53 protein-coding genes, 2 pseudogenes and 1 riboswitch are annotated in these 57,386 nt (G+C 55.8%); of the genes and pseudogenes, 20 read left to right on the top strand and 35 right to left on the bottom strand.

From position 1 onward, the window contains the following. The first annotated feature begins 31 nt into the window (after positions 1-31). Positions 32-1,042, top strand: a complete 1,011-nt coding sequence (gene adhP, locus V6944_RS20420; protein ID WP_185666303.1) for an alcohol dehydrogenase AdhP — start codon at positions 32-34, stop codon at positions 1,040-1,042. Positions 1,043-1,078: 36 nt separating this feature from the next. Here adhP and araJ read toward each other — a convergent pair whose 3' ends face one another. Next, entirely contained in the window at positions 1,079-2,245 is a 1,167-nt protein-coding gene (gene araJ, locus V6944_RS20415) for an MFS transporter AraJ (protein WP_333500280.1), read from the bottom strand. A 138-nt stretch (positions 2,246-2,383) separates the two neighbouring features. On the opposite strand from araJ, the gene V6944_RS20410 reads away from it, so the two are divergent. Both V6944_RS20410 and V6944_RS20405 read left to right on the top strand, forming a co-directional pair. Continuing rightward, the gene (locus V6944_RS20410; RefSeq protein ID WP_333500279.1) at positions 2,384-2,692 is read left to right on the top strand and encodes a hypothetical protein; all 309 of its coding nucleotides are present in this window, start codon (positions 2,384-2,386) and stop codon (positions 2,690-2,692) included. Next, the gene (locus V6944_RS20405; RefSeq protein ID WP_333500278.1) at positions 2,692-3,015 is read left to right on the top strand and encodes a CcdB family protein; all 324 of its coding nucleotides are present in this window, start codon (positions 2,692-2,694) and stop codon (positions 3,013-3,015) included. The genes V6944_RS20410 and V6944_RS20405 overlap by 1 nt, the downstream gene beginning before the upstream one ends. Positions 3,016-3,100: 85 nt before the next feature. On the opposite strand, the gene fdnI is transcribed toward V6944_RS20405, so the two are convergent. The 3 genes from fdnI to fdnG are packed head-to-tail and all read right to left on the bottom strand — an operon-like array spanning position 3,101 to position 7,696. Continuing rightward, entirely contained in the window at positions 3,101-3,757 is a 657-nt protein-coding gene (gene fdnI / locus V6944_RS20400; RefSeq protein ID WP_333500277.1) for a formate dehydrogenase-N subunit gamma, read from the bottom strand. Next, positions 3,750-4,637: a formate dehydrogenase subunit beta gene (gene fdxH / locus V6944_RS20395; protein ID WP_220440075.1), complete on the bottom strand. Its 888-nt coding sequence runs from the start codon at positions 4,635-4,637 to the stop codon at positions 3,750-3,752. The genes fdnI and fdxH overlap by 8 nt, the downstream gene beginning before the upstream one ends. A gap of 11 nt (positions 4,638-4,648) precedes the next feature. Then, positions 4,649-7,696 carry a formate dehydrogenase-N subunit alpha gene (fdnG, locus tag V6944_RS20390; protein WP_333500276.1) on the bottom strand — a complete coding sequence of 1,016 codons (3,048 nt, stop codon included), beginning with the start codon at positions 7,694-7,696 and terminating at the stop codon, positions 4,649-4,651. Between the two features lie 220 nt (positions 7,697-7,916). Here fdnG and yddG point away from each other — a divergent pair, with 220 nt between their 5' ends. Further along, positions 7,917-8,795, top strand: coding sequence for an aromatic amino acid DMT transporter YddG (yddG, locus tag V6944_RS20385; protein WP_333500275.1), 879 nt, complete (start codon positions 7,917-7,919; stop codon positions 8,793-8,795). 5 nt (positions 8,796-8,800) lie between these two features. Here yddG and V6944_RS20380 read toward each other — a convergent pair whose 3' ends face one another. The 3 genes from V6944_RS20380 to V6944_RS20370 form a co-directional block, all read right to left on the bottom strand. Beyond that, positions 8,801-9,496 carry an RES family NAD+ phosphorylase gene (locus V6944_RS20380; protein WP_333500274.1) on the bottom strand — a complete coding sequence of 232 codons (696 nt, stop codon included), beginning with the start codon at positions 9,494-9,496 and terminating at the stop codon, positions 8,801-8,803. Beyond that, positions 9,493-9,894 (bottom strand): MbcA/ParS/Xre antitoxin family protein, encoded by a 402-nt coding sequence (locus V6944_RS20375; RefSeq protein ID WP_333500273.1) that lies wholly within the window; start codon positions 9,892-9,894, stop codon positions 9,493-9,495. The genes V6944_RS20380 and V6944_RS20375 overlap by 4 nt, the downstream gene beginning before the upstream one ends. Positions 9,895-10,032: 138 nt before the next feature. Next, entirely contained in the window at positions 10,033-11,523 is a 1,491-nt protein-coding gene (locus tag V6944_RS20370; protein WP_333500272.1) for an MFS transporter, read from the bottom strand. 124 nt (positions 11,524-11,647) lie between these two features. Here V6944_RS20370 and V6944_RS20365 point away from each other — a divergent pair, with 124 nt between their 5' ends. From V6944_RS20365 to V6944_RS20335, 7 genes are all read left to right on the top strand, one after another. Beyond that, positions 11,648-12,229 carry a TetR family transcriptional regulator gene (locus V6944_RS20365; protein WP_333500271.1) on the top strand — a complete coding sequence of 194 codons (582 nt, stop codon included), beginning with the start codon at positions 11,648-11,650 and terminating at the stop codon, positions 12,227-12,229. A gap of 176 nt (positions 12,230-12,405) precedes the next feature. After that, the gene (locus V6944_RS20360) at positions 12,406-13,791 is read left to right on the top strand and encodes a NarK family nitrate/nitrite MFS transporter (RefSeq protein ID WP_333500270.1); all 1,386 of its coding nucleotides are present in this window, start codon (positions 12,406-12,408) and stop codon (positions 13,789-13,791) included. Between the two features lie 60 nt (positions 13,792-13,851). Next, on the top strand, positions 13,852-17,592 hold the full coding sequence (locus V6944_RS20355) for a nitrate reductase subunit alpha (protein WP_333500269.1): 3,741 nt from the start codon (positions 13,852-13,854) through the stop codon (positions 17,590-17,592). Beyond that, entirely contained in the window at positions 17,589-19,115 is a 1,527-nt protein-coding gene (narH, locus tag V6944_RS20350) for a nitrate reductase subunit beta (protein WP_185666286.1), read from the top strand. The genes V6944_RS20355 and narH overlap by 4 nt, the downstream gene beginning before the upstream one ends. Then, positions 19,115-19,810, top strand: coding sequence for a nitrate reductase molybdenum cofactor assembly chaperone (gene narW / locus V6944_RS20345; RefSeq protein WP_333500268.1), 696 nt, complete (start codon positions 19,115-19,117; stop codon positions 19,808-19,810). The genes narH and narW overlap by 1 nt, the downstream gene beginning before the upstream one ends. Beyond that, positions 19,807-20,487 carry a respiratory nitrate reductase subunit gamma gene (narI, locus tag V6944_RS20340; protein ID WP_064545526.1) on the top strand — a complete coding sequence of 227 codons (681 nt, stop codon included), beginning with the start codon at positions 19,807-19,809 and terminating at the stop codon, positions 20,485-20,487. Before narW ends, narI begins: the two co-directional genes overlap by 4 nt. A gap of 194 nt (positions 20,488-20,681) precedes the next feature. Further along, positions 20,682-20,865: riboswitch (M-box (ykoK) riboswitch) on the top strand. Positions 20,866-20,919: 54 nt separating this feature from the next. After that, positions 20,920-21,933: a magnesium transporter gene (locus V6944_RS20335; RefSeq protein ID WP_333500267.1), complete on the top strand. Its 1,014-nt coding sequence runs from the start codon at positions 20,920-20,922 to the stop codon at positions 21,931-21,933. An 80-nt stretch (positions 21,934-22,013) separates the two neighbouring features. Here V6944_RS20335 and V6944_RS20330 read toward each other — a convergent pair whose 3' ends face one another. From V6944_RS20330 to V6944_RS20310, 5 genes are all read right to left on the bottom strand, one after another. Then, positions 22,014-22,802, bottom strand: coding sequence for an MBL fold metallo-hydrolase (locus V6944_RS20330; protein WP_333500266.1), 789 nt, complete (start codon positions 22,800-22,802; stop codon positions 22,014-22,016). An 83-nt stretch (positions 22,803-22,885) separates the two neighbouring features. Further along, positions 22,886-23,731, bottom strand: a complete 846-nt coding sequence (gene nhoA / locus V6944_RS20325; protein WP_333500265.1) for an N-hydroxyarylamine O-acetyltransferase — start codon at positions 23,729-23,731, stop codon at positions 22,886-22,888. A gap of 78 nt (positions 23,732-23,809) precedes the next feature. After that, complete coding sequence (locus V6944_RS20320; RefSeq protein WP_333500264.1) at positions 23,810-25,462, bottom strand: ABC transporter permease; 1,653 nt, start codon at positions 25,460-25,462, stop codon at positions 23,810-23,812. A gap of 97 nt (positions 25,463-25,559) precedes the next feature. After that, the gene (locus V6944_RS20315) at positions 25,560-26,519 is read right to left on the bottom strand and encodes an ABC transporter substrate-binding protein (protein WP_333500263.1); all 960 of its coding nucleotides are present in this window, start codon (positions 26,517-26,519) and stop codon (positions 25,560-25,562) included. Next, the gene (locus tag V6944_RS20310) at positions 26,516-27,220 is read right to left on the bottom strand and encodes an ABC transporter ATP-binding protein (RefSeq protein ID WP_333496987.1); all 705 of its coding nucleotides are present in this window, start codon (positions 27,218-27,220) and stop codon (positions 26,516-26,518) included. The genes V6944_RS20315 and V6944_RS20310 overlap by 4 nt, the downstream gene beginning before the upstream one ends. A 209-nt stretch (positions 27,221-27,429) precedes the next feature. Between V6944_RS20310 and V6944_RS20305 the strand changes: the two genes are divergently transcribed. Next, positions 27,430-28,011: a flavin reductase family protein gene (locus tag V6944_RS20305; RefSeq protein WP_333500262.1), complete on the top strand. Its 582-nt coding sequence runs from the start codon at positions 27,430-27,432 to the stop codon at positions 28,009-28,011. Positions 28,012-28,101: 90 nt separating this feature from the next. On the opposite strand, the gene pptA is transcribed toward V6944_RS20305, so the two are convergent. The 4 genes from pptA to V6944_RS20285 form a co-directional block, all read right to left on the bottom strand. Beyond that, positions 28,102-28,329, bottom strand: a complete 228-nt coding sequence (gene pptA, locus V6944_RS20300; RefSeq protein WP_035897392.1) for a tautomerase PptA — start codon at positions 28,327-28,329, stop codon at positions 28,102-28,104. Positions 28,330-28,400: 71 nt separating this feature from the next. Further along, positions 28,401-28,955 carry an AAA family ATPase gene (locus V6944_RS20295; protein ID WP_333500261.1) on the bottom strand — a complete coding sequence of 185 codons (555 nt, stop codon included), beginning with the start codon at positions 28,953-28,955 and terminating at the stop codon, positions 28,401-28,403. Between the two features lie 11 nt (positions 28,956-28,966). Further along, positions 28,967-29,446 (bottom strand): GNAT family N-acetyltransferase, encoded by a 480-nt coding sequence (locus tag V6944_RS20290; RefSeq protein WP_333500260.1) that lies wholly within the window; start codon positions 29,444-29,446, stop codon positions 28,967-28,969. Then, entirely contained in the window at positions 29,440-29,709 is a 270-nt protein-coding gene (locus V6944_RS20285) for a type II toxin-antitoxin system TacA family antitoxin (RefSeq protein ID WP_333500259.1), read from the bottom strand. The genes V6944_RS20290 and V6944_RS20285 overlap by 7 nt, the downstream gene beginning before the upstream one ends. Before the next feature lie 133 nt (positions 29,710-29,842). Here V6944_RS20285 and V6944_RS20280 point away from each other — a divergent pair, with 133 nt between their 5' ends. After that, the gene (locus V6944_RS20280) at positions 29,843-30,733 is read left to right on the top strand and encodes a LysR family transcriptional regulator (protein ID WP_333500258.1); all 891 of its coding nucleotides are present in this window, start codon (positions 29,843-29,845) and stop codon (positions 30,731-30,733) included. Between the two features lie 88 nt (positions 30,734-30,821). Here V6944_RS20280 and paaY read toward each other — a convergent pair whose 3' ends face one another. The 13 genes from paaY to paaA all read right to left on the bottom strand — a co-directional run bounded on the left by paaY (position 30,822) and on the right by paaA (position 42,018). Beyond that, positions 30,822-31,418: a phenylacetic acid degradation protein PaaY gene (gene paaY, locus V6944_RS20275; RefSeq protein WP_333500257.1), complete on the bottom strand. Its 597-nt coding sequence runs from the start codon at positions 31,416-31,418 to the stop codon at positions 30,822-30,824. Between the two features lie 11 nt (positions 31,419-31,429). Beyond that, on the bottom strand, positions 31,430-32,356 hold the full coding sequence (gene paaX, locus V6944_RS20270) for a phenylacetic acid degradation operon negative regulatory protein PaaX (protein ID WP_333500256.1): 927 nt from the start codon (positions 32,354-32,356) through the stop codon (positions 31,430-31,432). Between the two features lie 134 nt (positions 32,357-32,490). Continuing rightward, a complete protein-coding gene (gene paaK, locus V6944_RS20265) occupies positions 32,491-33,807 on the bottom strand; it encodes a phenylacetate--CoA ligase PaaK (protein WP_185666270.1) in 1,317 nt (438 codons plus the stop codon). 28 nt (positions 33,808-33,835) lie between these two features. After that, positions 33,836-35,041, bottom strand: coding sequence for a 3-oxoadipyl-CoA thiolase (pcaF, locus tag V6944_RS20260; protein ID WP_333500255.1), 1,206 nt, complete (start codon positions 35,039-35,041; stop codon positions 33,836-33,838). Then, entirely contained in the window at positions 35,041-35,463 is a 423-nt protein-coding gene (gene paaI, locus V6944_RS20255; RefSeq protein ID WP_185666268.1) for a hydroxyphenylacetyl-CoA thioesterase PaaI, read from the bottom strand. The genes pcaF and paaI overlap by 1 nt, the downstream gene beginning before the upstream one ends. Next, positions 35,456-36,874, bottom strand: a complete 1,419-nt coding sequence (locus V6944_RS20250) for a 3-hydroxyacyl-CoA dehydrogenase (protein ID WP_333500254.1) — start codon at positions 36,872-36,874, stop codon at positions 35,456-35,458. The genes paaI and V6944_RS20250 overlap by 8 nt, the downstream gene beginning before the upstream one ends. Positions 36,875-36,877: 3 nt before the next feature. Continuing rightward, a complete protein-coding gene (gene paaG, locus V6944_RS20245; RefSeq protein ID WP_333500253.1) occupies positions 36,878-37,666 on the bottom strand; it encodes a 2-(1,2-epoxy-1,2-dihydrophenyl)acetyl-CoA isomerase PaaG in 789 nt (262 codons plus the stop codon). 2 nt (positions 37,667-37,668) lie between these two features. Then, entirely contained in the window at positions 37,669-38,436 is a 768-nt protein-coding gene (paaF, locus tag V6944_RS20240) for a 2,3-dehydroadipyl-CoA hydratase PaaF (protein WP_333500252.1), read from the bottom strand. Further along, entirely contained in the window at positions 38,433-39,503 is a 1,071-nt protein-coding gene (gene paaE / locus V6944_RS20235) for a 1,2-phenylacetyl-CoA epoxidase subunit PaaE (RefSeq protein ID WP_333500251.1), read from the bottom strand. The genes paaF and paaE overlap by 4 nt, the downstream gene beginning before the upstream one ends. Positions 39,504-39,510: 7 nt before the next feature. Beyond that, entirely contained in the window at positions 39,511-40,011 is a 501-nt protein-coding gene (gene paaD, locus V6944_RS20230; protein ID WP_333500250.1) for a 1,2-phenylacetyl-CoA epoxidase subunit PaaD, read from the bottom strand. Between the two features lie 12 nt (positions 40,012-40,023). Then, on the bottom strand, positions 40,024-40,779 hold the full coding sequence (gene paaC / locus V6944_RS20225; RefSeq protein WP_333500249.1) for a 1,2-phenylacetyl-CoA epoxidase subunit PaaC: 756 nt from the start codon (positions 40,777-40,779) through the stop codon (positions 40,024-40,026). Positions 40,780-40,786: 7 nt separating this feature from the next. Beyond that, positions 40,787-41,074 carry a 1,2-phenylacetyl-CoA epoxidase subunit PaaB gene (gene paaB, locus V6944_RS20220; RefSeq protein ID WP_333500248.1) on the bottom strand — a complete coding sequence of 96 codons (288 nt, stop codon included), beginning with the start codon at positions 41,072-41,074 and terminating at the stop codon, positions 40,787-40,789. An 11-nt stretch (positions 41,075-41,085) separates the two neighbouring features. Then, positions 41,086-42,018 carry a 1,2-phenylacetyl-CoA epoxidase subunit PaaA gene (paaA, locus tag V6944_RS20215; RefSeq protein ID WP_333500247.1) on the bottom strand — a complete coding sequence of 311 codons (933 nt, stop codon included), beginning with the start codon at positions 42,016-42,018 and terminating at the stop codon, positions 41,086-41,088. Between the two features lie 285 nt (positions 42,019-42,303). Between paaA and paaZ the strand changes: the two genes are divergently transcribed. Both paaZ and tynA read left to right on the top strand, forming a co-directional pair. Then, complete coding sequence (gene paaZ / locus V6944_RS20210; protein WP_333500246.1) at positions 42,304-44,349, top strand: phenylacetic acid degradation bifunctional protein PaaZ; 2,046 nt, start codon at positions 42,304-42,306, stop codon at positions 44,347-44,349. A 217-nt stretch (positions 44,350-44,566) separates the two neighbouring features. Next, a complete protein-coding gene (tynA, locus tag V6944_RS20205) occupies positions 44,567-46,834 on the top strand; it encodes a primary-amine oxidase (protein ID WP_333500245.1) in 2,268 nt (755 codons plus the stop codon). Positions 46,835-46,888: 54 nt separating this feature from the next. Here tynA and V6944_RS20200 read toward each other — a convergent pair whose 3' ends face one another. From V6944_RS20200 to V6944_RS20185, 4 genes are all read right to left on the bottom strand, one after another. Beyond that, a complete protein-coding gene (locus tag V6944_RS20200) occupies positions 46,889-48,526 on the bottom strand; it encodes a hypothetical protein (protein WP_333500244.1) in 1,638 nt (545 codons plus the stop codon). 16 nt (positions 48,527-48,542) lie between these two features. Then, positions 48,543-49,331 carry a CHAP domain-containing protein gene (locus V6944_RS20195; RefSeq protein ID WP_333500243.1) on the bottom strand — a complete coding sequence of 263 codons (789 nt, stop codon included), beginning with the start codon at positions 49,329-49,331 and terminating at the stop codon, positions 48,543-48,545. A gap of 123 nt (positions 49,332-49,454) precedes the next feature. Beyond that, positions 49,455-49,814, bottom strand: a complete 360-nt coding sequence (locus tag V6944_RS20190; RefSeq protein WP_333500242.1) for a hypothetical protein — start codon at positions 49,812-49,814, stop codon at positions 49,455-49,457. Between the two features lie 381 nt (positions 49,815-50,195). Then, positions 50,196-50,699, bottom strand: coding sequence for a DUF1543 domain-containing protein (locus V6944_RS20185; RefSeq protein ID WP_333500241.1), 504 nt, complete (start codon positions 50,697-50,699; stop codon positions 50,196-50,198). A gap of 279 nt (positions 50,700-50,978) precedes the next feature. On the opposite strand from V6944_RS20185, the gene V6944_RS20180 reads away from it, so the two are divergent. Both V6944_RS20180 and V6944_RS20175 read left to right on the top strand, forming a co-directional pair. Continuing rightward, positions 50,979-51,518, top strand: coding sequence for a hypothetical protein (locus V6944_RS20180; RefSeq protein ID WP_333500240.1), 540 nt, complete (start codon positions 50,979-50,981; stop codon positions 51,516-51,518). 230 nt (positions 51,519-51,748) lie between these two features. After that, positions 51,749-52,120 (top strand): VOC family protein, encoded by a 372-nt coding sequence (locus V6944_RS20175; RefSeq protein ID WP_333500239.1) that lies wholly within the window; start codon positions 51,749-51,751, stop codon positions 52,118-52,120. A gap of 434 nt (positions 52,121-52,554) precedes the next feature. On the opposite strand, the gene V6944_RS20170 is transcribed toward V6944_RS20175, so the two are convergent. Next, positions 52,555-53,214, bottom strand: coding sequence for a hypothetical protein (locus V6944_RS20170; protein WP_333500238.1), 660 nt, complete (start codon positions 53,212-53,214; stop codon positions 52,555-52,557). A 539-nt stretch (positions 53,215-53,753) separates the two neighbouring features. Between V6944_RS20170 and V6944_RS20165 the strand changes: the two are divergent. The 3 genes and pseudogenes from V6944_RS20165 to leuA form a co-directional block, all read left to right on the top strand. Further along, positions 53,754-54,011: pseudogene (locus V6944_RS20165) on the top strand (SymE family type I addiction module toxin); the annotation flags it as partial. A gap of 211 nt (positions 54,012-54,222) precedes the next feature. Then, entirely contained in the window at positions 54,223-55,131 is a 909-nt protein-coding gene (locus V6944_RS20160) for an alpha/beta hydrolase (RefSeq protein ID WP_333500237.1), read from the top strand. Positions 55,132-55,261: 130 nt separating this feature from the next. Beyond that, a complete protein-coding gene (leuA, locus tag V6944_RS20155; RefSeq protein WP_333500236.1) occupies positions 55,262-56,932 on the top strand; it encodes a 2-isopropylmalate synthase in 1,671 nt (556 codons plus the stop codon). On the opposite strand, the pseudogene V6944_RS20150 reads toward leuA, so the two are convergent. After that, positions 56,920-57,333 (bottom strand): annotated as a pseudogene (locus V6944_RS20150) (helix-turn-helix transcriptional regulator); the annotation flags it as partial. The gene leuA and the pseudogene V6944_RS20150 sit on opposite strands and share 13 nt — an antisense overlap. Between the last annotated feature and the right edge of the window lie 53 nt (positions 57,334-57,386).

Raw genomic sequence — 57,386 nt, 5'->3', positions numbered from 1 at the left:
TATCAAGTGCATATTAACCAGGAGTAGGATTATGAAGGCTGCTGTCGTCACGCATGACCATCAGGTAAACGTCACCGAAAAAACGCTGCGCCCACTGCAGCACGGTGAAGCGCTGTTATCCATGGAATGCTGCGGGGTCTGTCACACCGATCTGCACGTCAAAAACGGCGATTTCGGTGACAAGACCGGGGTGATCCTCGGCCATGAAGGTATTGGGATCGTGAAAGCGATCGGTCCTGGCGTCTCCTCTCTGAAAGTCGGTGACCGTGCCAGCGTCGCCTGGTTCTTTGAAGGTTGCGGCCACTGCGAATACTGTAACAGCGGTAACGAAACGCTGTGTCGTTCGGTCAAAAATGCGGGCTACAGCGTTGATGGCGGCATGGCGGAAGAGTGCATCGTCACCGCTGACTACTCGGTCAAAGTGCCAGACGGTCTTGATTCTGCAGCCGCCAGCAGCATTACCTGCGCAGGTGTCACCACCTATAAAGCGGTGAAAATCTCTAAAATCAAACCGGGTCAGTGGATTGCAATTTACGGTCTCGGCGGTCTGGGCAACCTGGCGCTGCAGTACGCCAAAAACGTCTTCAATGCCAAAGTGATTGCCCTCGATGTTAACGATGAACAGCTGAAGCTGGCCAAAGAGATGGGCGCGGATCTTATTATCAACTCCCGCAGCGAAGATGCGGCGAAACAGGTTCAGGAACTGACCGGCGGCGCGCATGCGGCGGTCGTTACTGCGGTCGCTAAAGCAGCCTTCAACTCCGCCGTTGACGCCGTGCGTGCCGGTGGCCGTGTGGTGGCCGTTGGCCTGCCGCCGGAAGCGATGAGCCTCGATATTCCGCGTCTGGTGCTGGACGGTATTGAAGTGGTCGGTTCGCTGGTCGGCACCCGTCAGGATCTGACCGAGGCCTTCCAGTTTGCCGCTGAGGGGAAAGTGGTGCCGAAAGTGGCGCTGCGTCCGCTAAACGACATCAACGCTATCTTTAAAGAGATGGAACTGGGCCAGATCCGTGGCCGTATGGTTATTGATCTTCGCCATTAATGCCCTGAGCCTCTCCCGCTAAGGGAGAGGCTATTCTCAGGCAGCCACCAGCTTCTGTTGCTGCTGTTGATAACGTGCATAAAGTAGCAGAGACGACATCGCCAGGAACGACAGCGCCGCCGCCGGTAGCGCCACCGAATTCCAGCCGAAATTCATCGTAATCATCAACCCGCCAAAGAAAGCGCCAATCGCACTGCCGAGGTTAAAGGCTATCTGCCCACCAGCGGCCCCGAGCATTTCACCACCCTTCGCGTTTTGCAGCAGCAGGATTTGCAGCGGCGCCGACAGTGCAAACAGACCCGCGCAGCAGATAAACGCCAACGTCAATGACGCCACTTTAAAACCGCCGAGAGCAAAGATAAGCAGCAGCGCCACCACGATAATGAAATCCGTTGTGGCCGCAATGCGCAACGGGCTATAGCGCCCGGAAAGCTTACCGCTGAGGATATTGCCCAGCACCATACCCAACCCCACCAGCATCATAATGAACATAATGGCCCCTTCCTGGAAACCAGAGACGTTCATCATAAACGGCTTGATATAGCTGAACCACGCGAATACCCCGGCGTTACCGAACATGGTCGCCGCGAAGATAAGCCACGGCGCGGGGCTTTTCAAAAAGTGGAACTGTTCGCGAAGCCGCGCGTCAGATTTATCAAACAGCGTCGGCACCCAGGCAATAATCGCCACCAGCACCGCCACGTCAAATAGCGCAATCGCCAGGAAGGTATAGCGCCAGCTAAACTGGTGCCCCAGCCAGGTTCCCGCAGGTACCCCCACCAGATTTGCCACCGTCATCCCGGCGATCATCCCCGCTACCGCCGCCGTCACCCTGCCGCGAGGCGCAATCTTCGACAGAATAATTGCCCCCACGCCAAAGAACGCCCCGTGTGGAAAGCCCGACACCAGACGCCCAATCGCCAGCATCACATAGCTCGACGAAAAGGTAAAAATGACGTTGCCGAGTACGCAGAGCGCCGCCAGCAGCAGCATGATGGATTTCAGGGAGAAGCGCGTGGAAAACAGCGCAATAATCGGCGCGCCGATCACCACGCCGAAGGCATACCAGGAGATCATATTGCCCGCCGCCGGGATCGAGATCCCTACGTCATGCGCCAACTCCGGCAGCACGCCCATAATGCCAAACTCCGCCATCCCCAGGCCAAACGTGCCTAACGCCAGCGCAAAAATTGTCTTTTTCATCCCTCTAATCACTTGTTTCTGTTGAGTTTGCAGAGGGGCATTATTGACCATTCATGGGGAGCAGACCAGCCCAAAACGCCCAACAACGTGTTTATCCATATAAACAGCGCGAATGGTTCATATCCGAGGTCGCCATTGGTGCGTAATGCAACAGGAGAATATTTTCTGGAAGGCGGCGCGCAAAGGCGGAATCTGGCTAATTGTGTTTTAACCGGAACGGCGGATAATCGTCTTATTCTTCACAAGGAGGTCAATATGAAATCAAACAACACGGTTAAGGAAATGCCGAAAAATGCCACGACAAAAGGTTCAACGAGTAACGCCTTGCCTTGCGATATCAAAAAGCGCAACAACGCTAATGAAGATCGTGAATTTATCAACAGAATGAATGCGTTTACGCAAATGACAGGGCTGTTATCCGATGATCCTTTTTATGAGGTACTTTAATGTGCCGACAGTTTGATATTTATCGAAATCCATCGGAGAGGACCCGTCTTATTCATCCATACATTATGGTGTTACAACATGACTATTATGGCGATCTTTCAACACGGCTAGTGCTTCCTTTAAGTAGCCATGTTTATTTAAACGGTTATTACCATCAAGCAACGCCGTTGGTGAATATTGACTTCCAAACAGTAGCTATCAATACACCATCAATGACCAGTATAGATAAAGGTAAGCTCAATAACCGACATTTTATCTGTAATTTACGCAGTGAACGCTCAAGCGCTATATCAGCCATCGATGCCCTCATTACAAACACATGAGTCCTGCAATACCACAAACAAAAAGAGCGGCTTAACGCTCCCCCTCAAGGGACATCAAACCGCTCTTCACTTCCGGAAAGAATCCTTACTTCATCCCTTCCGAACTCTCTTTCTTCGCTTCTACTCGCTCAACTCCACGATACCAGCGCGGATGGTGTTTCTGCGCCCAGCGACGACTCACTTTGCCTTCAATCATCCCTTTAATTGACCCTTTGACCCAGAACGCCATATACATATGGATAAGGATCGCGTGGATCAGAATGATAGCGGAAGCTGCATGAATAAGCAGTGCGTAGCGAATCACCTGAATCGGGAAGAACGGCGCAAAGTAAGGACGCCAGATAATCACCCCGGTCACCAGCAGCACAAAAATCATGCTCATGATGGTCCAGAACATCATCTTCTGGCCGGCGTTATATTTCCCGACCTTCGCCACTTTATGCTCGTTGCCTTTCAGGACTTCGACAATCCCCAGCACCCACGGAATATCCTGCTTATCCGGAATGTTGTGATGCACGAAGCGGGCAAACATAAACATCAGCACCACGAAGATCAGCACACCGAAGAACGGGTGCAGAATACGCCCCATCTGCGGTGTACCAAAGGTTTCGGTCAGCCATTGCAGCGTCGGGAAGAAGAACGAAATTCCCGATACCGCCACCAGGAAGAAACAGATAGCCACCGTCCAGTGACAGGCGCGATCGACAAACTTGGTGCGCACAATCATTTTCGACTTACTCATGGCCATCCTCCTCTTCGTCATCGTCCACTTCTTTGTTCGGGCCAATACCAATGTAGTGATAAATCAGCCCGGCAAAGGTGGCGATAAAGCCCGCGGCGGAGAGTGGTTTCAGCGCCCCTTTCCACAGATTGATACTGGTATCGATAGCCGGATCCTTCGGCAGCTTGTGATACAGCTCAGGCTGATCCGCATGATGCAGCACGTACATCACATGGGTGCCGCCCACGCCTTCCGGATTATAGATACCGGCATGTGGGTAGCCACGTTTCTTAAGCTTATCGACGCGCTCCTGCGCTACGTCCAGCATCTCTTTCTTGGTACCGAAGTGAATCGCCCCGGTCGGACAGGTTTTCACACAGGCCGGTTCCTGACCCACGCTCACGCGGTCTACGCACAGGGTACATTTATAAACGCGGTTATCCTCTTTGCTGAGGCGCGGAATATTAAACGGACACCCGGCGATGCAGTAACCACAGCCGATGCAGTTTTCCTGCTGGAAATCGACGATCCCGTTAGCGTACTGAATAATTGCCCCGGCGGACGGGCACGCCTTCAGGCAGCCCGGGTCCTCGCAGTGCATACAGCCGTCTTTACGAATCAGCCACTCCAGCTTGCCATTCTGCTCGGTTTCGCTAAAACGCATCACCGTCCAGGACTTGGCGCTCAGATCCGCTGGGTTATCGTAAACCCCCACGCAATGCCCAACCTCGTCGCGAATATCATTCCACTCGGAGCAGGCCACCTGGCAGGCTTTACAGCCCACACAGGAGGAGACATCAATCAGCTTGGCAACTTCTTCCTTATAGTCCCGCGCACGAGGCGCGGGGGTAATCGGGTTGGTTGCAGAGCGTTTAATAATGTCTTGTGTTTCCATCGCCATTTAAACGCTCCTTACGCTTTCTCGATGTTAACCAGGAACGCCTTATACTCCGGCGTCTGCGAGTTGGAATCACCCACGTTCGGCGTCAGGGTATTGGCGATATAGCCTTTACGGGCAACGCCTTCATAACCCCAGTGCAGCGGGATACCGATGGTTTCCACCTGCTGACCGTTCACGTTCAGGGTCTGCAGACGACGAGTCACCACCGCCACGGCGCGAATAAAGCCGCGCTTACTGCTGACGGTCACGCGGTCACCGTTGGCAATCCCTTTGGCCTTCGCCAGCCCTTCGCTGATTTCCACAAACTGCTCTGGCTGCGCAATGGCGTTGAGACGCGCATGCTTAGTCCAGGTATGGAAATGCTCGGTCAGACGATAGGTGGTCCCGACGTATGGGAACTTATCTTTCTTGCCAAGGCGCACGGCATCTTCTTCGTACAGACGAACCACCGGGCTCGAAATAACGTTCGGGTGCAGCGGGTTAGTTCCCAGCGGCGTTTCCATCGGCTCGTAGTGTTCCGGGAACGGCCCTTCTGCCAGCTTATCGAGGGCAAACAGACGCCCCAGGCCTTCCTGCTGCATGATAAACGGATTGGTTTTGCTGCCCGGCGGCGCGGTATTAAAGTCCGGGATATCGTTACCCGTCCATTTCGTGCCGTTCCACTGGATCAGCATCCGTTTCGGATCCCACGGTTTGCCGTTCACGTCCGCCGAAGCGCGGTTATACAGCACGCGACGGTTCAGCGGCCATGCCCATGCCCAACCCAGCGTATTGCCCAGCCCTGATGGGTCGGCGTTATCGCGGTTGGCCATCTGGTTACCCTGTTCAGTCCAGCTACCGGTATAGATCCAGCAGGAGGACGCCGTGGTACCGTCATCGCGCAGCAGCGCAAAGCTATTGAGCAACTGACCTTTCTTCGCCACCAGCACGCCGTTGGCGTCATACAGGTCAGCCAGCGCGTAGCCGTTGTTCTCTTTAGCGACTTCTTCCGACTCTGGGTGATCCGGCTGTTTGTAGTTCCAGCCCATCTTCAGCAGCGGCTCAACGCCCTTACCGCCTTCGTTGCGATACATCTCGCGCAGACGATGGTAAATACCGGCCAGAATCTCGCCGTCGTTACGCGCTTCACCCGGTGCTTCCTGACCTTTCCAGTGCCACTGCAGCCAGCGGCCGGAGTTAGCAATCGAACCGTCTTCTTCAGCGAAACAGGTCGACGGCAGACGGAAAACTTCGGTCTGAATCGTTGATGGATCAACGTCATTAGACTCACCGTGGTTCTGCCAGAAGGTAGACGTTTCGGTCACTAACGGGTCGATAACCACCATGTACTTCAGCTTGCTCAAGCTGCGTACGACCTTGTTTTTGTCCGGGAAGGACGCTACCGGGTTAAAGCCCTGGCAGATGTAGCCGGTGACTTTGCCGTTATCCATCATGTTGAAGTATTTGATAACGTCGTAGGCCTGGTCCCATTTTGGCAGCCAGTTAAAGCCCCAGTCGTTATCCTTCGTTGCCGCGTCGCCGTAGAACGACTTCATCAGGCTAACGAAGAACTTCGGATAGTTGCTCCAGTAGTTCACCTGATCGGGCAGCAGCGCTTTCGGCGTATTGGCGGTCAGATAGGTTTGCAGATCCGCCTGCTTGTCCGACGGCAGCGTCAGATAGCCGGTCAGGCTAGTCGACAGCAGACCTAAATCGGTTAAGCCCTGAATGTTCGAGTGACCACGCAAGGCGTTCACGCCGCCGCCTGCCATCCCCATGTTGCCGAGCAGCAGCTGGATCATCGCCATGGTGCGAATGTTCTGCGCCCCGACGGTATGTTGCGTCCAGCCCAGCGCATACAGGAAGGTGGTGGTACGGTCTGCCGCGCTGGTGGAAGCCAGCACATCGCACACTTTCAGGAAGTCCGCTTTTGGCGTACCGCAGATGTTCTCCACCACGTCCGGCGTATAGCGGGAAACGTGCTGCTTCAGCAGGTTCCACACGCAGCGCGGATGGGTCAGCGTTTCATCGCGTTTGGCATAGCCGTTTTCATCGTACTGATAGTTCCAGGACGATTTATCGTACTGACGTTTCTCGGCGTCATAGCCGCTAAACAGACCGTCTTCGAAGGCAAAGTCATCCCGCACCAGCAGGCTGGCGTTGGTGTAATGCTTCACGTATTCGGCGTTGATCTTATTGTTTTCGATAAGATACAGCAGTACGCCCGACAGGAAGGTAATGTCGGTACCGGAACGAATTGGCGCATAGATATCAGCGACCGACGCCGTACGCGTAAAGCGCGGGTCGACAACGATAAGCGTGGCATCGTTATTGTTTTTCGCTTCCATCGCCCAGCGGAATCCCACTGGATGGGCTTCAGCGGCGTTACCGCCCATCACCATCACGACGTTGGCGTTTTTGATATCAACCCAGTGGTTGGTCATCGCACCGCGACCAAATGTTGGAGCAAGACTTGCTACCGTTGGTCCGTGTCAGACGCGCGCCTGGTTGTCTACCGCCAGCATGCCAAGCGAGCGCACAAACTTCTGCGTCAGCATGCCGGTCTCATTACTTGCCGCGGATGCACACAGCATCCCGGTGGAAAGCCAGCGGTTAACCGTGACGCCCTGCTCGTTCTTCTCAATAAAGTTGGCGTCGCGGTCGGCCTTCATCAATTTTGCGATGCGATCAAAGGCTTCATTCCACGAAATACGTTGCCATTTATCCGAGCCAGGTGCGCGGTATTCCGGGTAGCGCAGACGGTTTTCACTGTGTACATAGTCCAGCAGCCCCGCGCCTTTCGGACACAGCGCGCCGCGGCTTACCGGATGATCCGGGTCACCTTCAATGTGGTAAATCGATTCCCGGGTATTTTTGGCTCCATCGCCCAGGCTATACATTAATAGCCCACAACCTACGGAGCAGTATGTGCAGGAGTTACGAACTTCTCTGGCGCGCAGTAATTTGAAATTTCGCGCCTGTGCTAACGCCATTTTCGGGGCAAACCCTAATGCCGCAGCCGTCGTCCCAGCCATACCGCCCGCGCAGATTTTAAAAAACTTTCTGCGGCTGACGTCCATTGTTTTCCTCATTGTATGGATGTACTTCGAGAGAAAAACTAACAGCAATGCCCCTGTTTTTTTTGCGTCAAATCAATGTCGAAAACTGAGCCCCACTTAATAGTCAGGGTCAGCAAGTTTTATTAATCCTTTAGGGTTAGGCGTCGCGGAAAAATATCACCAGTAGCGGTAAAAAAATGCTATAACCGCAAACTTCATTTGTAAAAGCATCAGGTTAGAGATGGATAAAAAGAGAGCGACGCTGACGGGACTCACCGCCATCGTATTATGGAGCACCATGGTGGGACTGATTCGCGGCGTCAGCGAAGGGCTAGGCCCAGTGGGCGGTGCGGCAATGATCTATAGCCTGAGCGGCCTGTTGCTTATCTTCACCGTCGGCTTCCCGCAGTTGCGTCAAATCCCGCCGCGTTATCTTGTGGCCGGTAGCGTACTGTTTGTCAGTTATGAAATCTGTCTCGCGCTCTCACTTGGCTATGCGGGTACCCGTCAACAGGCGATTGAAGTCGGTATGGTCAATTATCTCTGGCCAAGCCTGACGATTTTGTTTGCCATTCTGTTTAACGGTCAAAAAAGCAGCTGGTTAGTGATCCCGGGATTATTGCTTTCCGTATTCGGTGTGACCTGGGTATTAGGCGGCGAACAAGGGTTGGATATCAACGAAATAACCCGCAACGTCATCTCCAGTCCGCTCAGCTATATTCTGGCCTTTGTCGGGGCCTTTATCTGGGCAGCGTATTGCACCGTCACCGCCAAATATGCCAAAGGCAAAAATGGTATTACGCTTTTTGTTTTACTGACGGCATTAAGCCTGTGGGTGAAATTCCTGCTAAGCGATCAGCCGCCGATGGTCTTTAGCTGGCCGGTGGTGATTAAACTGGTACTGTGCGCCCTGGCGTTAGGATTAGCCTATGCGGCGTGGAACGTCGGCATACTGCACGGTAACGTCAGCCTGTTAGCCGTTGCCTCTTACTTCACGCCGGTGCTCTCCTCTGCGCTGGCGGCGGTGCTGCTCAGCGCCGCACTCTCCTGGTCGTTCTGGCAAGGCGCGGCGATGGTCTGCATGGGTTCCCTGCTCTGCTGGCAGGCTACCCGGCGGTAAATTGATTAGTCGCCGTAGAGCTTAATGCTCAGAATATTGGTAATCGAACGACCGTTCCAGTGATACTCCAGATGCTCTGCCTGCGTGACTTTTGTGACCAGGCAGGGCCGATAAAGCACATAGCAGGTGTGGCCAGTATGACGCACCGAGCAGTAGTGAATACCGTCTCTGCCCTGCAGTTTTTGCGCCTGAGCGAAGACCTTCGACTGGCTGTAGTCCGTGGCGTGATAAAGCGGCGACGAGATAAACGGCTCCTGAGTGATATCCGCTAAGGTCGCATCAAATTCGGTAAACAGCACCCGCATTTGCACTTTCTGTGCCGGTTCATTGGTGTAACCGAAGATACGCTCCTGGTGATACACCGTCTCTTTAATGGCGGTGTCGAGCTGAGGCGCACAATAGTAACCACCAAAGTCGCCGGTGCTGAACCGCGCCCCTTCCGGGTTGATATGGGTAAAGGCCGCCATCACGTAGCTGCTACCGTTCAGCCCGACCAGCCAGTCACCTTTCGGTACCCGCATCAGTTCGCCCGCCTGCTCAAGCAGCCGCTCATTGGTCAGCGCTTCAACGGCCCAGACCGCTTCAAGCTCATCGCTGCTGGCAACGTCTTCGAACAAATCAATAGTGGGATAGCGGCTGGGGATGATCCGGTACGCCGCGGCCCCCGTTAACGCAATGAGCGGTGGGGCTTCGTTACTCAAGCCATGCCCCCCCGCCAGGACTGAAGCCGCGTGGCGACCTCATAGAGATCGGCAACACGGCCACCGTTCATCACATCCATTGCCGAACGTCCGGCAAAGAAAGGATGAGCGTTAGGTCTACGTACCCAGCCGTAGATGCTGTCATCGGCGGTGAACAGCAAACGCAGGCACTTATGGATATTCAGGATATAGCTCATTCGTTCCTGAATATCGAGACTTAAGCGAATACCGCCCTTCGACTCTTTGTATTTGTTCAATGTTGAACGTGAGCTAATTCCAAGTAACCGAAGTTGTTCATCTGTGTTGCATTGCCATTTTTCCAGAATGCGGAACACGACCGGCAGCGCTTTGCTGGTGTCAACATTACCGTTTACATGGCTTTCTTGTACTGTCGCCATAGGCCCTCCCGGACGTTATTTTCGGACATCACCCAAAGCATGGTGTTGTACATTTAATGACAATTGTAGTGTAGTCGTCCAATAATGTACACACTCCCTTGAGCGGAGACGATAAGCTCACCAGGCCCTTTCAGGCAATCAGGCCGGATTCGGGACCTTAGCCAGGCTGCGCCAGATACCGGCGGCCAGCAGCAGGAGCAGCACGCCCGCCGTCGCCAGCACGATGCTGTGCGAGTTGATAAACGCCGTTTTTGCCGCCTCAATCAGACTTTGCGCCGGGATGGCAGGCATTGACTGTGCCAGTTTTATCGCTTCGCTAATCGACGAAGCCGCCTGCTCGGCCGCCGCACCGTCTACCCCAGCGGGAAGTACAATCGACGAGGTGTAGCTGCGGGTCAGGATCAGGCCAAACAGCGCAATACCCAGCCCCGCGCCCAACTCGTAGGCCATGGTTTCAATGGCCCCTGCTGCTGCCGCTTTCTCTTTCGGTGCCGCCGCCATAATCGCCGAGCTGGAGGCCAGCAACGCGCTGGCAACGCTAAAGCCCAGCAGCGTCATCAGCCCCCACGCCTGCCATTGCTGGGTGCTGAAATCAGTCATCGACAGGCCAAGGAAGCTCAGCGCACTTAACAGCATCCCACCGGTCGCCACTTCACGCAGCCCCAGCTTTGACACCAGCATCCCGGCAATCGGGCCGCTGAATCCGCTCGCCACCATCACCGGTAGCATAAATAGCCCGGCTTCAAACGGCGTTTTGCCATGCACAAACTGCAATTCCTGCGCCATCAGCAGCTCAAACCCGACCAGGGTAATCAGCGCCGTCATCGCCATCATGACCCCACTCAAAATAATGCGATGGGTAAAAAGGCGCATATCCACCATCGGGCGGCTCGCCGAGAGCTGTTTACGGACAAACCAGTACAGCATGCTGGCACCAGCAATCGCCACCATCGTCACCAGCCACAGCGCAAGCTGCCCTTTCAGCGCTGATTTGGCGCTAAACACCAGCATCAGGATGGCGGCAATCAGCACCAGCGCCTGGAAGAGATTCAGCGGCTGTTCGCGTCGCGCAGGCTGGCGCGGCACCACTCTGGCATTAATGGCAATCACCACCAGCACAATCGGCACGTTGATCAAGAACACCGATCCCCAATAGAAGTGCTCCAGCAGCATGCCGCCCACCAGCGGGCCGAACGCCGCGCCGCCGGAGCCGACGGCCGCCCACAGCCCCAACGCCATATTGCGGTGACGCGCTTCGGCAAAGGTGGTGCGGATCCCGGCGAGCGTGGCCGGGACAATCATCGCCGCGCCGATCGCCAGCAGTGCGCGTGAAGCAATCAGCGTCAGCGCTGTCGGCGAAAACGCCGCTGCCAGCGAGGCCAGACCAAAGATCCCGCTGCCGAGCAGCAGCAGGCGTTTAAAACCAATCTTGTCGCCGAGCGCGCCCATCGGCAGCACCATTCCGGCCATTACCAGTGAATAGATATCAATGATCCACAGCAGCTCATTGCCGCTGGTGCCCAGCGCGACGCTCAGCGTCGGCGCAGCCACGTGCAGCACGGTGGCATCAATCGCCACCGGGATATAGACCATCAGGATAGCCATGAGCGTTAACCATTGGCGTGACATTTTTCCGTTCCTCACATCATTTTTCAGTGTTGGACATGCGTCCAGGAACGAGATCCTGCCGGATTGTTGAACGCATGTCCAATTTTTTGTTATTCTCAGCTAAACCCTACTTAAACGAAGAAAAATGAACTATTTAACCCGAGAAGAACGGCGGGAAGCGATCCTTAAAACCGCCATGCAGGTAGCCCTAAGCGGTGGCTTTAGCGCGATGACCGTGCGTAATATTGCCAGCGTCGCCGGGGTCTCCAGCGGCCAGGTACATCACCACTTCACCTCTATCGGTGAACTCAAATCACTCGCCTTCGTCAGACTGATCCGTGACATGCTCGATATGCCGCTGGTGGCCGATGACGCCAGCTGGCACGACCGCCTCTTTTCAATGCTCGGCAGCGACGATGGCCGTCTTGAACCCTACGTCCGTCTCTGGCGGGAAGCACAATTGCTGGCGGACAGCGACAGTGATATCAAAGGCGCCTACCTGCTGACGATGGACATGTGGCATAAGGAAACCGTATCGCTGATTTTACAGGGCACGGAAGCCAATGAATTTCGTCCCATCGATAGCGCAGAAAATATTGCCTGGCGATTAATTGCGTTAGTGTGTGGACTAGATGGAATTTATGCACTAGGGATGGCGGAAATTAGCGATGAGATCTTCGCTCGCTATATACAACATTATATTACGATAGAGCTTAATCCCGCTTAATTTACATTTAGTAACAATTAACAACGTTTTATTCACAGCGCGTTTTCTTACAACGCGCTTTTTTTATCTATTCTTCAACGATAAAGCGATAAAACGGCCTGGCATTAATAATCCCCTCTCCCTACATCGCTGTTTTTCCTTTGTTTCTTATTTATGACGCATTCCCCGAGGGTTATATGGCAAATAATGAGAAAGAGAATCATTATCTTTTAAAAGAGTGGAAACCTGAAAATCCCGGCTTCTGGGAAAATAAAGGGAAATCAATTGCGAGGCGAAATCTGTGGATTTCCGTTGCCTGTTTATTACTCGCCTTCTGCGTCTGGATGTTATTTAGTGCCGTTGCGGTGAATCTCAATAAAGTGGGTTTTAATTTCACCACCGATCAACTCTTTTTATTAACCGCGTTACCTTCGCTTTCTGGTGCAATATTACGCGTGCCCTACTCCTTTATGGTACCCATTTTGGGTGGGCGCAAATGGACGGTGTTAAGTACGGTAATTCTGGTGGTACCGTGCATCTGGTTGGGCATTGCCATTCAGAACACCGCTACTCCTTACGAAGTATTTATCATCATTGCACTGCTGTGCGGCTTTGCCGGGGCTAACTTTGCTTCCAGCATGGGCAACATCAGCTTTTTCTTCCCGAAAGCGAAACAAGGCAGCGCCCTCGGTATTAACGGCGGGCTCGGCAACCTCGGCGTCAGCGTGATGCAGATGGTCGCGCCTGCGGTGATCTTCCTGCCAATCTTCACCTTTATCGGCGTTCACGGCGTGCCGCAGGAGGATGGTTCCACTCTGTCGCTGGCCAACGCCGCCATTATCTGGGTGCCGCTGCTGGTTATCGCCACTATCGCCGCCTGGGTAGGGATGAATGATATTGCCAGCTCCAAAGCGTCGGTGCGTGACCAGCTTCCGGTGCTGAAACGCCCGCATATGTGGCTGCTGAGCCTGCTTTATCTGGCGACCTTCGGCTCCTTCATCGGCTTCTCTGCCGGTTTTGCGATGCTGGCGAAAACCCAGTTCCCGGACGTTAACATTCTCAAGCTGGCCTTCTTCGGGCCGTTTATCGGTGCGCTGGCACGTTCATTCGGCGGCGTGATTTCCGATCGTCTCGGCGGTGTGAAGGTGACGCTGGTAAATTTCGTGCTGATGGCAGTGTTTACCGGCCTGCTGTTCCTGACACTGCCGGGCAGCGGCTCCGGCAGCTTCCTCGCCTTCTACGTGGTGTTTATGGGGCTGTTCCTGACCGCCGGTCTCGGCAGTGGCTCCACCTTCCAGATGATCGCGGTGATTTTCCGGCAAATCACCATCGATAGCGTCAAAAAACGCGGCGGTACGGATGAAGAGGCTCAGCACGAAGCGGTTACCGATACCGCCGCAGCGCTCGGCTTTATCTCCGCTATCGGCGCAGTCGGCGGCTTCTTTATTCCAAAAGCCTTCGGCACCTCTTTAGCCATGACCGGTTCACCGGTTGGCGCCATGAAAGTGTTCTTTGTCTTCTACGTCGTGTGCGTGCTGGTGACATGGCTTGTCTACGGCCGCCGCAAACCGACGTCAAAATAAACATAACTATGTGAGCAGTGTAACCACGGGGGAGCAAAGCCCCCGTCAGGAGGAGCAAGTATGAGCAAGCTACTGGATCGCTTTCGCTACTTTAAGCAGAAAGGCGAGACCTTTGCCAACGGTCACGGACAGGTCTACGACAATAACCGTGACTGGGAAGACAGCTATCGTCAACGCTGGCAATTCGACAAGATCGTTCGCTCGACCCACGGAGTGAACTGTACGGGCTCATGCAGCTGGAAGATTTACGTCAAAAATGGCCTGGTCACCTGGGAAACCCAACAGACCGACTATCCCCGCACCCGCCCTGACCTGCCGAACCACGAACCTCGCGGCTGCCCGCGCGGTGCCAGTTACTCCTGGTATCTCTACAGCGCCAATCGTCTGAAATACCCGTTGGCGCGTAAAAAGCTGATTGAACTGTGGCGTGAAGCCCTCGCCGAGCACCCGGACCCCATGGTGGCCTGGGACAGCATCATGAAAGACCCGGAAAAGACCCAGAGCTACAAGCAGGCGCGCGGTAAAGGCGGCTTTGTACGTTCTTCGTGGAAAGAGCTTAACCAACTGATTGCCGCCGCCAACGTCTGGACGATTAAAAAGTACGGCCCCGACCGCGTGGCGGGCTTCTCGCCGATCCCAGCGATGTCGATGGTCTCCTACGCCGCCGGTACCCGCTATCTCTCCTTGATTGGCGGCACCTGCCTAAGCTTCTACGACTGGTACTGCGACTTACCGCCCGCCTCACCGATGACCTGGGGCGAGCAGACCGACGTGCCGGAATCCGCCGACTGGTACAACTCCAGCTATATCATCGCCTGGGGTTCCAACGTGCCGCAGACCCGTACCCCGGACGCCCACTTCTTCACCGAAGTGCGTTACAAAGGCACCAAGACCGTCGCCATCACCCCAGACTTCTCGGAAGTCGCCAAGCTCAGCGACCAGTGGCTGGCACCGAAACAGGGTACCGACAGCGCGCTGGCTATGGCGATGGGGCACGTGATCCTCAAAGCGTTCCACCTCGATAACCCAAGCGAATACTTTATCAACTACTGCCGTCGCTACACCGACATGCCGATGCTGGTAATGCTCGACAGTCGCGACGACGGTTCATATACCGCAGGCCGCATGCTGCGTGCTTCCGATCTGGTGGATGGGCTGGGGGAAGCCAACAACCCGGAATGGAAAACCGTGGCCTACAACCGCGACGGCGAACTGGTGGTGCCTAACGGTTCTATCGGCTTCCGCTGGGGCGAAAAAGGCAAATGGAACCTCGAATCGCTGGCTTCCGGCAAAGAGATTGAGCTGACGCTGTCGCTGCTGGACAACCGCGATACCGTCGCTGGCGTGGCGTTCCCCTACTTTGGCGGCAACGAAAACCCACACTTCCGCAGCGTCAAACAAGACCCGATTCTGGTGCGCAAGCTGCCCGCCAAGCAACTGACCTTCGCCGACGGCAGCAGCCGTCTGGTGGTGAGCGTCTATGACCTGGTGCTGGCTAACTACGGCCTTGACCGCGGTCTGGACGATGATCTGGCGGCGAAAAGCTTCGATGAGGTGAAAGCCTACACCCCGGCCTGGGGCGAGCAGATCACCGGCGTATCGCGCCATAACATCGAAAAAATTGCCCTTGAGTTCGCCGACACCGCGCACAAAACGCACGGCCGCTCGATGATCATCCTTGGTGCCGGGGTTAACCACTGGTACCACATGGACATGAACTACCGTGGGATGATCAACATGCTGGTGTTCTGCGGCTGCGTCGGTCAGAGCGGCGGCGGCTGGGCGCACTACGTGGGCCAGGAGAAGCTGCGTCCGCAAACCGGCTGGCTGCCGCTTGCCTTCGCGCTGGACTGGAACCGCCCACCGCGCCAGATGAACAGCACCTCCTACTTCTACAACCACGCCAGCCAGTGGCGCTATGAGAAGCTGACCGCGCAAGAGCTGCTCTCACCGCTGGCCGACCCGAAAAAATATACCGGTCATCTTATCGACTTTAACGTCCGCGCCGAACGTATGGGCTGGCTGCCGTCCGCGCCGCAGCTCAACCTCAACCCGCTGACCGTGAAGGCGAAGGCCGCAGCAGCGGGCATGACGCCTCAGGAGTACACCGTTCAGGGGCTGAAATCTGGCGATATTCGTTTTGCCAGCGAGCAGCCGGACAACGGTGCGAACCACCCGCGTAACCTGTTTATCTGGCGTTCTAACCTGCTCGGTTCCTCCGGTAAAGGCCACGAATATATGCTGAAGTACCTGCTCGGTGCCGACAGCGGGATTCAGGGTGACGATCTCGGCTCGACCGACGACGTGAAGCCGGAAGAAGTGGAGTGGCAGACCGCGGCCATTGAGGGCAAGCTTGACCTGCTGGTCACGCTCGATTTCCGTATGTCCAGTACCTGCCTGTTCTCCGATATCGTCCTGCCGACCGCGACCTGGTACGAAAAAGACGATATGAACACCTCGGATATGCACCCGTTCATTCACCCGCTCTCCGCCGCCGTTGACCCGGCGTGGGAGTCAAAAAGCGACTGGGAAATCTACAAAGGTATCGCCAAATCGTTCTCGGAAATCTGCAAAGACCATCTCGGCGTTGAAACCGATGTGGTGCTGCAACCGCTACAGCATGACTCCCCAGCGGAACTGGCGCAGCCGTTTGCCATTCAGGACTGGCGTAAAGGCGAATGTGACCTGATTCCGGGCAAAACCGCGCCGAACATTATTGCGGTCGAGCGTGACTATCCAGCCACCTACGAACGCTTTACCTCGCTCGGCCCGTTGATGGACAAACTGGGCAACGGCGGCAAAGGCATCGGCTGGAAAACCCAGACCGAGATAGATTTCCTCGGCAAGCTCAACTACGTCAAGCTCGATGGCCCGGCGAAAGGCCGCCCGTGCATTGAGACGGCGATTGATGCCGCCGAGGTGATCCTCACCCTGGCGCCGGAAACTAACGGTCAGGTGGCGGTGAGAGCCTGGGAAGCACTGGGCGAATTTACCGGCCTCAACCACACCCACCTGGCGACCAACAAAGAAGATGAGAAGATTCGCTTCCGCGATATTCAGGCGCAGCCGCGCAAAATCATCTCCAGCCCGACCTGGTCCGGCCTTGAAGATGAACACGTCTCCTATAACGCGGGTTACACCAACGTCCACGAGCTGATCCCGTGGCGTACCGTGTCGGGCCGCCAGTCGTTGTATCAGGATCACCCGTGGATGCGCGATTTTGGCGAGAGCCTGGTGGCCTATCGCCCGCCCATCGACACCCGCAGCGTCAGCCACATGAAGGAAATTCCGCCAAACGGCTTCCCGGAAAAAGCGCTGAACTTCCTGACGCCGCACCAGAAATGGGGCATTCACTCCACCTACAGCGAAAACCTGCTGATGCTGACGCTGTCGCGCGGCGGGCCGATCGTCTGGCTGAGCGAAACCGACGCCAAAGAGCTGGGGATCGCCGATAACGACTGGATTGAAGCGTTCAATGCCAACGGTGCGCTCACCGCCCGTGCGGTGGTCAGCCAGCGCGTACCACCGGGCATGACCATGATGTACCACGCCCAGGAACGCATCATGAATATTCCAGGCTCGGAGGTTACCGGACGACGCGGGGGGATCCATAACTCGGTCACCCGTATCTGCCCGAAACCGACCCATATGATCGGCGGCTATGCGCAGTTGGCCTATAGCTTCAACTACTACGGAACGGTCGGTTCGAACCGTGATGAGTTCATTATGATCCGCAAAATGAAAAACATTAATTGGCTGGATGATGAAGGCAATGACCAGGTTCAGGAGGCAGCAAAATGAAGATACGCTCACAGGTTGGGATGGTTTTAAACCTTGATAAATGCATTGGCTGCCACACCTGCTCCGTGACCTGTAAAAACGTCTGGAGCAGCCGCGAAGGGATGGAATACGCGTGGTTTAACAACGTCGAGACCAAACCGGGCATCGGTTTCCCGAAAGACTGGGAAAACCAGGAAAAATGGCAAGGCGGCTGGGTGCGAGGTATCAGCGGCAAACTGACCCCACGCATGGGCGGCCGTCTGGGCGTGCTGTCGAAAATCTTCGCCAACCCGCTGATCCCAGGCATTGACGATTATTACGAGCCGTTCACCTACGACTACCAGCACCTGCACAACGCGCCGGAGGGCAAAAACCTGCCGACCGCCCGCCCGCGCTCGCTGATCAGCGGCCAGCGGATGAACAAAATTGAGTGGGGTCCGAACTGGGAAGAGCTGCTCGGCGGCGAGTTTGAAAAACGCGCCCACGACCAGAACTTTGCGGCGATGCAAAAAGAGATGTACGGCCAGTTCGAAAACACCTTCATGATGTATCTGCCGCGTCTGTGCGAACACTGTCTGAACCCAAGCTGTGTCGCCACCTGCCCAAGCGGGGCTATCTACAAGCGTGAAGAAGACGGAATCGTGCTCATTGACCAGGACAAGTGCCGCGGCTGGCGTATGTGCATCACCGGCTGCCCGTACAAAAAAATCTACTTCAACTGGAAGAGCGGCAAATCCGAAAAATGCATCTTCTGCTACCCGCGTATTGAATCCGGCCAGCCGACCGTCTGTTCAGAAACCTGTGTAGGCCGTATTCGCTACCTTGGCGTACTGCTGTATGACGCCGACCGCATCGAAGAAGCTGCCAGCACCGAGCACGAAACCGATCTCTACGAGCGTCAGTGTGATGTCTTCCTCGACCCGCACGATCCGGCGGTAATTGAAGAAGCGCTGAAACAGGGCATCACCCAGAATACGCTGGACGCCGCTCAGCGTTCACCGGTGTACAAAATGGCGATGGACTGGAAGCTGGCGCTGCCGCTGCACCCGGAATACCGCACCCTGCCGATGGTCTGGTACGTGCCGCCTCTGTCACCGATTCAGTCCGTTGCCGATGCCGGTGGCCTGCCAAAAACCGACAGCGTTCTGCCGGCGGTGGAAAGCCTGCGCATTCCGGTACAGTACCTGGCAAACATGCTCAGCGCGGGCGATACCGGCCCGGTGCTGCGCGCGTTGAAACGCATGATGGCGATGCGTCACTACAAACGTTCTCAGACCGTTGAGGGCGTGACCGACACCCGCGCGATTGAAGAAGTGGGCTTGAGCGAGGCACAGGTTGAAGAGATGTACCGCTACCTGGCGATCGCCAACTACGAAGATCGCTTCGTGATCCCAACCAGCCACCGCGAAATGGCGGAAGATGCCTTCCCGGAAAGCAAGGGCTGCGGCTTCACCTTCGGCGACGGCTGCCACGGCTCGGACACCAAGTTCAACCTGTTTAACAGCCACCGTATCGATGCCATCAACATCGGGGAGAAAAACTAATGCGGATCCTGAAAATCATCGGGCTGCTGATGGAGTACCCCGATGAGCTCAGCTGGGATAACAAGGATGAGCTGTTTGCGTTAATCGACAGCGACGCCCCCGCGCTGCGCCCGTTCCTCGAACAGCATCTGTCGGTGTCGCTGCTCGATAAGCAGGCGGAATGGTGTGAGATTTTTGAGCGCGGACGCGCTACCTCGCTGCTGTTGTTTGAGCACGTGCACGCGGAGTCCCGCGACCGGGGTCAGGCGATGGTTGAGCTGATGACGCAGTATGAACAGGTCGGCCTAGAGCTGGATTGCCGCGAGCTGCCCGATCATCTGCCGCTTTATCTGGAGTATCTCAGCATTCTGCCCCAGGCTCAGGCGCAGGAAGGCCTGCAAAACGTGGCGCCGATTCTGGCGCTGATTGGCGGTCGCCTTAAACAGCGCCAGGCACCGTGGTATCAGCTGTTCGATACCCTGCTGGCATTGGCCAATACGTCATTATCAAGTGACAGTGTCACAAAACAGGTGGCGGGTGAAGCGCGAGACGATACCCGCCAGGCGCTGGATGCGGTTTGGGAAGAGGAGCAGGTGAAGTTTATCGAAGATAACGCCACCGCCTGCGACAGTTCCCCGCTGCAAAGCTATCAACGACGCTTTAGCCAGGACGTGGCGCCACAATACGTGGACGTCCGTGCGGGAGGCCCGAAATGATACAGTACCTCAACGTCTTTTTTTACGATATCTACCCTTACCTCTGCGGTACGGTGTTCCTGCTGGGCAGTTGGCTGCGCTACGACTACGGTCAGTACACCTGGCGCGCCTCCTCCAGCCAGATGCTCGACAAGCGCGGGATGGTGATTTGGTCCAACCTGTTCCACGTCGGTATTCTGGGGATCTTCTTCGGCCACTTCTTTGGCATGTTAACGCCGCACTGGGTGTATGAATCCTGGCTGCCGCTGTCGCAGAAACAGCTGATGGCGATGATCCTCGGCGGTGCCTGCGGGGTGATGACGCTGGTCGGCGGCGCTGGTCTGCTGATTCGTCGGCTGTTCAACCCGCGCATTCGCGCTACCTCGTCAACGGCGGATATCCTGATCCTCAGCATCCTGCTGATTCAGTGCTGCCTCGGTCTGACCACTATTCCGTTCTCCGCACAGCACCCGGACGGCAGCGAAATGCTGAAACTGGTGGACTGGGCGCAGGCGGTAGTGACCTTCCACGGCGGCGCTTCCGCGCACCTGGACGGCGTGGCCTGGGTCTACCGCGTACATCTGGTGTTGGGCATGACCATCTTCCTGCTGTTCCCGTTCACCCGCCTGGTGCACGTCTGGAGCGCGCCGGTGGAATACCTGACCCGACGTTATCAGGTGGTCCGTTCACGCCGATAGTCCTGTTAACATAACGTAGCCCGGCCGAGCACCGCGACGCCGGGTTTTTTATGCCACAAACAAAATACTAAACCTATTCTCAACCACTTTATCTTTCACCACCACAATGCGTAATAACGCGCTATATTACGCTCGTTGAATTTACCGTGGCGCCTAAGGCACATCGGAAATATAAATTTACTCAACATCGTAATTAATAATCTTGTTATGGCGAGGCTCCTGAATAAACATAAGTTATCGCCCTGGTGGTATCGAGAGAGACCATCACAGGGAAATACAGGCATCCATCGAATCAAGGTGTTGCCAAGATAACTTCTGACAGCTCAAGGCCGTACAGATACGTTATTCAGTGCTAAAACCGGGACGTAGGGATTTTTCTCAGCATTTCCAGTTTTGTTCGCCCTATATAGAATTTCTATAGGGAACATTTTGATGTCTTATATTCATGCCACTGCGCCGCACTACCCAACCGCTCCAGTAACGGGCGATAATATTGCAAGCTACATGTCGAAAACATTTATTTCGTTGCCGGAACCGCTTAGCGTAAAAGAAGCGCGTGAGATGTTTCTGCGACAATTAAATGACGACCATTTCCCCTGCGCCGTATTCGTGGTGTCCGGCGACAATCTGCGCGGAATATTATCGACGCGCACGCTGTTACAGGCGTCCGATGATAATCAGCCGGTAACGCAGTTGATGACCACCACCTTATTCCACGTCAGCCCGGATGATACCCGCGACGTGGCGGCGAGCCTTATCGAAAAGCATCGTCTGACGCTACTGCCGGTGATTGAAAACGGCAAGCTTATCGGTTGCCTGAATGAAAAAGAGATAGACCAGCTGTTAGCCGATGAAATCACCGAAGACGCCCAGCTTCAGGGCGCCACCCTGCCGCTGGAAAAACCGTATCTGGAGATAAGCCCGGTGACGCTGTGGAAAAAACGCGCCGTCTGGCTACTGCTGTTGTTTATCGCCGAAGCGTACACCAGCACCGTGATTCAGCACTTTGAAGAGGCGCTGGAGTCTGCTATTGCGCTGGCGTTCTTTATCCCGCTGCTGATTGGCACCGGGGGCAACAGCGGTACGCAGATCACCTCAACGCTGGTGCGAGCCATGGCGCTGGGTGAAGTGGGCCTGAGGGATCTGGGGCGTATTTTGCGTAAAGAGATGTCGACGGCGATGCTGGTTGCTATCACCCTCGGCGCGGCAGGCTGCTTGCGGGCGTGGATCATGGGCATTGGCCCGGAAATCACCTTTATCGTCAGCCTGACGCTGGTGTGCGTCACTATCTGGAGCGCAGTCGTTTCGTCGGTAATCCCGCTGGTCATCAAACGCGTCGGCATCGACCCGGCGGTGGTTTCCGCCCCGTTTATCGCCACGCTGATTGACGGCACCGGGCTGATTATCTACTTCAAAATCGCCCAGCATTTCTTAGGGCTAAACTAACGATTCCGTAGCCCGGCCAAGCGAAGCGCCGCCGGGAATTAGCACTGTGCCACACCCCGGCGGCGCTTCGCTTGGCCGGGCTACAGGGTAAAGGTGTCGCCGGTTGCTGGGGAGATAATCTCCGGCAACCATAGTTTGGCCCACGCGCCGGTGCAGTGGCAGCCCATCACTTTATCGGGCTTGAGCTGCTGTAAAAACCGCCTCACCTGCCAGAGCGTGCGCGGCGAAGCACAGCGCAGATGAAAGCCGCCGATCAGCGCATGAACCTTGTCGATGCCGGTAATCCGCTGGCAGTGCCGCACGATGTTAACAATCCCGCGATGCCCGCAGCCGGTAATAATCACCAGCCCATGTTCGGACAGATAAATCAGCACGCCCTCATCAACCACGTAATCCGTTTTATCTCCCGTCACGCCGTAGGCTTTGGGGCGATCAACGGCTATCTCGCCTGACCAGATAAAACGGTCGCTAATGTGCAGCGGCGCGCGAGTGTACTCCATGCGATGGCGAGCGTAATCAATCGCCAGCGAAAGCTTTTTGATTTTATGGCTGCGCCCCGCCACGTTCAACGCGGCATAGCGCTCGTTGCCGATGGTCGGGTGGCAAATAATCCGGCTATTATCCGGCAGCCAGGGCACGCCGCCGCAATGGTCGTAGTGACCGTGTGAGAGCACCGTCGCCGTAAGATTATCCAGCGAAATACCCATCTGAGCGGCATTGTGCTGGAAGCTGTTATCGGGGCCGGTGTCGAAAAGAATGACGGTGGTTTCATCCTCGATCAGCAGACTTAATCCCGCTTTGGCTCTGAGTCCGCTGTCGGCGCCGCGAGCCAGATGGTTTTCAAGTAATACACGGATCGTTAAGGCCATATCATCTCATCCCTGAAAATTACGTCTACGGGGCAACGCGGTGCTAAACCCCGGCGTCGGCTTCGCCTCGGCCGGGCTACGGGTTATTTTCCGGCTTCTGGGTGGGTGTCGAATGCCGCCATGATGGCCGCCAGTTCGCTGACGCTAAAGCCATATTTCGGATCGGTCACGCCAAGCCCGAAGCGGGTTTGTAACGCTTCGTACAGCGCGGGCACGTCAGGGAAATCAATCTTCTCAACCACATGGTTGTTATCCCAATGGGTAAAGTGGAAGTTGGTCAGCGTCATTTTGCCGCCGTCCGGCAGATGGCGACACATTAGCAGATGGTGGCGGAAATGCGACTGCGGCCAGTGCGCCGACCAGAAGTTGCCCATCACGTAATCCGAGGCGTACTGACGGCCCAGGTCGAAGTGATACATCGACTGCCAGTGATCGTGATGGCTGAACTGTAAAATCCACTCCTGGTTTTCGTACAGCAGACGGTAGTCGCCGTGCGGCGTCGTCTGGGTGATATCCGCCAGTAGCTTGATTGGCGCGGTCAGCGTCTGCCCGCCAAAGCCCACGTCAGCAATCCAGCGCTCGCCGTCAACGTCCACCAGCAGCAGGCGGTGAGTACGCGGCGGCATCTGCGGCGGATGCGACAGCACCACGCGCCCCAGCAGGCTGCGCACATGGAAACCGAGTTCTCGCAGCACGCGCTCAAACAGACCGTTTTGTTCAAAGCAGTAGCCACCGCGACGCGCGTGAACCAGCTTATCTTCCAGCGATTGATCGTCGAGGTGCATTTCACGCGGCAACAGCACGTCAAGGTTCTCGAACGGAATGGCGCTGTTGTGGTGGATATGCAAACTGCGCAGCGTCTCAATGGATACGTCGGGGGTGCCCGTCCAACCGAGACGAGCAAAATAGGCGCTTAAGAAAGGGGTCATCAAAGCCTCCAGCGTTGGTGTCCGTTCTTTATAACCTATTTTGCCCTGACCACTGACCGATTTGTGCGATCGGTTAACCTACCGTGTACTTCGCTGCATCAGCCCTAGCGCGGTTAGCATTAACCCCAGCCCGACGAACAGCGTCAGGCTCGCCATCGCCATCCCCTGGCCGACCGAACCCTGCTCGAACTGCCGCCAGATAAACACCGCCACGGTCTGCGTTCCCGCCGGTGCCAGCAGCAGTGAGGTCACCAGCTCGCGCGAGGCGACGGCAAATACCATCAGCATCGCCGCCAACAGCGCCGGAAACACCAGCGGCAGCACAATCAACCGTAAGGCCTGCCACGGCGATGCACCGTGCACACGCGCCGCCGGCTCCAGGTTATTCCCCAGCTGACGCAGCGCGCTGCCGACATAGCGCACTGGCCACGGCAACAGCAGGCAGCAATAAGAGAGCAGCAGCATAAACCACGTATTGTAAGGTGAGACCGGCCAGAACGGCTGATTCCACAATAGAATCAGCCCAACGCCCACCACCACACCCGGCAACGCTGCGGGCATCAGCGAAAGCGCATCAATCAATGCGCTGCCTTTGATTTTCTGCACCAGTACCAGCCAGGCCGCCACCAGCCCGAGCAGGCCGACAATCAGCGCCGAGGCCAGCGCCAGCGATAAACTGGTGCCCAACGCCGAGAGCGCATCGCCCTGCTGCGCGAACAGCGCGCTGAAGTGCTTCAGCGTAAAGTTGCCCATGTTCAATCCACCGGAGAGCGTGCCCATCAGGCTGGTTGCCACCATTGACGCACCGGGAAGCAGCACTGCCAGCCCGCCAACGCCGCCCATCACCAGCAGCGCAGGTAGTGTCATAACGCCGAGCGACGCCCCGCTGTTCTCCCCCGGTTTTCCAGTGACGCTGGTGACTTCAGTCGTTCCCGTCAGCCGTTTTTGCAGCCACCAGGCGAGCAACGCCACGGTAATCAGCAGCACCGACAGCAGCGACGCACCGGTGAGATCGATAGGCCAGTCCGCCAGTTTTTTCTCAATACCCACGGTGAGCATCACCACCCCCGCCCGTGAGCCCAGCGCCGCGGGTACGCCGTACTCTTCAATCGCCAGAGTAAAGGACAGCAGCATCCCCGCCGCCAGCGCCGGGGAAAGCATCGGCAGCGTGACGTGCCAGAATGCCCGCCAGGCGCTTGCCCCGTGAACCCGCGCGACGATAGCCAGCCGCTGCCCGCTCGCCAGCAGGCTGCGTGAGACGGCAAAATAGACCACCGGGAAGATATTCAGGGTCATCACCAGCACGATCCCGGTGCGGCTAAACAGCAGATCGTTCAAATCCCAGCCGGTCAGCTGCTGCAGATAGCCGTTATGCTGCAGCACCAGCATCCATGAGAGCGCAGCGATATACGGCGGCGTAAGAAACGGAATTAAAAACAGCAGATCCCACAGTTTTGGCAGCGGCAGGTTAAACAGCCCACGCAGCACGCCAAGCGGCAGGCCGATAATCACGCTCATCAGCGCCACGCCACAGGCAATCCACAAGGTTCCGCCGAGCATCGGCATCAACTGGGGATCGTTGATTAAAGAGGCTATTCCACTAAACGGCTTGTGCAGCGAACCGGCGCTAAACTGCGGAAAAATAGCCTGCAACAGAATGAAAAAGAGCGGCAACGCCACCAGCACCACCAGCGCGATGAGGGTGACAAGAGAGAGGGATTTTTGTTTCACCCGAAGTTCCAGATTGTAGCCCGGCCGAGCGAAGCGCCGCCGAGTTGTGCACCAAGCTGATTCCCGGCGTCGCTTCGCTCGGCCGGGCTACGGAAATTTACTGCCCGAACAGCGTATTAAACCGCGCCAGAACCGCGCTGCGCTCGCTGCTACCGTCGCTGGTGGTTGGCAACACTTTCAGGTCGTTCAGCAGCGGACGCTTGGCGGACACATCGCTGCGCGCAGGTATCAGCCATGCGTCGGCGACCATCGCCTGGCCTTCCGGTGACAGTACGTAGTCAATAAAGGCTTTCGCCTCATCTGCATGCTGGGTCGTTTTGAGGATCATCATCGGACGCGGCGCAATCACCGTGCCGCTGGCCGGGAAAATCACCTTCAGCGATTCGCCCTGGTCGATATTGCCGTAGGAAACATAATCTACCGCGCCGAATACCGCTGCTTTCGCCCCCTGCATCACCGGGGTGACCGCCTGCGCGTTCGGCCCACTCACCACCATGCCGTTCTTTTTCAATTCATCAAACAACGCCCAGGCTTTATCACCCATGCCATTCTGTAACCCGATCAGCAAATCGAGCGAAGCACCGGAGAGCGCCGGGTCCGGCGTAGTGACTTTGTCTTTAAACGCCGCTTCGGTCAGGTCGCGCCACTCTTTCGGCTCAGGCGTCCCGCTTTTGGTGTTCCAGACAATCCCCAGCGCCGAAATACCCTGCGCCACAAAGTCGGCTGATTTCAGCGCCGCTGGCACCTTATCGGCATTCCCACTCTGGTACGGCAGCAGCCAGCCGCGGCCGTGCAAATCTTCGGCGGTGTCCCATGATGCGGAAATCAGCACGTCCGCCTGCGGATTCGCCTGCTCGGCCTCCAGACGCGCCATCACCTTGCCGGTGGTGGCCTGGAAGATATTCACCTTCACGCCGGTTTTCTTTTCATAGCCGCTGGCCAGATTCTTAGCCAGCGAACCTGGGCCTGCGGTGTATACGGTCAGCGCATGGGCGCTGGAAATCATCGAAGCAGATAACATCATCGCGAGCGCAACGCCTTTTTTAACGGATTTCATACAAGTTCCCCTGAGGTAGAAGCAACGGTGCGAACAGCAGCAATGCTGCCCGCAGAAAGGTGCACAATTCGGTCAGCCAACAGTTCGGCCTCGCGGCGGTCGTGAGTGACGTACACGGCGGTGATGCCGAGCTGGCGCAGCAGTCGGCTCATCTCCAGACATAACGATTCACGCAGTTCGCTATCGAGGTTGGAAAGCGGTTCATCAAACAGCAGTACCCGCGGTTCGGCGACGATCGCCCTTGCCAGCGCCACGCGCTGCTGCTGTCCACCAGAGAGCCCGGAAGGCTTACGTTCGCCAAAGCCAGAGAGACCTACCATCGCCAGCGCGTCATTAACCCGACGCGTCCGCTCATCGCGAGCCACACCGCGCATGCGTAGCGGAAAGGCGACGTTTTCAGCGGCGGTCATGTGCGGCCACAGCGCGTAGTCCTGGAAAACCATGCCGATATCCCGCTGCTCGGGCGGTAGCCCCCAGCCGGGTCTGGCAATCAGACGGTCGCCGAAATGGATTTCACCTTCAGCGGGAACGGTGAGCCCTGCCAGCAGGCGCAGTAACGTGCTTTTGCCGCAGCCGGAAGGCCCAAGCAATGCCACGATGCTGCCCGCATCGATCTGCAGGTTGATGTGATTAAGAACGGTGGTGGCCCCGAAAGCGAAGGAAACGCCATCGAGCCGAATGCCAGTTAGCGCGCGCATTATCGCCCTCCCCAATTGGAAAGCGGTGCTTTACCCATGGCCGAACGCCGACGGGCCGCGCTCACCTGCATAAACATCAGGGGAGCCAACATAGTGTTATCCTCTTTGGGACTTAGTGCTGGCGACTATAGGCAGGTGATATGACGTATTGATTACGCTTTTATTGCGATTTAGTGTGTAGCTCATCGCATCCTACTATTCAGGAAATCCTTATGAGCCGTTTTCGTCCCGTTGAACTTCATCACGCCAGCCGCCTGCTCAACCACGGCCCCACGATCCTCATCACCAGCTTCGACGTCGACTCACAGCGCCGCAACGTGATGGCTGCTGCCTGGTCAATGCCGGTAGAGTTTGAGCCGCCGCGTATCGCCATCGTGGTCGATAAGAGCGCCTGGTCACGGGAAATTATTGAGCGTAACGGCACCTTCGGGATTGTGGTACCGAGCGTCGCTGCCGCCAGCTGGACCTACGCGGTAGGCAGCATCAGCGGGCGCGATGAAGATAAATTTAACGCCTACGGCATTCCGGTGGTGAAAGGCCCGGTGCTGGGATTGCCGGTGATTGAAGAAAAATGTCTGGCATGGATGGAGTGCCGACTGCTGCCCGCCACGGCCGCCGCCGGGCAGTACGATACGCTGTTTGGCGAAGTGGTTTCCGCCGCGGCGGATGAACAGGCGTTTGTGGCCGGACGCTGGAATTTCGACGACGATAAGCGCAATACGCTGCATCATCTCGGTGCGGGAACGTTTGTGGCAAGCGGAAAACAGATCCGAGCAAACACGCCTGAGGAGTAGTCTGATACTGGTAGCCCGGCCAAGCGAAGCGCCGCCGGGAATGGCGCCGAGCCTCCCCGGCGGCGCTTCGCTTGGCCGGGCTACGAAGGCTTACATGCTGTAACCAGGCTTTTTAATCAGCTCATCCATATGTGGGGCAATCTCGGTGTCCCACACCTGCTGCCAGTCGCTCTGCTGGACCTGATTCAGGGCAACGCTAACGGCGCCCTCTTTGCTATTCAGATGGCGAATCAGCACTTCGGTGATGTCCGCAGCAAGCGCGGTTTTTTGTTCGTCGTTCAGGTCGCGGGGAAAACATTTAATATCAACGTGTGGCATCTGCAGGGCTCCTTATGGTTAGAGTCATAAAGCTACCATAGCCCGGCAACAACCACTGCCTTTTCGTGCGCTTAACCGCCAGATTGCTGCGTTTTTTCTGCCAGCAACTGCGCGATAAACGCTTCGGTTTCACGCTGATTACGCAACCGCACAAAGCGGATATGCTGCCACGCGGGATCGGCCATATCCCGCAGATAGCGCTCGCGGTTTGGCCGCCAGGTTTTCAGCGTCCAGAGGATGATGGAGTCACGGCTAAAGAAGGAGCGCCGGAAGCTCTCCCGGTTACCGGTGCCCGGCCAGAGCTCCTGCTGCCGCCACGCGCGGCTTGCGGCACGCCATACGGCCTGGCGGAAAGTGCGCCAGAAGCTGTAATCCACCCACACCACCAGATCCACCTCGCGCCACTTTACCGGGCGACTACGATTGTAGTTACCGTCCAGTACCCACCCGGGGGCGGCGGTTGCCTGCGCCAGCGCGGCAAAGAGTTCCTCATCGGTGACGCCCTGCCAGTCTGGCCGCCAGTACAACGTATCCATTTCGATATAGGGCACGGAAAACAGCGCCGCAAGACGTTTTGCCAACGTTGATTTACCTACGCCGCTGGTGCCTACCACGTTGATTTTCATGAATGTCCTGATTAACGAATCGGCAGTACCAGCGTATGGGGCTGCAACGGGGATTCAACAAAGCCGAAGCGCTGATAAAAGGCTTTCGCATTATCGCTTAGCGCATGCACCACCAGTCCTCGTACGCCAATAACCTGTGAAATCAGCATGGTGCGCATCACTGCTTCTCGCAGTAATTTGCCACCCCAGCGCTGCTTTTGGTAGTCGACATCAACGGCAAAGCGCGCAATCAGCACAATGGGGATCGGTTCTGGCATATTGCGCCGAAACGTGCCGGGAACCGCTTCACGCTGGATAGCACCGGTCGACAGCGAATAATAACCCATCACGCGCTTATCAACGTCCGAGCAAAGTACAAACGTCCTGGTTGCGCCGGTCTCCTCATTTTGCCAGGCGCGACGTTTTAACCAGTCATCCAGTACCGGTTCACCGGAGCAAAAATCCGCTGTCTGGTGCGCCGGAGAAAGCTTCTCCGTCAGATCCTTCACCATGAATATTTGTCGCTCATCAACTCCTGAAAACCGGCATTTTCCGACAGCGGTGTATCAAGAATACGTTGAAATTCAGCAAACTGCTCTTCGCTTACCACCAGCAGGCGCTGGTCAAGTAACACCTCCTGCGCTTTTTCGCAGGCGGCATTAAGCATAAAATCGGTGCGTGATAGCGAGTTCAGCTGTGCTGCTCGATCGATAAGATCGCGCTGCCGGGGTGTTGCCCGTAAATTGATGGGTGCCTCTTTTGATCTGTTGGGCATTACGCCTCCGTGTATATACAATGGATATACATAATTTTAGCGTAAGAAATCGCCGCAGTATATCCCTTGGCGATCGCGCACACGCGGATTACACTGCTGAATCATGAACCAGATTCATTAATGGCCACATCCCATGCTGAAAGACAACATCAACGATCTCATCTCTTTTATGGTCGTGGCGCGCGAGCGCAGTTTTACCCGTGCGGCGGCGCAGTTGGGCGTATCACAGTCGGCGCTGAGCCATGCCATGCGCAATCTGGAAAGCCGTCTCGACGTGCGTTTGCTAACGCGCACCACCCGCAACGTGGCACCCACCGAGGCGGGCGAGAAACTCTATCAGCGCCTGAGCCCGCATTTGCAAGAGATTGCGCAGGAGATTGCCGCCCTGCGCGACTCCCGTGAACGTCCGGCGGGTAACATTCGCCTTACGGCGGGCGAGCACGCCATGAACACCATTATCTGGCCGCGCATTAAGCCGTTTATGCAGCAGTACCCGGATATCAATATCGAGGTCACCGTCGATAACGGCCTGACGGATATTGTCGATGAGCGGTTTGATGCGGGCATTCGCCTGGGGGAACAGGTCGCGCGCGATATGATTGCGGTGCGCATTGGCCCGGATATGCGCATGGCGGTGGTCGGTTCGCCGGAGTACCTGGCAAGCCACGGGGTACCGCAAACGCCACATGATTTACAGCAGCACCGCTGCATTAATATGCGTCTGCCGACCAAAGGCGGGCTGTATGCGTGGGAGTTTGAGCACGACGGCGAGCCGCTGCGGGTGCGGGTTGAGGGGCAACTGACGCTAAACTGCCTGCCGCAACGCATCGAGGCTGCCGAAGCGGGATTAGGGCTGGCCTATGTGCCGGAAGATACGATAGCTGAGGGCGTTGCCGCCGGGCGCTTACAGCACGTGCTGGCCGACTGGTGCGTGCCGTTTGCGGGTTATTATCTTTATTATCCTAGCCGTCGCCAGCACACCACTGCGTTTGCGCTGTTGGTGGAAGCGCTGCGTTACGCGTAGGTTCAGAGCCGTCCCGGCGTCACTTCGTTCGGCCGGGCTACATGCGCGGTAGCCCGGCCGAACGAAGTGACGCCGGGGGGAATACGAGCTAAATAGCGGATTTAGGCTGCAGGTTTTCATCAAACTCCAGACGCTTACGGTCCGGCTCGGCTTCAGTTAGCGGCTCAACGGCAACCAGCGTTTTCTGGCAGCGGTCGACCAGCACCTGATACTCGCGAGTCCCCTGCTTTTTCCACTCAAGCTCCTGCTCGGTTAAGCTGCGAATCGCCTTCGCCGGGCTGCCGATAATCAGATGGTTGGCGGGCATCTCCGCCCGCGCCTTCACGAATGCGCACGCGCCAACGATGCTGTTCTCGCCGATGGTCGCACCGTCGATAATCACCGCGCTCATGCCAACCAGCGCATTACGGCCAATCACGCAGCCGTGCAGAATGGCGCCGTGGCCGATATGCCCGTCTTCTTCCACTACCGTGTCCTGGCCGGGAAAACCGTGCATCACGCAGTTATCCTGGATGTTAGCGCCATCTTTGACCACGATACGCCCAAAATCGCCGCGCAGACTGGCGTTTGGCCCAACGTAAACCCCTTTACCGAGGATCACATCGCCAATCAGTACGGCGGTCGGGTGAACGTAGCTTTCCGTCGGAACCACCGGGGTCATTCCGTCCATCTGATAAATCGGCATGGCTTCTCCTGTTACGCTTCGGGCAATCCCCCAAAACGCTGATAATAGAGCGGCCCCGGCGCGGGCAGTTCGCCCACCGAGCTTTCGCCTTTTTCACTGACGAAAACCTGCGCCCCTGGGGCCACGCGTTGATAGATGTTGATACAGAGCTGGCGCGCGGTCTGGCCCAGCCAGTGGGCGGGCAGCAACTCTTCCGGCAGCAGCGGATCCTTCAGCACCACGCGGCGATAGAAGTGGATCAGCAGCAGGCGAATCTGGAAGCAGCGTTCCGGCGTTAACTCATCGGCTTCAGCGTCGCGCAGCAGCGGCAGCAATGGGCGAAACAGCGTGATAAATGCTTCGTACATGGCATTCTGTTCGGTCAGATGCCAGCACTCTTCAACCCGCTCACGCAGCGCAGCGCGGGAGAGCGCCAGCGGCGAATGGGCTTCGAAGAAGATAACGTTCTCCGCTACGCCCGCTTCATGCAGCAGCGACTGTACGTCCGCCAGCTTTTGCGACGGCGAGGCCAAAAGGCTCGGCGCCAGCACGCCAAATCCCTGCCAGATCAGCTGTTTTTTGACTTCGGCGAGGGTGTTTTTTTCCAGCCCTTCAGAAAGCAGCAGCAGCCAGGTGCCGTCCCACTCCGGGGCGTTGGCGCGATAGATTTTACTCTCGGCGCGACGCGTCAGGCGTAGCCCTTTGTCGCTCAGGCGATAGAAGCTGCGGCGGCCAATGCGCACGACGTCCAGCCACTCTTCTTTGTTGAGGCGAAACAGCGCGGTACGCACGAAACGTTCGCCAAAGCCCAGCCCTTCCAGCAGCGCCGCTACGCTGCCAAGCCAGACCTCTCCACCGCGCTGGGATAAACAGTCACCGTACAGTGAGGCAATCAGCGAGGTGCCGCTGATCGGCATCGCGGTGACCGCCTGCTGGATAAAGCTATCGAGTTTTTCCATATGATTCATAGTGTTGTTGTTTTTGTCCTTTTTGAATCATAGCACAGGAATTTGTAGCCCGGCCGAACGAAGTGACGCCGGGGATAGCACGGTGCAAAAACCCGGCGTCGCGTTGCTCGGCCGGGCTACATTGCTTAGCCGTTGGCGGCGGCTTTGCGCAGGTCAAACACGCGGCACGCCTTGCCTTCGGAGCGCGGAATGCTGCCGCAGTTGACGATGCTGACGTCCGTTGAAATGCCGACCATCGACTTAATGCGATGACGCAGGTGGTGGCAAATCTGGCAGCGCTGTTCGTGGCTCAGCACCAGGCTACTCTCTTTCAGCTCAACGCGAATCGACAGTGAATCAAGATGCCCACGGCGATCGACTTCCAGCTGGTAGTGTGGTGCCAGATGTTCAATCTTGAGGATCTCTTCTTCTACCTGCGACGGGAAGACGTTCACGCCGCGAATAATCAGCATGTCGTCGCTGCGCCCGCTGATGCGATCCATACGGCGCATGGTGCGGGCGGTGCCCGGCAGCAGACGCGTCAGGTCGCGGGTGCGGTAACGAATTACCGGCAGCGCTTCTTTGGTGAGTGTGGTGAACAGCAGTTCGCCGTGCTCGCCGTCGGCCAGCGGCGTACCGTCTTCCGGGTTGACCACTTCCGGGAAGAAATGGTCTTCCCAGATGGTTGGGCCGTCGGCGGTTTCAATACACTCCATCGCCACGCCCGGCCCCATCACTTCGGACAGGCCGTAGATATCCAGCGCGGTAATGCCGAGGCGGCGTTCAATCTCCGCCTTCATGCCGGTGGTCCACGGTTCAGCGCCAAAAACGCCGGTACGCAACGAACAGCCACGCGCGTCGCCGCCCATCTGGCGTTCCAGCTCTTCAATCAGGTTCAGACAGTAAGACGGCGTCACCATGATCATATCGGGTTTGAAATCACGGATCAGCTGCGCCTGTTTCTCGGTCTGACCGCCGGACATCGGGATCACCGTCGCCCCTAAGCGTTCGGCACCGTAGTGCGCGCCCAGGCCGCCGGTGAACAGACCGTAGCCGTAGGCCACATGAATTTTATCCTTCGCCGAGCCGCCCGCAGCGCGCAGCGAACGGGCGACGATGTTCGCCCAGGTATCGATATCATTTTGCGTATAGCCAACGACGGTTGGCTTGCCGGTGGTCCCGGACGACGCATGGATACGCACCACCTGCTCCATCGGCACCGCGAAGGTATCGAATGGGTAGTTGTCGCGCAGATCCTGCTTGGTGGTGCAGGGAAACTTGGCGAGATCGCTCAGCTCATGAAAATCGTCAGGGTGTACGCCCGCCGCGTCAAACTTACGGCGGTACATCGGGACATTTTCGTAGGCGTGTTTCAGCGTCCACTTCAGGCGCTCGGTTTGCAGAGCCTGTAACTCGTCACGCGATGCGGTTTCAATCGGGTCTAATTTTGTTGTAGTTGTCATTTTGTAGGGTACTCGCAGGTCAATTAGCTCACACTCGCTCGAGGATCATGGCAATGCCCTGACCCACGCCAATACACATCGTACACAGCGCATAGCGTCCATTGCGTCGTTCCAGCTCCAGCGTCGCTGCCAGCGCCAGCCGCGTGCCGCTCATGCCTAACGGGTGGCCTAAGGCGATGGCGCCACCGTTCGGGTTCACATGCGCCGCGTCGTCCGCCAGTCCAAGCTGTCTGAGTACGCCCAGCGCCTGGGCGGCAAAGGCTTCGTTCAGCTCAATCACGTCCATATCGTTAATATTCAGCCCGGCTCGCTCCAGCACTTTACGCACCGCCGGAACCGGCCCAAGACCCATGTACTTCGGTTCAACGCCCGCGGTCGCCATGGCGACAATACGGGCACGCGGCGTTAAGCCCTGCGCGGCGGCCTGCTGCTGGCTGGCGATAATCAGCGCCGCCGCACCGTCGTTGACGCCGGAGGCATTACCTGCCGTCACCACACCGCCCTTGCGGAACGGGGTTTTCAGCGAAGCCAGTTGCTCCAGCGTGGTTTCCGCGCGCGGATGCTCATCTTCACGCACCGCGCTGACTGCGCCCTTCTTACCGATAATCTGCACCGGCACAATTTCCTGCGCCAGAATGCCGTCGCGCTGCGCTTTGGCGGTACGCTGCTGGCTGCGGTAAGCAAAGGCGTCCTGATCTTCCCGGCTGATGTTTAACAATTCCGCTACATTCTCTGCCGTTTCCGGCATGCTGTCAGTACCAAATTGTTGCTGCATGAGCGGGTTCACAAAACGCCAGCCGATGGTGGTATCAAACATCTCGGCCTGACGCTGGTACGGCGTGGTCGCCTTGCCCATCACGAACGGCGCACGGGACATCGACTCCACGCCGCCGGCAATCATCAGATCCGCATCACCTGCTTTAATGGCCCGTGCGGCGAAGCCAATCGCGTCGAGGCCGGAGCCGCACAGACGGTTAATGGTGGTGCCGGAAACGCCGTACGGGTAACCCGCCAACAGCGTCGCCATATGCGCGACGTTATGGTTATCTTCACCGGCCTGGTTGGCACAGCCGAAAATCACGTCATCGATACAGGTTGGGTCTAACTTCGGGTTGCGGCTCAGTAGCTCGCGCAGCGGAATGGCCGCCAGATCGTCGGCACGAACCCCGGCCAGGCCACCCGCGTAGCGGCCAATGGGGGTACGAATACCGTCACAAATAAACGCATCACGCATTAGACTTCTCCTGTAATAGTGCCGCCGATGCGGTGCGATTTGCCGCGAAACAGCGCTACGGTTTTTTGCTGCGGGTTGACGATTTCAATGTCATACACGCCGGTCAGTTTGCCCTGCTGCTTGACCCGGGCGGTGGCGGTTAATTTCTCTCCCGCAAAGGCCGGACGCAGAAAATCGATGCTGGCAGCCGAGGCCACCGCCGCCAGCCCCTGGCTGTTGCAGGCGTAGGCAAAGGCGGTATCCGCCAGCGTGAATAGCTGGCCGCCGTGGCAGGTCTGATGGCCGTTTAACTGCGAGGGCGATACGGTCATCGTCATCTGCGCGTAGCCGTCATCCATCTCAATAATTTCAATGCCCAGCGCCTGCGCGCAGGTATCTTTCTCGTACATGGCGCGGGCGTTGCGCCAGGCTTCATTACTCATGACGCATCTCCATCAGCGCTTTCTGGCGCAGCAGCGCACTTGGGCGGTAACGTTCCTCACCGTAGTGCTGTTGTAGATTTTCCAGCAGACGCAGCACGCGCCCCCAGCCAAGCGATTCGCCCCAGGCCAGCGGCCCGCGCGGGTAGTTGACCCCTAAGCGCATCGCAGTATCGATGTCGTCCGCGCTGGCGACGCCTTTTTGCACCGCATCCAGCGCTTCGTTCGCCAGCATCGCTACCGTGCGCCACACCAGAAGCCCTGGGTAGTCGGCAATACGCAGCACGTTTTTGCCCTGCTGCTGGAAGTAATACACCGCTTTGTCGGTGGCTGAATCCGGGTTGGTTGGTGCACCTGCCAGCACGACGGTATCGCCCGCCGCATGGTCATACACCACCACCGGGCGCTGGTACTGCATGCTTAAGGCCAGTGCGGTTTCACCGGTGGTTTCCAGCAGCAGTACATCGTCTAATTCAGTGACAACGTCACTTTTAACGATCTTCGCCGCGCGGTCAGCGGAAACGGCAACCAGCGACAGTTCGGGCTGATTTTCCACCGGCCAGCGATAGACACCGTGGCCGCTCTTCTTGCCCAGACGTCCTGCCAGCGCCAGCTCCTGTTGCAGCAGCGAGGGCAGAAAACGGCGGTCCTGCCAGAAAGCGTTAAACACCGAGCAGGTCACGGCAAAGTTCACGTCCTGGCCGATAAGGTCGGTCAGCGCCAGCGGCCCCATTGGGAAACCGCCGCCGTCGCGCAGCGCGGCATCAATCACTTCCGCAGACGCCACCTGCTCTTCCAGTGCACGCCAGGCTTCGGCGTAGTAAGGACGGGCCACGCGGTTAACGATAAAGCCCGGCGTGGAGCGGCAGCGCACCGGCTGTTTGCCCCAGGCGGTGACGCACTGGCAAAGCTGCTCGACCACTTCCGTTGAGGTGGCAAGGCCGCTCACCACTTCCACCAGTTTCATCACCGGTGCCGGGTTAAAGAAGTGCAGCCCCGCCACGCGTTCTGGATGTTTGATGCCCGCCGCAATCGAGGTAATCGAGATGGACGAGGTGTTGCTGGTCAGCAGCGTGGACGGGGAGCAAATCTCCGCCAGCTCGCTGAACAGTGCCTTTTTAATCTCTAGTCGCTCGGACGCGGCTTCAATCACCAGCTGTGCGTCGGCAAGCTGCGTTAATTCCGTTGCTGGGGTAATACGCGCCAGCAGCGCCTGTGCCTGCTCGGCGCTGACTTTGCCGCGGCTAACGCGGGCGTGCAGACGCTGGGCAATGCCGTCGATGGCGCGAGTAACCGCATCGGCGGAAATGTCGTACAGCAGCACCGCGTGCCCGGCGCTGGCCGCCACTTCGACAATCCCGGCGCCCATAGTGCCGCCGCCAATCACGGCGACGGTGTGAAGAGTCTGGCTCATGGCTTATTTCCCGCTGAACTGTGGTGGACGTTTGGCGAGGAAGGCGCTGACGCCTTCGCGATAGTCGTCGCTGCGACCGGCCATGCGCTGGTAGTCGCGTTCAAGCTCAAGCTGCTCATCCAGCGAGTTAGTTTCAGAAAGCTGTAAGGCTTTCTTGATCAGCCCCAGACCGTAGGTCGGCTGGGTGGCTAAATGGCGGGCCATGGTCAGCGCGGTGTCTTTCAGCTCGGCATCGTCAACCACCTGCCAGATCATCCCCCATTGTGCGGCCTGTTCGGCGCTGAGGTTATCGCCGAGCATCAGCAGGCCAACGGCGCGGGCGCGACCGGCAACGCGCGGCAGCACCCAGCTTCCGCCGCAGTCCGGCACCAGGCCTAGCTTGCTGAAAGCCATGACAAACTTCGCTGAACGCGCGGCAATCACGATGTCGCAGCCCATCGCTAGCGTGGCACCGGCACCGGCAGCGACGCCGTTCACGGCGCAGATAACCGGCTTCGGCAGCGCGGCTAAGCGGCGCACCAGCGGGTTGTAAAAGCGTTCTACCGACATGCCCAGATCCGGCGCGGGGCCGCTCGGGTCAACGTTACGGTCGTTCAGATCCTGCCCGGCGCAAAAACCGCGGCCAGCACCGGTGATCAGCAGGCAACGAATGGTGTCGTCGCGTTCGGCCTGTTTCAGGCAGTCGGCAAGCTGCTGGTGCATCACATCGTTAAAGCTATTGAGTCGGTCCGGGCGGTTCAGGGTGATGGTCATCACGCCCTGTTCCACTTCGCTGAGAATGAATGCGTCCACGATTAGCGTCCTTTAAATTCCGGCGTGCGTTTTTCTAAAAAGGCGTTGATGCCCTCACGACGATCTTCGGTACCGCTCAGCAGCGTAAACAGCTGACGTTCTTGCACCAGACCGGCCTGCAACCCCACCTCATGCGCCAGACGCAGCGACTGTTTTGCCGCCCGCAGCGCCAGCGGTGAGCGGCTGGCGATGGTCGCCGCCAGCTTCAGCGCGTATTCATCGGAGAGGTTCGCCGGGTGAATGTCGCTCACCAGCCCGGCCTGCTGTGCGCGTTCGGCATCAATGCTTTCGCCGCTCAGCACCATGCGGCTGGCCAGCGCTTTGCCGACGCTGCGAATAAGACGCTGCGTACCGCCTGCCCCCGGCATGGTGCCGAGGGTAATTTCCGGCAAGCCAAAGCGGGCGTTATCGCCAGCAATCACCAGGTCGCAGAGCAGCGCCAGCTCACAGCCCGCGCCCAGCGCGTAGCCGTTCACCACCGCCAGCAGCGGCTTGTTGAAGGCATCGATACGCGCCCAGAGACGCGGGCGACTATCGTCGAAGGTGGCGGGCAAGTCTTTTTCCGCCATTTCGTTTAGGTCGGCACCCGCAGCGAAGTAGCGCGGGTTACCGCTAATCACGCACACGCTAATGCTGGCGTCTGCCGCCGCGCTTTCCAGCGCCTCGGCAATCTGCGTCAACAGCGCGTTGTTTAACGCATTACGCGCCTGTGGGCGGTTCAGTGTCAGCTGCAGTACGCGGTCGTGACGGGTAATCAGCAGTTCGCTCATGCCATCCCCCGCGCGTCAAAGTCGACCACCACATCGCCGCTGGTTGGCAGCGCCTGGCAGCTCAGTACATAGCCCGCCGCCACTTCATCGGCTTCGAGGCTGTAGTTGGCGGCCATCGCTACTTCACCGCTCACCACCTTGCATTTACAGGTGGCGCAGACGCCGCCTTTACAGGCGAACGGCAGGTCAGCGCCCTGACGCAGCGCGGCGTCGAGAATGCTGTCATCTTCGGCGTTCAGCGAAATCAGGCGATCGCGACCGTCCTGACGAATGGTGACCGTGCGGCCTTCCGCCTGCACGCCGGTGGCGCGTTTCACGCTGGTGCCTGGCGTGTTGAAACGTTCGAGGTGAATGGATTTTTCCGGCACGCCCAGTTCGCGCAGCGCCACTTCGGCTTCATCCATCATCACCGACGGACCACAAATAAAGGCATCGTCAAAGCGGCTGAAATCGAGCAGCGTTTTGCCCAGCGCATGCAGCTTTTCGCCGTCGATGCGCCCTTGCAGCAGGTCGCTGTCCATCGACTCCTGGCTGAACAGATGCACCACCTGCAAACGCTGCGGGTAGCGGTCTTTCAGGTCGGCCAGCGCCTGGCGGAACATCATGCTGTGGCTGCTGCGGTTGCCGTAAATCAGGGTGAACTGGCTGGCCGGTTCGGTGGCAAGCGTGGCTTCGATAATCGCCATCATTGGCGTAATACCAGAACCGGCGGCAATCGCCAGATATTCGGCTTCACGCTCGGCCTGCGGCTGGTAGCCAAAGTGGCCCTGCGGCACCATCACCTCAAGCTCCATGCCCTGCTGGATATCGCTCTGGGCATAGCGGGAGAAACGGCCGCCGTCGATAGCCTTGACCGCCACGCTGATTTCAGACGGCGAACGGCTGCGGCAGATGGAGTAGCAACGACGCAGTTCTTCCCCGCCCAGGCGGGTTTTCAGCGTCAGGTGCTGGCCCGGACGGAAGGCGTAAACGCTACGCAGCGCGTCGGGAATGGCAAAGGTGATAGTGACCGAATCACGGGTTTCCGGTTCGACCTTTGCCACGGTAAGCGAATGAAATGTTGTCATCGCAGCCTCAAATACATTTAAAGTAATCAAAGGGTTCACGGCAGCTGTCGCAGCGATACAGCGCTTTACAGGCCGTGGAACCGAATTCACTGATCAGCGACGTGTGGGTGCTGCCGCAGCGCGGGCACACCACATCTTTCGGCATCTCGTCGACGTGGCAGGCGTGGGCCTGCGGCGGGCTGATACCGTACTGGCGCAGACGCTCACGGGCATCCGGGCTCATCCAGTCGGTGGTCCACGGCGGATCGAGCTGCAGCACGATATGCACCGGCGTATAGCCGTGCTCCGCCATCACCGTCCGAATTTCACCCAGCAGATGTTCGGTGGCCGGGCAACCCGAGTAGGTCGGCGTAAAGCCAATCACCCAGCCGTCGCCGTGACGCTCAACGCGGCGCACCATGCCGAGGTCGGTAATGGTCAGCACCGGCACTTCCGGGTCTGGAATGGCGCTTAACAATCCCCAGACGGTACGAACCTCCGGGGGAGCGATTGCGGCGAGACGTTGCATAGCCACCTCCTGCTACCACTGCTGGCCGGGATACGACCGCTGTAAATACTGCATCTCTGCCAGCATCGGCCCGAGATGTTCGCTGTGCAGACCCTGCTTGCCGCCGCGACGGAACGCCGCTTCTTCAGGGATCTGCAGACCGGCGTCGAGCAGCGCGGTGTGCACCGTTGTCTGCCATTCGGTCTCTAACTCGCGTGGGTCAACGGCGATGCCCTGCTCGCTCAGGCTGATATCCAGCTCGTCAGCCATAAACAGCTCACCGGTGAAACGCCATAGGTTGTTGACCGCCTGCTGCATCAGCTGCGTGGAATAGTCGGTGCCGTTGCCCAGACGCTCCAGCCAGCCGCGGCTAAAGCGCAGGTGATAACGCACCTCTTTCAGCCCTTTGGCGGCGATGGCAGCAATTTGCGCATCGCGGCTGTTGACCAGGCGGCTGAACAGCGCTACGTGCCAGGCATCGATAAAGAACTGACGGGCGATGGTGTCGGCAAAGTTGCCGTTCGGCTGTTCGACCAGCAGCACGTTGCTGAACTGGCGCTCGTCGCGGCCAAAGGCCAGGGTGTCTTCGTCGCCGATGCCGTTCAGTTCGGCGGCGTAGCTCAGGAAGTTGCGCGCCTGACCCAGCAGGTCGAGGCCGATATTGGCCAGCGCCAGGTCAATTTCCAGCTCCGGCGCGTGGCCGCACCAGGCACCTAAACGCTGGGCCAGCACCAGGCCGTTATCGCCAAGACGCAGTGCATAGGTTGCAACGGGGTTTTGCGTGTTCATCGCTGCCTCACATATGTTCCATGCCATCTGGCACGGTGTAGAAGGTCGGATGACGGTAGACCTTGCTCTCGGCCGGGTCGAAAAACTCACCGCGTTCTTCCGGCAGTGAGGCGACAATTTCGCTCGCCTTCACCACCCAGATGGAGCAGCCTTCGCTGCGGCGGGTGTAGGCATCACGGGCGTTTTCCAGCGCCATCTGATCGTCGGCGGCGTGCAGGCTGCCTACGTGACGGTGCGACAGACCCTGTTTGCTGCGGACAAACACTTCGTATAACGGCCAGTATGTTTTGCTCATTCTTTTTCTCCTCAGGCGGCATCGCGAGCGCGTTGTTTTTCGGCATGAGCCAGCGCGGCTTCGCGCACCCATGCCCCCTCTTCCCAGGCTTTGCGCTTGGCGCCCAGACGTTCGTGGTTACAGATGCCACGCCCGTTGATGACTTCATTCAGTTCCTGCCAGTCGATTTCGCCGTAGCGATAGTGACCGGTGGCCTCATCCAGGCGCAGATCAGCGTCCGGCACCTTCATGCCGAGGATGTCGACCTGCGGAACGGTGTTGTCGACGAAGCGCTGACGCAGTTCATCGTTGGAATGCAGTTTGATTTTCCACGCCATGCTGCGGGCGCTGTTTGGTGAGTTGTCATCGCTCGGCCCAAACATCATTAATGCCGGCCACCAGAAGCGGTTGATGGCGTCCTGCAGCATCTGACGCTGTTCTTCACTCCCCGCCGCCAGCGCCATGCAGGCTTCAAAGCCCTGACGCTGGTGGAAGCTCTCTTCTTTGCAGATTTTGACCATCGCACGGGCATATGGGCCGTAGGAGGTACGGCACAGCGCCACCTGGTTAACGATTGCCGCGCCATCGACCAGCCAGCCGATCACGCCGATATCCGCCCAGGTGAGCGTCGGGTAGTTAAAGATGGAGGAGTACTTCATCTGCCCGTCGAGCATCTTCTGGTAGATATCTTCACGAGCGCAGCCGAGGGTTTCCGCCGCGCTATAGAGATAGAGGCCATGCCCGGCTTCGTCCTGCACCTTCGCCAGCAGAATCGCTTTGCGGCGAAGCGTTGGGGCGCGGGTGATCCAGTTGCCTTCCGGCAGCATGCCGACGATTTCCGAATGCGCGTGCTGGCCAATCTGGCGGATCAGCGTCTTGCGGTACGCGTCCGGCATCCAGTCCTGCGGTTCGATGGCGGTATCCTGCGCGATGCGCTGGTCAAAGCGTTGTTCTTCTGTTGTCACGTCATCACCTTATGATTCCGATAAATTCAACAAATCAATTTTTGTGAATCATGTTGTTTTATAAAAGTTACATCTTAGTTAAATAAAACCACAAATTTTGTTTGTGAATTTTGTGATGCGCACCGCAATCCCCATTGATTTATCCCGATGAAACCGAATCATAATCAATACACGTAAAGTGTCTGCGATCTCATTGTTAATAAATTATTAAAATCAGGCTTGCTTTTCATGATTCAGAAAAGAACTATTAAAGGCAGGTTTACGTAACATATTTGGAGAAACACCATGCAGCAGTTAGCCAGCTATTTGTCCGGCACCTGGCAAACCGGCCGGGGCCGTGCCCGCACCATTCACCACGCCATCAGCGGCGAACCGTTGTGGGACGTGACAAGCGAAGGGTTGGATATGGCGCAGGCGCGTCGCTTCGCTATTGAGCACGGCGGCAAAGCGCTTCAGGCGATGACCTTTATTGAACGCAGCGCGATGCTGAAAGCGGTTGCTAAACATCTGATGGAGCTGAAGGCCGATTTCTACGCTATCTCCGCTGAGACCGGCGCAACACGCGGCGATAGCTGGGTGGATATCGAAGGCGGTATCGGCACCCTCTTCACCTACGCCAGCCTCGGTGGCCGCGAACTGCCGGACGACGTGCTGTGGCCGGAAGATGAGCTGATCCCACTGTCCAAACAGGGCGGCTTTGCCGCTCGTCACGTGCTGACGTCAAAGTCCGGCGTCGCGGTGCATATCAACGCCTTTAACTTCCCTTGCTGGGGCATGTTAGAGAAGCTGGCGCCGACCTGGCTTGCCGGGATGCCAGCGATCATCAAACCGGCAACCGCCACCGCCCAACTGACGCAGGCGATGGTGAAAGCGATTATCGACAGCGGCCTGGTGCCGAACGGTGCCATTAGCCTTATCTGCGGCGGCGCGGGCGACCTGCTCGACCACCTCGACAGCCAGGACGTAGTGACCTTTACCGGTTCGGCGCATACCGGGCAGCAGTTGCGCGTGCATCCGAATCTGGTGGCGAAGTCTGTCCCCTTCACCATGGAAGCGGACTCGCTGAACTGCTGCGTGCTGGGCGACGATGTCACCCCAGAACAGCCGGAATTTGCGCTGCTTATCCGTGAAGTAGTGCGTGAGATGACCACCAAGGCCGGGCAAAAATGTACCGCTATCCGCCGCATTATCGTGCCCCAGGCACAGGTAAAAGCGGTGAGCGACGCGCTGATTGCCCGTCTGCAAAAAGTGGTGGTTGGCGACCCGGCGCAGGAAGGCGTGAAGATGGGATCGCTGGTCAACAGCGATCAGCGTCAGGACGTGCAGGATAACGTTAACCGTCTGGTGGACGCGGGATGTGAAGTGCTGCTGGGCGGCAAAGCGGATCTCAGCGCGGCCGGGGCCTTCTTCCCGCCGACGCTGCTGTTCTGCGCGCAGCCGGATGAGGTTTCAGCGGTACATGCCATTGAAGCCTTTGGCCCGGTTGCCACCCTGATGCCGTATCAGAACACCGAACACGCCATGACGCTGGCCCGCGCGGGCGAAGGCAGCCTGGCAGGCACGCTGGTGACGGCGAGCGGCGAACTGGCACGCGAATTTATCCTCGGTGCGGCCCGTGCACACGGGCGTATTCAGGTATTAAACGAAGAGTCCTCGGCGGAATCCACCGGCCACGGCTCCCCGCTACCGCAGCTGGTACACGGCGGCCCGGGACGTGCGGGCGGCGGTGAAGAGCTGGGCGGCCTGCGCGCGGTGAAACATTACATGCAGCGCACCGCAATTCAGGGCAGCCCAACCATGCTCGCCGCGGTAAGCCAGCAATGGGTGCGCGGCGCGCAGGTGGTGGAAGACCGTATTCACCCGTTCCGTAAGTACTTCGAGGAGATCCAGCCGGGCGATAGCCTGCTGACGCCACGCCGTACCCTGACCGAAGCGGATATCGTCAACTTCGCCTGCCTCAGCGGCGACCACTTCTATGCCCATATGGACAAGATTGCGGCAGCCGATTCCATTTTCGGCGAGCGCGTGGTGCACGGCTACTTCCTGATTTCCGCAGCGGCCGGTCTGTTTGTTGACGCGGGCGTCGGCCCGGTGATCGCCAACTACGGTATGGAAAACCTGCGCTTTATCGAGCCGGTTAAGCCGGGCGATACCATCCAGGTGCGCCTGACCTGTAAGCGTAAAACGGTCAAGCGCCAGCGCAACGCCGAAGAGAAAGCCACCGGCGTGGTGGAATGGTCGGTGGAGATTTTCAATCAGCATCAGCAGGCGGTGGCGCTGTACTCGATTCTGACGCTGGTTGCGCGTCAGCACGGGGATTTCCCGGCGTAAGGTCTCTATGTTGTAGCCCGGCCGAGGCGCAGCCGACGCCGGGAATGCCCCACATGAAAACTCAATGCCTCTGCGGAGGCATTTTTTGTAACTGGCAAAACTGACAAACAACCTGGCAAGCGCAAGCAAACGCTTCGTGACGTTCCGCTGTTAGCTTAAGAGACTGAAGCCGAAGTAGCAGCGGCAAGGCACAACATAACGATAAAATGAGGTCACAATGTCAAAAGGCTCGATTCGTTCAAACCGTAAAACAGCGCTGGCGCTGGCCGTCGCCCTGTTCTGCGCCTGGCAAGCCCCGGCCTTCGCCCACGGCGGCGAAGCACATATGGTTCCAATGGACAAAACCCTGCAGGATTTCGGCGCGGACGTTCAGTGGGATGACTACGCACAGATGTACACCCTGATTAAAGACGGGGCGTTCGTGAAGGTAAAACCGGGCGCGAAAACCGCCATCGTCAACGGCAAAACCCTGAACCTGCAGGTGCCGGTGGTGATGAAAGACGGTAAAGCCTGGGTATCCGATACCTTTATCAACGACGTTTTCCAGTCTGGTCTTGATCAAACCTTCCAGGTTGAGAAAGTGCCGCACCCGCTGAACTCGCTCTCTTCTGCTGAAATCAGCGAAGCGGTCACCATCGTGAAGGCCGCACCAGAATTCCAGCCGAATACCCGCTTTACCGAAATCTCCCTCCACGAGCCGGACAAACAGGCGGTGTGGGCATTTGCCTTAAAAGGCACCCCGGTTAACGCCCCGCGTACCGCCGACGTGGTGATGCTGGATGGCAAACACGTGATTGAAGCCGTGGTTGACCTGCAGAATAAAAAAGTCCTCTCCTGGAAACCAATTAAAGACGCACACGGCATGGTGCTGATTGACGACTTCGTCAGCGTGCAGAATATCATCAACGCCAGCACCGAATTTGCTGACGTGCTGAAAAAACACGGCATCAAAGACACCACCAAAGTGGTCACTACCCCGCTGACCGTCGGCTACTTCGGCGGCAAAGACGGCCTGAAGCAGGACGCACGCCTGCTGAAAGTGGTGAGCTATCTGGATACCGGCGATGGCAACTACTGGGCGCACCCGATCGAAAACCTGGTGGCGGTGGTTGACCTTGAGCAGAAGAAAATCATCAAGATTGAAGAAGGCCCGGTGATTCCGGTACCGATGGAAGCCCGTCCGTTTGATGGCCGTGACCGCGTCGCTAAATCGGTGAAACCGCTGGATATCATCGAGCCGGAAGGCAAAAACTACACCATCACCGGCGATATGATCCACTGGCAGAACTGGGACTTTCACCTGCGCCTGAACTCCCGCGTGGGGCCGATTCTCTCCACCGTGACCTATAACGATAACGGCACCAAGCGCCAGGTGATGTACGAAGGCTCGCTGGGCGGGATGATCGTGCCTTACGGTGACCCGGACGTGGGCTGGTACTTCAAAGCGTATCTGGATTCCGGCGACTACGGCATGGGCACCCTGACCTCACCAATCGCGCGCGGCAAAGATGCACCGAACAACGCCGTGCTGCTGGATGAGACCATTGCCGACTACACCGGCACGCCAACCACCATTCCTCGCGCCGTGGCGGTATTCGAACGCTACGCCGGGCCGGAATATAAGCACCAGGAGATGGGCCAGCCGAACGTCAGCACCGAGCGCCGTGAACTGGTGGTCCGCTGGATCAGTACCGTAGGGAACTACGACTACATCTTCGACTGGGTATTCCACGAAAACGGCACCATCGGCATCGATGCCGGGGCGACCGGTATTGAAGCGGTTAAGGGCGTGAAGGCGAAGACCATGCACGACCCAAGCGCCAAAGACGATACCCGTTACGGTACTCTGATCGACCATAATATCGTCGGCACCACCCACCAGCACATTTACAACTTCCGCCTCGACCTCGACGTGGACGGCGAAAATAACAGCCTGGTAGCGATGGACCCGGAAGTGAAGCCGAACACCGCGGGCGGCCCACGTACCAGTACCATGCAGGTGAACCAGTACACCATCGACAGCGAGCAGAAAGCGGCGCAGAAATTCGACCCAGGTACGATTCGTCTGCTGAGCAACACCACCAAAGAAAACCGTATGGGTAACCCGGTCTCCTACCAGATTATCCCTTACGCTGGCGGTACACACCCGGCAGCAACCGGCGCGAAGTTTGCCCCGGACGAGTGGATTTACCACCGCCTGAGCTTTATGGATAAGCAGCTGTGGGTGACCCGTTATCATCAGGAAGAGCGCTATCCGGAAGGGAAATACCCTAACCGTTCCGTGCACGATACCGGCCTCGGCCAGTACGCGAAGGATAACGAGTCGCTGACCAACCACGATGATGTGGTGTGGATCACCACCGGCACCACCCACGTGGCGCGCGCCGAAGAGTGGCCGATTATGCCAACCGAGTGGGCCCACGCGCTGCTGAAACCGTGGAACTTCTTTGATGAAACGCCGACGCTGGGCGAGAAGAAGAAGTAATTCGAAAATAGTGCGCCGCCGCATTTGCCGCGCGGCGCTTTTTAACACCTGACGCTAGTTCCAGTTCTGGATCCTGAAGCGTAATTGCCCTGAGATGCCTGGCTCCGAGGGGCGTTCTTTTCCTGATCCATCCACGGTGACGCTTTGTACCGGAATCATCACCTCACACGCCCCGTTTTCGCCGTTCACCTGCTCAGGTTTCAACACCACATCCGCACTGGCAAACCCCGTATCCTGCCACGCATATTTTATTTTCCACGCGGTTTCATCATTAGGCGGCGTGACTATCTCCAGGATAAGCGAATTACGGAACAGATACGCGCCTTCAAAATGTTCATTAAACCAGTACCGCTTTTCAATCTCATAGTCTGGGATTTTTACGCCTAACGTCAAACTGTAGGCTAATGAAGGTCGATTTTTTTTCACCCTCGCCCGTTTTGACAAAAAGACACTGGAGAGGTACAGCGATGCGGGTTTCTTTTGATTCCATTCAGCCTGCGTCAAACAGGCCACGGAATCCTCTTCGGCGACGCGTCGGGTTAACGACCAGGGCTTACCTCTTGGCGAAGCAATCACCTCAACCTGATAGATAGCGTCAATTTTTGACTCATCGCCCCCCGTCGCTTTAATCGCAGCTGGCGGCAAACGGATATCATTAATGTCGAGCCAAATATCAACGCGCACATCGCCAAATAAAAACCGTGATAGGTTCTGGTAGGCCTCTTCACTGTTAACGATACCAAAATAACCAGAGTGCGCTCGATAGGTAAATGCTTTAGCGCAGGGCGCACTGATCACATCATTCTTATTCAAACCATTTAATGTGGCATTCTCAATTTTAACGAGGCCATCGCTACCGTTACCGACAAAGGTTCGGGACAGGCCCGCGGCGGCATCATAATCAAGACGGTTGGTCCCAACCATGGTAAATATTTTTGATGACGGCATACAGGATTCTGGAATGGCATCAACGCGGCCGGTACGTTTAAAGAATGTCCTGAGATTAAGATAATCCGCCATACGTTCGCGATTAAAATTGGTCACGCTGCTTTGCCAGGGGAGATCGGGAATGTTAAGCCCACCAACCTCAATGCCATTATGGGGTGTTGCATAGGTGAAAAATTTATCAATGCTCCGGCCCATATTTTCAGGGTCCAGCACCGAATTTTGCAAAAAAGCACGGCAGATAAGTCCCCCCATTGAATGGGCAACCAGGTAGCAGCGAAAATCCCCTTTATCCTGTACTCCGCTATCCGGGTTGTTTAACAACAGTTGCCGTACCTTTGCTAGCAGGCGGGAAAGCCCGCTGGCGGCCTCTTCAATTGACGGGGTTTTACCCGAACCGATCAGAGTAGATGCATCATCATAGTAACGATAGATAATGACTGATTTATCGTCCAGGGTATTGCCCGTCGGTTGTCCTGAGGAATCTAAGGCCCAATTATCATCAATAATATCTAACCCTTGTTCAAAAACATCGCTATAACCATATTCTGAAGCCAGTCGAATAATGGGAGACTCAAAATAGAATTTCCGTGGTCGGTCTTTCTGACTCGCCGAAGCACGTAGCAACGTTGACCCCAAATTAAAACCATTAAAAGGATCTGCCGTCGTTTCATTAACGTCGCGGGTGGTCATCGCATATCCGCGAACATAAATAATGGGATAAAATGGTGATTTTTTGTTAGCCATATCAGGCTCCACTATATTAATCGGGATAACGGGAAAGGCCATACAGACCTTTGAATTTATCATTGGTTGCGGAAACCACTAAACTGGCCCATGAATAATGGAAGGTATTCACCCGCGAAGGATAAGCACCGCGATTTCCTTCTATCGTCCACAACACCCCATCGGCATAGCCTTGAACAATGCCTACATGCCCGTACCAGGCGGTAGCTTTAGGGTTGACGGGGTCTATTCTAAGCCAACAGATGATGTCACCCGGCTGCGGCGGATGACTTAAATCAGGGGTATAACTATGCCCCAATGATTTCATATTATTATGTAATGCCTGAGCCGATAGCGGGTAGCCAAATAATGGCGTGTGGCCGAGGGTCTGTGAAAAACAATAACTCACGAACGCAGCACACCAGCTATCTCCCTGTTGGCCATGCCCGGCTAAATATTTAATGATGTCGGGACCATGATTATCTTTTCCTGATTCACCCCGTCCCAACTCACCCTGCGCTATCTGTAACGCGGAAAGACCAATAAGGCTTCCGCCCGCTGTGGCGAGCGTCGGCGACGCTGTGTTCTGGCTAAATGCCGGATGTTTTCCCAACGCAGCATCCAGCGCCCATCGCGTGTGCGGGCCGACCTTGCCATCAATAACGAGCGGTTGACCTGATGCATCAAGATTAGCCACCTGAAATGCCTCAACCGTTTTTTTCACAAGCAGGTCAAAGGTATCGGTACGGGCCAGATTAAAATGCAATGTGCGTAGGTCATCCACTAATTTTGAAACTGCACTGCCTTTGTCACCTGATTTAAGCATGATATATGCCTCTGATTATCATTTAACTCGAACATGAATGCACTAAAGAAATAAAACATAAAAAAATAATAAGAGAGTAAGGTAAATGTACAAATGGCTGTCGCCCAGCTTTCCAAAGAGTAATTATCTGTCGACGCCTACCTTTCGAATAAGCACGAAACCAGAAGTGATAGATTTGAAAAGGAACGGGGGGTTCTCGCCGCTCTGAAAATATTTTTCTATAACTCTGATTCTTTCAGATATTGCATATTGAAATGTTTTCCATGTCGCCTCAAGGTACCAAAAGCAAACCGCCATCAGGGCAATAGCCACGAACGTCAAAGTACTTACACCTTTGGATTGGTCAGTACCAAGGACAAAACCGGTAATCGAAGCGGCCGCCAGCCAGCCCTTTATCTGCAACGCGCGTCGATCATAGTCTTCGTATTGGTCCTGAGGTTTTAAATACTCATCTCGTAGAAAGCTATCCTCTGTGCTACCCATACAAAACCTCACTCAGTAACGTGATGATTTCCATAAAGCATATCGATGCTACTTTAGATAAAGTGAAATTTAATTTACTTTAGGTTCAAGCAAGTAATAAAAATTATTTCCCAAAGCCGGATAAACATACAATTTATCATAGTTATCTCTTACCATAGTTCAAGCATGGCAGTATTAGATAATGCATTTTTATTATTTAGCAATTTGTACTCATGCTTGAATCACACTATTTAACTAAGAGGATCTTAGTAGGGAATGTGCTATCGCCTGTTATTTATCGCTGAATATGAACTAATTTGGTCAGTAGCCTGACTTGGTGGTTCACGTTGCGGTGGCTTTCGCTGGCCGTTGCGGCGGCAACGGCAGCAGAATAGAACTGATTTAAACACCTATTGGCAAGTAACCCTGCCATTCAGGCCGATCGCGGCAGCCGTTCTCACAAGGTGTAAGATGAATAAACATCTCACCGAGTTTTTCAAGCAGCAGGCAGTCATCGACCTCAACCAAATTGTCTTTATGTTGCTGAAAGGCACCACAAAGCAGCGTGCTCAGCGCTTTTTTCTTCGCCTCCAGGGCACTCTCTGCAACAAACAAATCATATTCGTGCAGCTCGGCAAGCGTGTCGGGGCTGTAGCCGCCCGCATTGACGAAAAACAATCGTAATGCAGACTGAGGCGGCTCAGGTGAAAGCGTGACAGCATAGCCGTCTGCCCAGGTAATACGGCTGTAACCGTCGATATGAATTTTATCGCTATCGCCGAACCATGATTCACGAAGCGCAGGCCAGGCTTCCTGCGGCTCATGGGCTGCAACGAACTGAATATCATGCACTTCAATATTCGATTTTCCCGCATTCCCACCAATATAAAACATAAACAAATGCATGCTAAACCTCATCGATTGCTCTAATCGCTATATATTTGACTATATATCGATTTGTGCCGCAACTGCCTTATTTCCTGACGTCGATGATATCCAGCACTGGCTTTGACGACACCCTGGTAGGATAACTTAATGTTATCCCTACATTTGGTGGTAGCGACGTAAAGGTTGTTCATCTATCCTGCTTTATTAGTGAGCGGATGGTGATAGTGCGATATCCCCCCTTACGAGTCTTGTTTATAACCACTATTTTTATGTTCTAACGTTAAAGGGATTAAAAGCATGCCGTTGCCGGAAAGGATGAACCCCGCCAAAGTCAGTAGTAAAAAGATCAACGAACTCGCCAAAAACGCTGAGATGATACTGTCTAAAATTGACGAAGGGTCCGATCAGGAAGACCCGGTTCTGGTGGCCATGATGGCCGAATGGAACGAGCAGGTTTTAAGCCCCTATGCATTTTCTGATTTCAGAGATTTTTCCTCCTGGACCAGTGCCCGGGAATTTACCAGAATGGCTTTTAATCTGGATAAATTTTACCCAGATTTTACGTGGGAAGAATTGATTCAAACAATCAATTTCATTTGTGCCTGCGAGGGCAAGGAATCCGAACAAATTTTCGCGCTTTCATTACTTGAGTGTAATTTTGATGGTAATCCATCTGACCTCATATATTGGCCGGATAGTTGGTTCCAGAACCCTGAAATGTTACACGTGGACCTTAGTGCAGAAGAGATTGCGGGGTATCTGATGGCCCGTTCAGAAAGGCGCTTGATTGATGCTCCAGATATAGCGTTGAGATATCCAATACCGGGCAATAATTAATTATTGAATAACCGTTATCTTCCTATATTCCTGGTTAAAGGCTACGTTCGATTCGTATCCCGGCCAACCGCGACGCCGCCGGGATCGTACCCGATGTCAAGCCGTTAAACTTTTGTTTTCCCGCCGTTCTAAAATACGCTATCGTCATCCTCAATCTGGCACCGACCAGCCGCATAGCAACGGCACCGCCCTACGCTATGGATCCATTGCTTATACCCACGAGGTTAGTCATGCAGCAGCATGTCAGATTTGGCCGTATCGCGGCCGTGCTCCCCGTTAAAGATATCCAGCTTGCCAAAGCGTTCTACGTTGATGGGCTCAATTTTGACGTCGTTTTTGAAAACGGCGATCCGGTGGGGTTTGTGATATTGAAGCGCGAGGCGGCGGAACTGCATTTGACGTTGCAGCCGCAGCACAAAGCGGCAACCTTTCCTATCGCGCACCTGCTTGTTGATGATGCCAACGCCCTGTACTCACACTGTCAGGCTTTAGGGGCAAGGATCGTCAAAGGGATTCAGGATAAGGATTACGGTATTCGCGCCTTTGTGTTTGCTGACCTGGATGGGAACCGGATTGATGTTGGGCAGATTATAGGGGAATAACGGTTTTAAGTAGCCGGGCGGAGCGAAGCTACGCCCACTATTACCTACGGCTTGAAGATTATTTTAAGCGTTAATGATTCAGGTCGTTAAATTTGTTATTTTACTTTTAGCAACCTTTTTAATAAAAGTTGCTAAGTATCGGTCTTAAGTGAAAAGAAAAAATTCGCTAAATAATTAGCCCTGCTAAAATATAAGGATTTGTAGTTTTCTCTGATTTTATATTCTTGATATTACGAGTATGCAAACAAAAAATTTAAGTCCCTCATGGTAAAGCAGACTACAAAGTGGGGTATTAGGCGCCCATATGTTCAAAAATTAGTCAACACGTCAACTTCTCGTTCAGAGTGGTCAGTTCAGCTCAGTGAGTTGGTCCGCTTCGTGCCTGAAGCGGACTTTGATAACCATCAGTAAACGAATTAGTGTTAATTCATATATTAATTTTCATTGGCATCATTAAAGACAGCTTTACTCTTAGTATCTGAATCTATCCATTTATCTTTTTTAGAGCTATAAACTCTTGAACCATCGAGAGAATAATATTGAACAAATACAGAGTCCTTAAAACCCTGATCAGCTAATTCTCTTGCTTCCCACTCTGATACAATGTAGTTATCAGACAGGATTATCACGTCTGTAACACCTTCAATTCCTTTGTCTGTAAGATGTGCTGCATTTTTAGTCCAGCGGTTTGTATATGTACTAACATATAAAGAAGTTAACCCCTTAACCGTTCTGGCACGTTTGGCATAATCTTCTATGTCAGGCATCCAAACAGCATCCTTTAGTTCATCTGCGTGTTGTTTCGCATACTCCACATCCTGAGGAGTAGCGTGAGGGCTGTTCTGTATGTCAGTAGCTGCCCATCTATGTGAACTCGCATAAAACGCAACATCCTGAGCATAAGCCATAAGATTAGCTTTACGGTCTACTTCTTGACTATGTTCCTGATATTGGAAGTAACCCACGATTACTACACAAATCAATGCTACGATACCAATAGTAACGCCAATCCATTTCCATACTCTGCGGGGTAATATCTTAATTATTACGACAATTAATAGTACTGCGACCAGAAAAAGCACAAAGCTCAACATATCAATCCCAATTTATAAATAGATAATTACTGTGCATATTATATTAACATGCTTACGATATCTTGTGAAAATAAAACAACCTAGCCTATGTATTAGTTTTATATTTAACTAACTGAAATTAATAAATAACCATTGATACAAGAGGGGGGAAGTTCCTCCCAATCCCCCCACAGCACCATTACCTATTTTCATTTCTGCGATCCCCCTTCCAGCCCCCACTATTGCCCACCCCCACTAACCGCTGTACCCTATGCCGGTACCTGCAAAATCAGGTACCGGGATTAGCCTCCTGACCTAACTTCATCGAGAAACGTGCGCATGTCGTTCGCACTGTCACCATCTCAATGGTGGGCCAGCGGGGCGTCGAAAGATGCACCGGTATCGATGAGTAGGTTGTTCTAACTCCATCTGATTTAGCCACCAATGAGAGAGAAAAATCACTCATCGGAGGCTGCCCCATGGCAACACCCCTCACCCCAACTACCGTACCCGATTTCACCCACTGCGAGTTTTACTCCTTCGTGGAAGGCCGCGCCGTTCACCTTGGCGGAGATTGGCTCGCCCAGGCCGGATTTATCGACGGCATGCCCGTTAAAGTCCGCGTGATGAAAGATTGCATTGTGATTACCCCGCAGAATACCCGCGAACTATGGGGCTGCATTGAAGGCATGAGCGTGGCGAATATCAACCAGCGGAAAGTGAAAGCCTGGCTGAAGACCTTTCCAGGCGCGTTGAATGATTCCGGCGATATTCCGGCAATCAAGCGCAGTAAATCCGGTGGCAAATTCCAGGGATAATCGTAGCCCGGCCGAGCGGCGCGACGCCGGGAATCTCGTGGATGGGACAAAAATGCCTGATAGCGTTTCGCTTATCAGGCCTATCTTTTGCAATCAGCCGTCACGCTAAAGATATCACCGGTTTCTGGTAGGTCAGAGCGACGCCCGGATTGAGTAAAATGGTCTACAAGAGCCTGATGGTGCTTCCCTTTACCCATATGGAAATATTGACGTGATTGATTTCATTAATTTTAACCACCGCCATCAACAACTCACTGCGTTATTACCGCCGACTCAAGATGTGGCTGAATATGTGGTAGCCGGATTAACTATTCGCTGCTTTGAACCGGAAGACGCCGTCGAAGATGTGCTGCTTGTTTATCACGGCGGTGGCGTCAATTCAGATGCGGGTTACGATATCCTTGCGCACCAGATAAGCCATCGCGGGTCGGTGTGTACCTGCCTTATCGATATCCGTGGGCACGGATTATCGTTGGGTCATAAAGGAAGCATTGCGCATCCGCAGCAGGTCTGGCGGGATGTCGACACGGTGCTTCAACATGTGCACGAAAAGTTCCCTCGTGCCAGAGTTCATCTGCTGGGCCATTCCAGCGGAGGGGGAATGCTGATCAATTATTTTACGCGTTACACCCCATCGCAAAAAAGTGACAGCCTGATTTTACTGGCCCCTGAATTGGGGCCTTTTGCGCCAGCCAATATTCACAACAGAACGTCGGTTCCCTTCGCGTCGGTAAGCCAGTGGCCTTTCATACTCAATGCACTCAGTGGCGGATTACTGTGTGGCAACCGTTTCGCCGTGAGGCTTAATTTCCCCAAAGAGGTGATGTTATTAAGGCCTGAATTTGTCCAGCGCTACAGCGTAAATATGGCAAATGCGTTAACACCGCGTCAGCCCGCTAAACAAATTGCCGCATTGCCACTCCCTGTCACGGTTCTGATTGCCGAAAAAGATGAGTTATTTGATGCAGGCCAGATGTCAGAATTTGTCGAAGGATGCGGTAACCCGAATTTACGCACCAGGATGATTGCGCGCGGTAAACACCTGGATTGTATTTTTGATGCCAGTGAAGAAATTCATCAGCATTTGAAGCGGTGCAGGGATTTGGCTCCACGGCGGTAGAAATTAACCAGACGGTAATGGGCAATTCCCTCAGCCTGGCGGTTTTGCTACACAGGTTGTCACCTTTGCGTCGGTAATCCCTATGCTGATTGAGCAGGATAAAGGGAGACCAACGCAAAGGAGAGACACCATGCTGCAAGCACCATCGCAAAAATATTCCCCCCATACCCCCATTGCCCTGCCTGACCGCCAGTGGCCAGACAAACAGCTGACGCACGCCCCGCGCTGGCTTTCTACCGACCTGCGTGACGGTAATCAGGCGCTGGCGGAACCGATGGACTCGGTTCGAAAATTACGTTTCTGGGAACTGCTGCTCAAATGTGGTTTCAAGGAGATTGAAGTGGCCTTTCCCGCCGCGTCGGAGACGGATTTCCAGTTTGTCCGCCAGCTGATTGAGGACAAACTGATACCCAAAGACGTCACGATTCAGGTGTTAACGCAGGCGCGTAGCGACCTGATTGAACGCACCTTTGCGGCACTGGATGGCGCGGATAGCGCGACGGTGCATCTGTATAACGCCACGGCCCCCCTTTTCCGTGAACTGGTGTTCCGCCAAAGCAAAGCCGAAATCATCCAGCTGGCCGTCAGCGCGACACGAAAAATTCGCGCCCTGTGCGAAGCCAATCCGCAGACCCGGTGGCGTTATGAATATTCCCCGGAAACGTTTTGTTTTACCGAGCCCGATTTTGCGCTGCAAATATGTGAAGCGGTCGCCGATGTCTGGGAGCCCTCCCCGGAAAGGCCAATGATCATTAACCTGCCTGCGACCGTTGAGGTGAATACCCCCAACGTGTACGCCGATCAGATTGAGTATTTTTGCCGCCATTTCTCACGACGCCACGCCGTCTGTATCAGCGTGCATCCGCATAATGATCGCGGCTGCGGCATCGCGAGCGCGGAACTGGCCATACTCGCCGGCGCGGACCGCGTAGAGGGATGTCTGTTTGGTAATGGTGAACGGACCGGGAACGTTTGTCTGGTCACGCTGGCCATGAACCTCTACAGCCAGGGGATCTCCCCGCAACTTGATTTTAGCGATATGAAGCACGTCGTTGAAGAGGTCGAACAATGTAACCAATTGCCAGTGCATCCCCGCCATCCTTATGCGGGTAAGCTCGCCTTCACCGCGTTCTCCGGCTCACACCAGGACGCGATTAAAAAAGGCTTTACGGCTCGGACGCAATCCGCTTCTGAGCGCTGGGAGATGCCCTACCTTCCCGTCGACCCGAATGATATTGGCTGCAGCTACGAAGCGGTTATTCGCGTGAATAGCCAGTCTGGCAAAAGCGGTGCAGCATGGATATTAGAACAAAATCACGGTCTTAAATTACCGCGCCGCCTGCAGCAGGACTTTAGTCACCACGTTCAGATGCAGACCGACAGCCATGGTCGCGAGATGACGCTGGCTGATATCTGGCTGTTGTTCCGCAAGATCTATATTCACCATCCATCCTCCGCGTGGCAACTGCTGGAATACCAGAGTGAGAGTCTGGAAGAAGGTGGAACGTCGCTGCGGGCACGCGTTCAGACCGCAGAAGGCATCATCTCGTTAAATGGTAAAGGGAATGGGTTACTTTCTGCGGCTGCCGATGCGCTGAAATCGCGGTACAGCATTGCCTTCGCCATTGAAGACTATCATGAGCATACCCTTGGCAGGCATAACGAAAGTCGTTCTGCGGCGTATATCTGCTGTACCTTTGCTGATGGCGAAAGCCGCTGGGGAGTGTGCATCAACAACGATGTTGCGCGGGCGTCATTGCAGGCATTGCTGAATGCATTGCCCCTTGTTCAGCGTGACTGAAAGTAATCACTTGGGGACGCGCCCAGAATACGGCGGAACATCGCACTGAATGCGCTGTGGCTCTCATAGCCAAGCTCCAGAGCCACACGCAAAACCGATTGCCCCTGAGCAAGATAGTTGAGTGCAATCATCAGTTTTGCCCGTCGCACCCACTCGCTGAATGAAAGCCCCGTTTGTTTCTGGAAATGCCGTAACAGCGTTCTCTCACTCATGTTGAGTTGGGCCGCGGCCATGGCGGCGGTCCAGGGCTTGCCGGGTTCATGCTGAATCTGCTGACACAACGCCTGCAGTGCGGGTGTTTTCGGTTCCGGAAGGTTAAACGGCAGTACGTTCATCACGCGGATCTCATCAAGGATCAGTTCGTAGATCCTTTCTTCTCGCGTGCCGGCATGGTAATGCTGTTGTGGTCAACTAAAACTGGCCACCGCGTTAGAGTTTTTCCAGTATCGGTTTT

Origin of the sequence: Kluyvera sp. CHPC 1.2972 (genome assembly GCF_036759925.1) — a bacterium.
GTDB lineage: Bacteria > Pseudomonadota > Gammaproteobacteria > Enterobacterales > Enterobacteriaceae > Kluyvera.
The sequence above is the reverse complement of the archived record's forward strand: the minus strand, read 5'-3'. Positions and strand labels throughout refer to the sequence as shown.

Coding starts and splice junctions, on each gene's coding strand:
- adhP (WP_185666303.1), top strand. CDS start 32: ATGAAGGCTGCTGTCGTCACGCATGACCATCAGGTAAACGTCACCGAA.
- araJ (WP_333500280.1), bottom strand. CDS start 2,245: ATGAAAAAGACAATTTTTGCGCTGGCGTTAGGCACGTTTGGCCTGGGG.
- V6944_RS20405 (WP_333500278.1), top strand. CDS start 2,692: ATGTGCCGACAGTTTGATATTTATCGAAATCCATCGGAGAGGACCCGT.
- fdnI (WP_333500277.1), bottom strand. CDS start 3,757: ATGAGTAAGTCGAAAATGATTGTGCGCACCAAGTTTGTCGATCGCGCC.
- fdxH (WP_220440075.1), bottom strand. CDS start 4,637: ATGGCGATGGAAACACAAGACATTATTAAACGCTCTGCAACCAACCCG.
- yddG (WP_333500275.1), top strand. CDS start 7,917: ATGGATAAAAAGAGAGCGACGCTGACGGGACTCACCGCCATCGTATTA.
- V6944_RS20375 (WP_333500273.1), bottom strand. CDS start 9,894: ATGGCGACAGTACAAGAAAGCCATGTAAACGGTAATGTTGACACCAGC.
- V6944_RS20370 (WP_333500272.1), bottom strand. CDS start 11,523: ATGTCACGCCAATGGTTAACGCTCATGGCTATCCTGATGGTCTATATC.
- V6944_RS20365 (WP_333500271.1), top strand. CDS start 11,648: ATGAACTATTTAACCCGAGAAGAACGGCGGGAAGCGATCCTTAAAACC.
- V6944_RS20360 (WP_333500270.1), top strand. CDS start 12,406: ATGGCAAATAATGAGAAAGAGAATCATTATCTTTTAAAAGAGTGGAAA.
- V6944_RS20355 (WP_333500269.1), top strand. CDS start 13,852: ATGAGCAAGCTACTGGATCGCTTTCGCTACTTTAAGCAGAAAGGCGAG.
- narH (WP_185666286.1), top strand. CDS start 17,589: ATGAAGATACGCTCACAGGTTGGGATGGTTTTAAACCTTGATAAATGC.
- narW (WP_333500268.1), top strand. CDS start 19,115: ATGCGGATCCTGAAAATCATCGGGCTGCTGATGGAGTACCCCGATGAG.
- narI (WP_064545526.1), top strand. CDS start 19,807: ATGATACAGTACCTCAACGTCTTTTTTTACGATATCTACCCTTACCTC.
- V6944_RS20335 (WP_333500267.1), top strand. CDS start 20,920: ATGTCTTATATTCATGCCACTGCGCCGCACTACCCAACCGCTCCAGTA.
- V6944_RS20330 (WP_333500266.1), bottom strand. CDS start 22,802: ATGGCCTTAACGATCCGTGTATTACTTGAAAACCATCTGGCTCGCGGC.
- nhoA (WP_333500265.1), bottom strand. CDS start 23,731: ATGACCCCTTTCTTAAGCGCCTATTTTGCTCGTCTCGGTTGGACGGGC.
- V6944_RS20315 (WP_333500263.1), bottom strand. CDS start 26,519: ATGAAATCCGTTAAAAAAGGCGTTGCGCTCGCGATGATGTTATCTGCT.
- V6944_RS20305 (WP_333500262.1), top strand. CDS start 27,430: ATGAGCCGTTTTCGTCCCGTTGAACTTCATCACGCCAGCCGCCTGCTC.
- pptA (WP_035897392.1), bottom strand. CDS start 28,329: ATGCCACACGTTGATATTAAATGTTTTCCCCGCGACCTGAACGACGAA.
- V6944_RS20295 (WP_333500261.1), bottom strand. CDS start 28,955: ATGAAAATCAACGTGGTAGGCACCAGCGGCGTAGGTAAATCAACGTTG.
- V6944_RS20290 (WP_333500260.1), bottom strand. CDS start 29,446: ATGGTGAAGGATCTGACGGAGAAGCTTTCTCCGGCGCACCAGACAGCG.
- V6944_RS20285 (WP_333500259.1), bottom strand. CDS start 29,709: ATGCCCAACAGATCAAAAGAGGCACCCATCAATTTACGGGCAACACCC.
- V6944_RS20280 (WP_333500258.1), top strand. CDS start 29,843: ATGCTGAAAGACAACATCAACGATCTCATCTCTTTTATGGTCGTGGCG.
- paaY (WP_333500257.1), bottom strand. CDS start 31,418: ATGCCGATTTATCAGATGGACGGAATGACCCCGGTGGTTCCGACGGAA.
- paaX (WP_333500256.1), bottom strand. CDS start 32,356: ATGGAAAAACTCGATAGCTTTATCCAGCAGGCGGTCACCGCGATGCCG.
- paaK (WP_185666270.1), bottom strand. CDS start 33,807: ATGACAACTACAACAAAATTAGACCCGATTGAAACCGCATCGCGTGAC.
- pcaF (WP_333500255.1), bottom strand. CDS start 35,041: ATGCGTGATGCGTTTATTTGTGACGGTATTCGTACCCCCATTGGCCGC.
- paaI (WP_185666268.1), bottom strand. CDS start 35,463: ATGAGTAATGAAGCCTGGCGCAACGCCCGCGCCATGTACGAGAAAGAT.
- V6944_RS20250 (WP_333500254.1), bottom strand. CDS start 36,874: ATGAGCCAGACTCTTCACACCGTCGCCGTGATTGGCGGCGGCACTATG.
- paaF (WP_333500252.1), bottom strand. CDS start 38,436: ATGAGCGAACTGCTGATTACCCGTCACGACCGCGTACTGCAGCTGACA.
- paaE (WP_333500251.1), bottom strand. CDS start 39,503: ATGACAACATTTCATTCGCTTACCGTGGCAAAGGTCGAACCGGAAACC.
- paaD (WP_333500250.1), bottom strand. CDS start 40,011: ATGCAACGTCTCGCCGCAATCGCTCCCCCGGAGGTTCGTACCGTCTGG.
- paaC (WP_333500249.1), bottom strand. CDS start 40,779: ATGAACACGCAAAACCCCGTTGCAACCTATGCACTGCGTCTTGGCGAT.
- paaB (WP_333500248.1), bottom strand. CDS start 41,074: ATGAGCAAAACATACTGGCCGTTATACGAAGTGTTTGTCCGCAGCAAA.
- paaZ (WP_333500246.1), top strand. CDS start 42,304: ATGCAGCAGTTAGCCAGCTATTTGTCCGGCACCTGGCAAACCGGCCGG.
- tynA (WP_333500245.1), top strand. CDS start 44,567: ATGTCAAAAGGCTCGATTCGTTCAAACCGTAAAACAGCGCTGGCGCTG.
- V6944_RS20200 (WP_333500244.1), bottom strand. CDS start 48,526: ATGGCTAACAAAAAATCACCATTTTATCCCATTATTTATGTTCGCGGA.
- V6944_RS20195 (WP_333500243.1), bottom strand. CDS start 49,331: ATGCTTAAATCAGGTGACAAAGGCAGTGCAGTTTCAAAATTAGTGGAT.
- V6944_RS20190 (WP_333500242.1), bottom strand. CDS start 49,814: ATGGGTAGCACAGAGGATAGCTTTCTACGAGATGAGTATTTAAAACCT.
- V6944_RS20185 (WP_333500241.1), bottom strand. CDS start 50,699: ATGCATTTGTTTATGTTTTATATTGGTGGGAATGCGGGAAAATCGAAT.
- V6944_RS20180 (WP_333500240.1), top strand. CDS start 50,979: ATGCCGTTGCCGGAAAGGATGAACCCCGCCAAAGTCAGTAGTAAAAAG.
- V6944_RS20175 (WP_333500239.1), top strand. CDS start 51,749: ATGCAGCAGCATGTCAGATTTGGCCGTATCGCGGCCGTGCTCCCCGTT.
- V6944_RS20170 (WP_333500238.1), bottom strand. CDS start 53,214: ATGTTGAGCTTTGTGCTTTTTCTGGTCGCAGTACTATTAATTGTCGTA.
- leuA (WP_333500236.1), top strand. CDS start 55,262: ATGCTGCAAGCACCATCGCAAAAATATTCCCCCCATACCCCCATTGCC.